The 57,671-nt window shown below is 65.6% G+C and carries 41 protein-coding genes, 7 pseudogenes and 1 other annotated feature (2 of these 49 cut by a window edge); of the genes and pseudogenes, 30 read left to right on the plus strand and 18 right to left on the minus strand.

Annotated features, from left to right (window positions below; all coding sequences use genetic code 11):
• The 3 genes from JYA75_RS28200 to JYA75_RS28210 form a co-directional block, all read left to right on the plus strand.
• A protein-coding gene (locus tag JYA75_RS28200) for a thiolase family protein (protein WP_203330242.1) crosses the window boundary here: on the plus strand, window positions 1-758 show its 3' portion. It extends 436 nt beyond the left edge of the window; the window shows 758 of its 1,194 coding nt (coding positions 437-1,194); its start codon lies beyond the left edge, outside the window; the stop codon is at window positions 756-758.
• A gap of 27 nt (window positions 759-785) precedes the next feature.
• Window positions 786-1,952, plus strand: a complete 1,167-nt coding sequence (locus JYA75_RS28205) for an acyl-CoA dehydrogenase family protein (protein WP_203330243.1) — start codon at window positions 786-788, stop codon at window positions 1,950-1,952.
• Window positions 1,953-2,124: 172 nt separating this feature from the next.
• Entirely contained in the window at window positions 2,125-2,817 is a 693-nt protein-coding gene (locus JYA75_RS28210; RefSeq protein ID WP_203330244.1) for an alpha/beta fold hydrolase, read from the plus strand.
• A gap of 984 nt (window positions 2,818-3,801) precedes the next feature.
• On the opposite strand, the gene JYA75_RS28215 is transcribed toward JYA75_RS28210, so the two are convergent.
• From JYA75_RS28215 to JYA75_RS28225, 3 genes are all read right to left on the minus strand, one after another.
• Window positions 3,802-4,950, minus strand: a complete 1,149-nt coding sequence (locus tag JYA75_RS28215) for a CaiB/BaiF CoA-transferase family protein (RefSeq protein ID WP_203330245.1) — start codon at window positions 4,948-4,950, stop codon at window positions 3,802-3,804.
• Between the two features lie 99 nt (window positions 4,951-5,049).
• Window positions 5,050-6,657 carry an NAD(P)/FAD-dependent oxidoreductase gene (locus JYA75_RS28220; RefSeq protein ID WP_239010619.1) on the minus strand — a complete coding sequence of 536 codons (1,608 nt, stop codon included), beginning with the start codon at window positions 6,655-6,657 and terminating at the stop codon, window positions 5,050-5,052.
• An 87-nt stretch (window positions 6,658-6,744) separates the two neighbouring features.
• Window positions 6,745-6,909: a hypothetical protein gene (locus tag JYA75_RS28225; protein ID WP_155948046.1), complete on the minus strand. Its 165-nt coding sequence runs from the start codon at window positions 6,907-6,909 to the stop codon at window positions 6,745-6,747.
• Window positions 6,910-7,656: 747 nt separating this feature from the next.
• Here JYA75_RS28225 and JYA75_RS28235 point away from each other — a divergent pair.
• From JYA75_RS28235 to JYA75_RS28255, 5 genes and pseudogenes are all read left to right on the plus strand, one after another.
• Window positions 7,657-8,684: pseudogene (locus JYA75_RS28235) on the plus strand (IS3 family transposase); the annotation flags it as partial.
• Window positions 7,929-8,060 (plus strand) — a sequence feature (AL1L pseudoknot). Its footprint overlaps the pseudogene before it by 132 nt.
• A 100-nt stretch (window positions 8,685-8,784) precedes the next feature.
• A complete protein-coding gene (locus JYA75_RS28240; protein ID WP_100058637.1) occupies window positions 8,785-9,867 on the plus strand; it encodes a tyrosine-type recombinase/integrase in 1,083 nt (360 codons plus the stop codon).
• Window positions 9,833-11,731, plus strand: a complete 1,899-nt coding sequence (locus JYA75_RS28245) for a tyrosine-type recombinase/integrase (RefSeq protein WP_239010620.1) — start codon at window positions 9,833-9,835, stop codon at window positions 11,729-11,731. The genes JYA75_RS28240 and JYA75_RS28245 overlap by 35 nt, the downstream gene beginning before the upstream one ends.
• 19 nt (window positions 11,732-11,750) lie before the next feature.
• Entirely contained in the window at window positions 11,751-12,056 is a 306-nt protein-coding gene (locus JYA75_RS28250; protein ID WP_203330247.1) for a DUF6262 family protein, read from the plus strand.
• Window positions 12,057-12,099: 43 nt separating this feature from the next.
• A pseudogene (locus JYA75_RS28255) lies at window positions 12,100-12,351 on the plus strand (integrase core domain-containing protein); the annotation flags it as partial.
• Window positions 12,352-12,395: 44 nt separating this feature from the next.
• Here JYA75_RS28255 and JYA75_RS28260 read toward each other — a convergent pair.
• The 4 genes and pseudogenes from JYA75_RS28260 to JYA75_RS28275 form a co-directional block, all read right to left on the minus strand.
• Window positions 12,396-13,858, minus strand: a protein-coding gene (locus JYA75_RS28260) for an IS3 family transposase (RefSeq protein WP_203330248.1) whose coding sequence is annotated in 2 segments (ribosomal slippage) — window positions 12,396-13,492 and window positions 13,492-13,858 — 1,464 coding nt in all. Because the reading frame shifts where the segments join, the coding sequence is not laid out codon by codon here.
• Window positions 13,859-14,249: 391 nt separating this feature from the next.
• Complete coding sequence (locus JYA75_RS28265; RefSeq protein ID WP_239010621.1) at window positions 14,250-15,056, minus strand: hypothetical protein; 807 nt, start codon at window positions 15,054-15,056, stop codon at window positions 14,250-14,252.
• Window positions 15,053-15,664: pseudogene (locus JYA75_RS28270) on the minus strand (tyrosine-type recombinase/integrase); the annotation flags it as partial. The pseudogene JYA75_RS28270 and the gene JYA75_RS28265, both read right to left, overlap by 4 nt.
• A 202-nt stretch (window positions 15,665-15,866) precedes the next feature.
• Window positions 15,867-16,859, minus strand: a complete 993-nt coding sequence (locus JYA75_RS28275; protein WP_203330249.1) for a hypothetical protein — start codon at window positions 16,857-16,859, stop codon at window positions 15,867-15,869.
• Between the two features lie 792 nt (window positions 16,860-17,651).
• Here JYA75_RS28275 and JYA75_RS28280 point away from each other — a divergent pair.
• The 3 genes and pseudogenes from JYA75_RS28280 to JYA75_RS28290 form a co-directional block, all read left to right on the plus strand.
• Window positions 17,652-19,005, plus strand: a pseudogene (locus JYA75_RS28280) (transposase); the annotation flags it as partial.
• Window positions 19,006-19,166: 161 nt separating this feature from the next.
• Window positions 19,167-21,296, plus strand: a complete 2,130-nt coding sequence (locus JYA75_RS28285) for an integrase (RefSeq protein WP_203330250.1) — start codon at window positions 19,167-19,169, stop codon at window positions 21,294-21,296.
• Window positions 21,286-21,648 (plus strand): hypothetical protein, encoded by a 363-nt coding sequence (locus tag JYA75_RS28290; protein ID WP_239010622.1) that lies wholly within the window; start codon window positions 21,286-21,288, stop codon window positions 21,646-21,648. Before JYA75_RS28285 ends, JYA75_RS28290 begins: the two co-directional genes overlap by 11 nt.
• Here JYA75_RS28290 and JYA75_RS28295 read toward each other — a convergent pair.
• The 7 genes from JYA75_RS28295 to JYA75_RS28325 form a co-directional block, all read right to left on the minus strand.
• Window positions 21,645-22,730 (minus strand): phosphotransferase, encoded by a 1,086-nt coding sequence (locus JYA75_RS28295; protein ID WP_203330251.1) that lies wholly within the window; start codon window positions 22,728-22,730, stop codon window positions 21,645-21,647. The genes JYA75_RS28290 and JYA75_RS28295 overlap by 4 nt on opposite strands.
• 121 nt (window positions 22,731-22,851) lie before the next feature.
• On the minus strand, window positions 22,852-23,385 hold the full coding sequence (locus JYA75_RS28300) for a hypothetical protein (protein ID WP_203330252.1): 534 nt from the start codon (window positions 23,383-23,385) through the stop codon (window positions 22,852-22,854).
• A 3-nt stretch (window positions 23,386-23,388) separates the two neighbouring features.
• On the minus strand, window positions 23,389-24,555 hold the full coding sequence (locus JYA75_RS28305; protein WP_203330253.1) for a phosphotransferase family protein: 1,167 nt from the start codon (window positions 24,553-24,555) through the stop codon (window positions 23,389-23,391).
• Entirely contained in the window at window positions 24,552-25,529 is a 978-nt protein-coding gene (locus JYA75_RS28310) for a hypothetical protein (RefSeq protein ID WP_203330254.1), read from the minus strand. The genes JYA75_RS28305 and JYA75_RS28310 overlap by 4 nt, the downstream gene beginning before the upstream one ends.
• Before the next feature lie 452 nt (window positions 25,530-25,981).
• Window positions 25,982-26,206: a ParB/Srx family N-terminal domain-containing protein gene (locus tag JYA75_RS28315; protein ID WP_239010623.1), complete on the minus strand. Its 225-nt coding sequence runs from the start codon at window positions 26,204-26,206 to the stop codon at window positions 25,982-25,984.
• 84 nt (window positions 26,207-26,290) lie between these two features.
• On the minus strand, window positions 26,291-26,431 hold the full coding sequence (locus JYA75_RS28320; protein WP_203330255.1) for a hypothetical protein: 141 nt from the start codon (window positions 26,429-26,431) through the stop codon (window positions 26,291-26,293).
• 977 nt (window positions 26,432-27,408) lie between these two features.
• Window positions 27,409-27,855, minus strand: a complete 447-nt coding sequence (locus JYA75_RS28325; protein ID WP_239010624.1) for an ABC transporter permease subunit — start codon at window positions 27,853-27,855, stop codon at window positions 27,409-27,411.
• A gap of 217 nt (window positions 27,856-28,072) precedes the next feature.
• Between JYA75_RS28325 and JYA75_RS28330 the strand changes: the two are divergent.
• The 10 genes and pseudogenes from JYA75_RS28330 (at window position 28,073) to JYA75_RS28375 (ending at window position 37,220) form a co-directional block, all read left to right on the plus strand.
• Window positions 28,073-29,171, plus strand: a pseudogene (locus tag JYA75_RS28330) (site-specific integrase).
• 7 nt (window positions 29,172-29,178) lie between these two features.
• A pseudogene (locus JYA75_RS28335) lies at window positions 29,179-30,207 on the plus strand (hypothetical protein).
• Window positions 30,208-30,789: 582 nt separating this feature from the next.
• Window positions 30,790-32,175, plus strand: a complete 1,386-nt coding sequence (locus JYA75_RS28340) for a DUF3696 domain-containing protein (protein WP_203330256.1) — start codon at window positions 30,790-30,792, stop codon at window positions 32,173-32,175.
• Window positions 32,172-32,681 (plus strand): hypothetical protein, encoded by a 510-nt coding sequence (locus JYA75_RS28345; RefSeq protein ID WP_203330257.1) that lies wholly within the window; start codon window positions 32,172-32,174, stop codon window positions 32,679-32,681. The genes JYA75_RS28340 and JYA75_RS28345 overlap by 4 nt, the downstream gene beginning before the upstream one ends.
• 71 nt (window positions 32,682-32,752) lie before the next feature.
• Entirely contained in the window at window positions 32,753-33,352 is a 600-nt protein-coding gene (locus tag JYA75_RS28350; protein ID WP_239010625.1) for an RNA ligase family protein, read from the plus strand.
• Window positions 33,353-33,398: 46 nt separating this feature from the next.
• A pseudogene (locus JYA75_RS28355) lies at window positions 33,399-33,708 on the plus strand (hypothetical protein); the annotation flags it as partial.
• Window positions 33,709-33,956: 248 nt separating this feature from the next.
• Window positions 33,957-34,841, plus strand: coding sequence for a nucleotide-binding protein (locus tag JYA75_RS28360; protein ID WP_203330325.1), 885 nt, complete (start codon window positions 33,957-33,959; stop codon window positions 34,839-34,841).
• The gene (locus JYA75_RS28365) at window positions 34,838-35,251 is read left to right on the plus strand and encodes a hypothetical protein (RefSeq protein WP_203330259.1); all 414 of its coding nucleotides are present in this window, start codon (window positions 34,838-34,840) and stop codon (window positions 35,249-35,251) included. The genes JYA75_RS28360 and JYA75_RS28365 overlap by 4 nt, the downstream gene beginning before the upstream one ends.
• Window positions 35,252-35,431: 180 nt before the next feature.
• Complete coding sequence (locus tag JYA75_RS28370) at window positions 35,432-36,262, plus strand: hypothetical protein (RefSeq protein WP_203330260.1); 831 nt, start codon at window positions 35,432-35,434, stop codon at window positions 36,260-36,262.
• Window positions 36,263-36,401: 139 nt separating this feature from the next.
• The gene (locus tag JYA75_RS28375) at window positions 36,402-37,220 is read left to right on the plus strand and encodes a hypothetical protein (RefSeq protein ID WP_203330261.1); all 819 of its coding nucleotides are present in this window, start codon (window positions 36,402-36,404) and stop codon (window positions 37,218-37,220) included.
• A gap of 151 nt (window positions 37,221-37,371) precedes the next feature.
• Here JYA75_RS28375 and JYA75_RS28380 read toward each other — a convergent pair whose 3' ends face one another.
• Together JYA75_RS28380 and JYA75_RS28385 are read right to left on the minus strand one after the other, a co-directional pair.
• Complete coding sequence (locus tag JYA75_RS28380; RefSeq protein WP_203330262.1) at window positions 37,372-38,190, minus strand: biosynthetic peptidoglycan transglycosylase; 819 nt, start codon at window positions 38,188-38,190, stop codon at window positions 37,372-37,374.
• A 495-nt stretch (window positions 38,191-38,685) separates the two neighbouring features.
• A complete protein-coding gene (locus JYA75_RS28385) occupies window positions 38,686-39,540 on the minus strand; it encodes a cutinase family protein (protein ID WP_203330263.1) in 855 nt (284 codons plus the stop codon).
• A 549-nt stretch (window positions 39,541-40,089) separates the two neighbouring features.
• Here JYA75_RS28385 and JYA75_RS28390 point away from each other — a divergent pair.
• The 6 genes from JYA75_RS28390 to JYA75_RS28415 all read left to right on the plus strand — a co-directional run bounded on the left by JYA75_RS28390 (window position 40,090) and on the right by JYA75_RS28415 (window position 46,391).
• Window positions 40,090-40,731, plus strand: coding sequence for an amidase domain-containing protein (locus tag JYA75_RS28390; RefSeq protein WP_203330264.1), 642 nt, complete (start codon window positions 40,090-40,092; stop codon window positions 40,729-40,731).
• 234 nt (window positions 40,732-40,965) lie between these two features.
• Window positions 40,966-41,886: a peptidoglycan DD-metalloendopeptidase family protein gene (locus tag JYA75_RS28395; RefSeq protein ID WP_203330265.1), complete on the plus strand. Its 921-nt coding sequence runs from the start codon at window positions 40,966-40,968 to the stop codon at window positions 41,884-41,886.
• A 121-nt stretch (window positions 41,887-42,007) separates the two neighbouring features.
• Entirely contained in the window at window positions 42,008-42,211 is a 204-nt protein-coding gene (locus JYA75_RS28400; protein ID WP_203330266.1) for a hypothetical protein, read from the plus strand.
• Window positions 42,212-42,522: 311 nt separating this feature from the next.
• On the plus strand, window positions 42,523-43,356 hold the full coding sequence (locus JYA75_RS28405; RefSeq protein WP_203330267.1) for a VWA domain-containing protein: 834 nt from the start codon (window positions 42,523-42,525) through the stop codon (window positions 43,354-43,356).
• Window positions 43,357-43,500: 144 nt separating this feature from the next.
• Window positions 43,501-44,343 (plus strand): hypothetical protein, encoded by an 843-nt coding sequence (locus JYA75_RS28410; protein WP_206020491.1) that lies wholly within the window; start codon window positions 43,501-43,503, stop codon window positions 44,341-44,343.
• 116 nt (window positions 44,344-44,459) lie between these two features.
• Window positions 44,460-46,391 carry a serine/threonine-protein kinase gene (locus tag JYA75_RS28415; protein WP_203330269.1) on the plus strand — a complete coding sequence of 644 codons (1,932 nt, stop codon included), beginning with the start codon at window positions 44,460-44,462 and terminating at the stop codon, window positions 46,389-46,391.
• 230 nt (window positions 46,392-46,621) lie between these two features.
• Here JYA75_RS28415 and JYA75_RS28420 read toward each other — a convergent pair whose 3' ends face one another.
• A complete protein-coding gene (locus JYA75_RS28420; RefSeq protein WP_239010626.1) occupies window positions 46,622-47,212 on the minus strand; it encodes a Fic family protein in 591 nt (196 codons plus the stop codon).
• Window positions 47,213-47,248: 36 nt separating this feature from the next.
• Window positions 47,249-47,440 (minus strand): hypothetical protein, encoded by a 192-nt coding sequence (locus JYA75_RS28425; protein WP_010596690.1) that lies wholly within the window; start codon window positions 47,438-47,440, stop codon window positions 47,249-47,251.
• A 194-nt stretch (window positions 47,441-47,634) separates the two neighbouring features.
• Here JYA75_RS28425 and JYA75_RS28430 point away from each other — a divergent pair, with 194 nt between their 5' ends.
• The 3 genes from JYA75_RS28430 to JYA75_RS28440 form a co-directional block, all read left to right on the plus strand.
• Window positions 47,635-47,823 carry a hypothetical protein gene (locus JYA75_RS28430; RefSeq protein WP_203330270.1) on the plus strand — a complete coding sequence of 63 codons (189 nt, stop codon included), beginning with the start codon at window positions 47,635-47,637 and terminating at the stop codon, window positions 47,821-47,823.
• Between the two features lie 183 nt (window positions 47,824-48,006).
• Window positions 48,007-48,639 (plus strand): hypothetical protein, encoded by a 633-nt coding sequence (locus JYA75_RS28435; protein ID WP_203330271.1) that lies wholly within the window; start codon window positions 48,007-48,009, stop codon window positions 48,637-48,639.
• A gap of 161 nt (window positions 48,640-48,800) precedes the next feature.
• A protein-coding gene (locus tag JYA75_RS28440; protein ID WP_203330272.1) for a helicase-related protein crosses the window boundary here: on the plus strand, window positions 48,801-57,671 show its 5' portion. 123 nt of this gene lie beyond the right edge of the window; the window shows 8,871 of its 8,994 coding nt (coding positions 1-8,871); the start codon lies at window positions 48,801-48,803; its stop codon lies off the right edge, out of view.

The following is a 57,671-nucleotide window of genomic DNA, read 5'->3' on the forward strand; positions in this document are numbered from 1 at the left end:
AGGGGCTGGTGGGCCAGGGCATCTCCGCCGAGCTGATCGCCGCGAAGTGGAAGTTCGACCGCGAGGCGCTCGATGAGTTCTCGGCCGAATCCCACCGCCGGGCGGCCGCCGCAGCGACGAGCGGGAGCTTCGACGCCGAGATCGTTCCGATCGCGGTGCGCGACAGGGACGGCAATCTCGTCGCGCACACCGTCGACGAGACGGTGCGCGCCGCCACCACGGCCGAGGCCCTGGCCGGGCTGAAGCCCTCGTTCCACACCGAGGCGTACGCGCAGCGCTTCCCGGAGGCCGGCTGGCACATCACCCCGGGCAACTCGTCGCCGCTGACCGACGGGGCGTCGGCGGTGCTGATCATGAGCGAGGAGGCCGCGGCCAAGCTCGGGCTGACCCCGCGGGCCCGGTTCCATTCCTTCGCCGTCGCCGGCGACGATCCGATGTTCATGCTCACCGCCCCCATCCCCGCGACGAAGAAGATCCTGGCCCGCTCGGGTCTGGGTATCGACGACATCGATGCCTACGAGGTCAACGAGGCGTTCGCCCCGGTGCCGCTGATGTGGGCGCACGAGTTCGGGGCGGATCCGGCCCGGCTCAACCCGCGCGGCGGCGCGATCGCCCTCGGACACGCCCTCGGTTCGTCGGGCACCCGGCTGCTGACCACCCTGGTCAACCACCTCGAGGGCACCGGCGGCCGGTACGGCCTGCAGACCATGTGCGAGGGCGCCGGCATGGCCAACGCCACCCTCATCGAACGCCTCTGAAGCCGCAGACCACCCGGAAGAAGAATCATGCAGCGCACCTTCTACGAAGCAGACCACGAGGCGTACCGGGACACGGTGCGCGAGTTCCTCGCCCGCGAGGTCGAACCGCACTACCAGCGGTGGGAGGACGAGCGGTTGATCGACCGCTCCGCCTGGCTCGCCGCCGGCAAGGCCGGCATCGTGGGTCTGGCCGTCCCCGAGGCATACGGCGGCGCGGGCGTGACCGACTACCGGTTCCGGTGTGTCGTCGCCGAGGAGATCGCCCGCACCGGCGTCACCTCCTTCGGTGCGGGGATGAGCCTGCAGGACGACGTTGCGCTTCCTTATCTGATCGATCTGGGCACCGAGGAGCAGACGCAGCGCTGGCTGCCCGGCATGGCCGCCGGTGAACTCATCGGTGCGATCGCCATGACCGAGCCCGGCACCGGGTCGGACCTGCAGGGCGTCAAGACGACCGCCGTCCGCGACGGTGACGACTGGATCCTGACCGGACAGAAGACGTTCATCACCAACGGCATCCATGCCGATCTGGTGATCGTCGTGGCCCGCACCGATCCCAGCGCCGGCGCCCGTGGTTTCTCGCTGCTCGTCGTCGAACGCGGCATGCCGGGCTTTACCCGGGGCCGCAAACTGCAGAAGGTCGGCCTCGCCGGCCAGGATACCGCCGAACTGTCCTTCGACCAGGTGCGCGTGCCGGGGTCGAACCTGCTCGGCACCGAAGGCAAGGGATTCCTCCACCTGATGGAGCATCTGCCTCTCGAACGCCTGTCCATCGCCGTCGCCTCGCTCACCGGCGCGCGCGCCGCGTACGAGTGGACCAAACACTACGTGTTCGAACGCACCGCGTTCGGCGCACCCATCGGTGACCTGCAGAACACGCGCTTCGCGCTCGCCGAGATGCTCACCGAAATCGAAGTCACCCAATCCCACCTCGACCGGTGCGTTCTCGCTCTCAATGCCGGGGAGCTGACCGCCGTCGACGCCGCCAAGGCTAAATGGTGGGCCAGCGAACTGGAAAAACGCGTCGTCGACCGGTGTGTGCAGCTGCACGGCGGCTACGGCTACATGATGGAATACCCCATCGGCCGCGCCTACGTCGACACCCGTGTCCACACGATCTACGGCGGCACCACCGAAATCATGAAGGAAATCATCGGGCGTGACATCGCCGCCGGCATGTCCGCACCTGCGTAACCGAAACACTGCGTAAACGGCAGCTTCCTGGCCGGCCTCGTCCTCACTCAAGGAGACGAGCCCGGCGGCAGCCCGGTTCGCGTGAACCGATCCAGCAACACAACCTTGACGAAGTGACCAACTGCCGGGCGTTGACACGACTCCCGGCGCAGAGCAAACAGAGGGGGATCGTATGGCCAAGCCCGTACTTCTCGTACACGGTGCCTTCACCGGATCCTGGGAGTGGGACAAAGTGATTGCCGAACTGGAAAAGCGCGGCATACGGGCAGGTACCGTGGATCTTCCGAGCCGCGGTCCGGACGGAACGCTCGAGCGAGATGCCCAGGCAGTCCGTGACGCCCTGAAGGCTTTCGACGAGCCGGCCGTCCTGGTCGGCCATTCGTACGGCGGTGCCGTGATCACCCGTGCCTCTGTGGACAACGACGGTGTAGCCCATCTGGTCTACGTCTGTGCGGCTCTGCCCCAGGCCGGCGAATCCGTCAGCGACCTCCTGGGCCGCGACCCGGAGCCACAGGGCGATCTCGCGGCAGCCCTCGAGCCACGGGAGGACGGGACCGCCACGCTCGGGCGCGAGGCTGCACGGGAGACCATGCTCAACGACGCCACAGACGAGCAAGCCGCCCCCGTGCTGGACAAGATGGGCCCACACGCGCTCGGCACGCTCGGCGAGACTGCCGCTGGGCTCGGCTGGCAGCAACACCCCACCACCTACGTGATCGCGCTGCAGGACAAGATGTTCTCCGTCGCTTTGCAACACGAGTTCGCGAGCCACGCCGACACTGTTATCGAGGTGGACGCGGGACACGCACCGATGCTCACCCAACCGGCCGAAATCGCCGAGGTCATCGCCGCGGCGGCGAGCTGACACGTGCACAAGGGCCGGGCCGGAAAGAACTCCCGCCCGGCCCTTCGCGGCGAGCTCAGCTGTATCACCGACGAGCCCCTGGCCCTTCGCGTCGGCACGCCTCGTACACGATCGAGTCGACGGTCTGGTCGAATCCCCAAGGCGCCCAACTGGATGCGTGCTCGATACTCGCGTTTCGTCTCCACACCACCGCGGTGTCGAGTTCTATTCTGCGGCGGATCTGATCTGGGGGCAGTCGCGAGGGCGAGGCAGTAGCCAGGTCGCTGAGGTGTCGATTTGGACGAGCGGTGGGTGATCTGCCTCGTCGCGCGAGCCTTCCCGATTCGATGCGGATCACTCCGCAGCAGGTGGCGCAGTTCCCCACCGAGTGCGACCCCGCCGTCAGCGACCTCGGCCGCGCGTGTCGGGCCGGGAGATCGCGTAGGTCTTGCCGGTCCGCGACCTCGACCGTGCCGGGCAGCTGAGCTAGGAGAAGAAGCACATCTGGATGTTTTGGCCGGCCTGGACCCGACTAACGAGGTGTACGTCGATGTCGGCGGTCGGAGACGACACGATCGACGATCAGCGCCGTATGGGGATGCTCAGCAGGTGCTGCGCTGTCCTCCGTGAGCACTCGTCGACGCGGCACCACGACGCGCGGCACCAGGACTGCTCTCGGTCGGCGAGCTGGGTGCAGCTCGGCCCCTGTTGACTCGACCTCCCGAGAGCGGGCCCAGTGCTTTCCTGAGATGCGCTCGGATCGCTGGTCACCGACTGTCGGGTCAAGGCCGAGGATTCCCTCGTGATCCTCGGAGTCGTTCTCGGATTGGGGCAGTAAACGGGCGCGAACTATGGCCGACGAGTTCGGCGTTCATCCCCACTCGCTGCGTTACTGTCTCAGCAGCGTCGAGCGGTGCACCGGCTCGAGGATCACGACCGACGATCGCAACTGCATGATCGATCGCTTAGAGGGCGATGACAGTCGTGTGGCGCCGGGGCGGACCGCTACCGGGCCGCCCCGGCGCCGCTGCGGCCACTGGCTGCCGGCACGTCGAAGATGCCCATCTCGTCGATCTCGAGTTCGGCGAGCACCTGACGCGTTTGGTCGCTTCCCCACGCAGTGCTGCCCAGCGGCCGGAGCGTCGTTCGGCTGAACCGCGGCGCCGGCGAGGGAAGAACATCGTCGCCGACTCGGGTGAAGATCCCACGTTCCCGATTGTGCGGATGGTCCGCCGCCTCCGCCCCCGTCAGCACCGGCGAGACACAAGCCCCGGCGGCCTCGGAGTGCTCGCACCACTGAGTTTGCGTGCGCTGGGCGAAAGCGGCCCCGAGTCGTTCCCGCCACCAGGGCCAAGTGGCGCGATCCCACCGATCCGGCCCCTCGTCTCCAATCTCGAGCAGCGCCAGCAGGGCCGTCCAGTACCGTTCCTCCACGGCTCCGACTGCGACAAGGCGACCGTCAGATGTGGGGTACACGTCGTAGAACGGGGCGCCGGAATCGTTGAGGTTCGAACCCCGCTCGTCGACCCACCGACCCTCGTTGCGCATCTCGTGACTCATGGTGCTGAGCAGCGCGTCACCCTCGAGCATCGACGCGTCGACCACCTGTCCCACACCCGACTCGCGAGCCTGCAGGACGGCAGCCGTCACCCCGAGCGTGAGCAGCATGGCGCCACCGCCGTCGGCCAGCAGATTCATCGGGGGTGCCGGCAGGGTATCGGCGCGTCCGAGGTGGGCGAGCACGCCGGAGACGGCCAGGAAGTTGATGTCGTGGCCGGGCTGGTTCGCCAAGGGCCCGGTCTGCCCCCAGCCGGTGATGCGGCCGTAGACCAGTCGGGGATTCGCGGCCATGCAGTCAGCAGGTCCCACCCCAAGGCTCTCGGTGACCTTGGGTAGGAAGCCCTCGATGACGGCATCGGCCCGGCTCGCAATCGCGAGCGCGGCCCGCCGCCCCGCAGGGGTGCGCAGATCGAGACTCACTCTGCGCCTACCACGCCCGAGCCCGGCGTCTCCCAACGGCGTGACATCGTCGGCGGGCCGAGGGCGATGGATGCTGATCACCTCGGCACCGAGATCGGCCAGCAGCATTCCGCTGAAGCGCACCGGACCCCGGCCGCCGAGCTCGAGCACCCGCAGCCCGTGCAAAGGCCCCACGTCGATTCCTTTCTCGTCGCGATCATCGCTTCGAAGGCCCGCTCGCGCTACTGCACGAGCGGGCCCTCACATAGCGCGCACACGGCGCGCCGACGTCAGCTAGGCAAGAGCAGGCGCGGCACTGAGCGTGTAGCTCGAGAATCCGCTCTCGACCTCCTGCTGCACGGCTGCGACGTAGTTACCCAAGCCGCCCAGATAGCACAAGGCACTCGCCTTCTTGCCGGGCACGTTCGCGCCCAGGAACCAAGGCCGATCGCCCAACCCCTGCTCCAACAGCGTCGCCTTGAGGACCACGTCGCACTGGTCCGACCAGGCCTGGACCGCCTCCGGAGTGGCCTCGACACGGGTGGCCCCCATCGCCAGGGCGCGTTCGAGGATCTTCTCGATGAGCTCGACCTGCGTCTCGATGACCGGCGGGTGGCTCGCGAAAGGCGCCTGAGGTCCCAGAATCGTGAACAGGTTCGGGAATCCGGCCGCGGACAGACCGAGCAGCATCTCGGCCCCCTCTGCCCACTGCTCCGCGATCGTACGACCCCCGACCCCGCGGATGTCCAGGGAGGCCAGAGGGCCGGTGATGGCGTCGAAGCCTGTTGCGTAGATGATCACATCCAGCTCGTACTCGGCGCCGCTCGCCGTACGCAGACCGGTCGGCGTAACCTCGACGATCGGATCCTCACGCACACTCACCAGGGACACGTTCGGACGGTTGAACGTCTCGTAATAGAAGCTTCCCAGCGGCGGGCGCTTGCCACCGATCGGATGGGTAGTGGGGCAGAGCAGCTCAGCGGTGTGCGGGTCCTTCACGATGGTCCGGATCTTGCGGCGGACGAACTCCGCGGCCGCGTCGTTGACGCGCTGGTCTACCAGCAGGTCATCGACGGTCTCGAAGATGAACCGGAAACCGCCGGCCTCCCATCCCGCCTCGAAGACCTTCTCCAGCTCCTCGTCGCTGAGCTCGGAACCAAGCCGCTGCGGAGAGTCCATCGGGAAGCCGAAGACGTGCTTGAACGCCTTCTCCCAGACAGCCTCGTAGTCGCGCTTGAGCTCAGCCTTCTGCTCGGGCGACAAGGCATGGTTGCGTGTCGGCACCACGAAGTTGGGGGTGCGCTGGAAGACCGTCAGATGCTCCGCGACGTGCGCGACACTCTGGATGACCTGGACTCCGGTGGCCCCGGTGCCGATGACGCCGACCCGCTTGCCGGCCAGCTCGACCGGCTCGTGAGGCCACTGGGACGTCACATAGGTCTCGCCCTGGAACGAGTCGGCCCCCGGGAAGGGGGGCGTGAAGCTGACGCCCAGCCACCCGAGACCCGTGATCAACCAGCGGCAGCTGACCTCGAGGCCGTCCTCGGTGACCACGGTCCAACGATTCGTGTCCTCGTCGAAGGTTGCACCCGTGACCCGCGTGGAGAACCGGATGTGCTTGCGCATGTCGTGCTTGTCGGCGACATGGCGAAGGTAGGCGAGCGTGTCGGGCTGGGCGGAGAAACGCTCAGGGAAGTCCCATTGTTCCCAGTCCTCACGGTCGAAGGAGAAACAGTAGGCCCAGCTCTCGGTGTCGGTCCGCGCGCCCGGGTACCGGTTCCAGTACCAGGTTCCGCCGACGTCGGCGCCCGCCTCGAACACCTGCATGGACAGCCCGAGCTTGCGCAGGGCGTGGATGGTGCGCAGGCCGGCGAAGCCTGCGCCGATGACGACGGCGTCCACGTCGGACAGGGTCTGGAATGGCATAACGGGTGGTCCCTTCGATCTCTCAGATTTCTGTTGCTGGTGTGACGGCTTCGACGGATCGGTCTAGATCGACGAACGGGCGTCGAAGATCACGTAGGCAAGGTGGCCGGCACGCTGCCGTGGTTGCCAGCCGGGCCGGACTCCGCCCTGGACGACGCGGCCGCCCACCGGAAAACGCACGCCTTCGGTGGTGCCGCCAACGACGACTCGCTTGAGGGGAACTGTCATGACGAAACTGTGACACGCATCTCAGAACTGATCATGCTCGCGCTGCTCACAATTTTGTGCACTAGTACAGAAGTGGTCCCAGAAGCACCGCCGCTACGCGTTCCGACCGTGTCGTCCTCGCGGCACGAGATCGCCTGTAAGCGACGCCGTCTGTGACATACGACCGACGGACCAACGGTGCTGCGTAACCCTCATCCGACATTCGCGCAGGTGCGTGCGGCTGGCGGCGTGCACTGGAGTGGGGCACCGTCGTCACGTCGTCGAGCCGGGGACAGGGGTTCTCGTTCGACCTGAGCGGGACCGATTCGCGCTGTCAGATGTAGGGCGCTGGTCGACTGGCAGCCGGGCTGGTGGCTGCAGGACGCTCACTGAGCCCTCATGGTCCACCCTCTCTGTACGGAAGCACAGAAATGCCGCGTCGAAGTCATAGCCGCGAACCTTCGGTGTGACTATCGGACCCGAGGCAGACCACCGCCGCGGCGCAGAGCAATCATCAGGCCCGTTCGAACGTCGGCCGGCTGCCTGCAAGGATTCCCAGGTACCACCCGGGTCGCGTCCGCGACAAGGCCACGGGCCCCTCTTGGCCGACGCTGCCTTCATCCCGGCCAGCAGCGGTGCAGCGGTGCGGCACCGCTTGAACCGGTCCGGTGACCAGCAGCCCAATCGCGCCCCGCGGAATGTGTCAAGGCGGTTGAGTGAATCGTCCCGGGTTTGATGCGCACCTTCTTTCTTGGGAAGGTAATCCTTATGCCGAATGTCTATCCAGCCGAGGTGCGAGAGAAGGCCGTGCGCCTGGTCCTCGAACACCGTGGTGACTACGCCTCGGAATACGAAGCGATCCGCACAATCGCCGAACGAATGTCACTGAAGACAGAGACCGTGCGGGTGTGGGTCCGCAAGGCCGAAGCGGCGGGTGATGGCACCCATGCCGCGTCGGCGTCCGAGGCGGAGATCGAATTGCGGGCATTGCGCCGGAAGAACGCCGAGCTCGAGAAGACCATCGAAATACTCAAAGCCGCAACATCTTTCTTCGCGCGGGAGTGCGACCCGCCACGCAAGTGATCTGCCGATTCATCGCCGAACATCGCGATGAGTTCGGGGTCGTACCGATCTGCCGCGTGCTCACCGAGCACGGCGCCGCGATCGCCCCGAGAACCTTCTACGCCTGGCTGGCGCGCCCGCTGTCGAAGCGCGCATTGTGGGACGCCACCATCACCGCGGTGCTGGCCTCGTACTACGTCGAGCGGGACGAGCACGGCAGACGCAAACCGGAGTCGTTGTACGGCTCGCTGAAGATGTGGGCCCACCTGCAACGTCAGGGCATCGAGGTGGCCCGCTGCACCGTGGAGCGGCTGATGCGCGTGAACGGGTGGCGCGGCACCACCCGGACGAAGAGGGTCCGCACCACCATCGCGGAGCCGTCGGCGCCGCGGCCACCGGACCTGGTCGACCGGAACTTCCGGGTCGACCGGCCCGACGCGCTCTATGTCGCCGACTTCACGTACGTGCGGATGGTGCCCTGCTTCGCGTACACGGCGTTCGTGATCGATGCGTTCGCCGGCACGATCGTCGGTTGGGAGGTGTCGACGTCGAAGGAAGCCGCGTTCGTAGAGCGGGCGGTGAATCAGGCCTGCATGCTGCGGTCGATGCAAGGTAATCCGTTGCGCGAGGGGACTATTCATCACTCGGATGCGGGCTCTCAATATACGGCTCTGCGATTCGGGGAAACCCTGTTCCTGCAAGGGCTTCGGCCGTCGATCGGGTCGGTAGGTGACTGCCTGTTGACCGGCTAATCCACCGGATCGTTACCCACGAATCGACACGCCGACGCTGGAAGTGCTTGACCACCATCGACGACGGCGTTACACCTGTCTCATGACGAATCAGCCCAGGCTGCGTCTCGAATCCGGCACCGAAGCCGCCTGGATACTGTCCGGGCCCAGCGCCGACAAGTACCCATTGGTCAACGAATACCTCGCCTACCTGACCGACCGAAACTACTCGCCACGCACCGTCCGGGCCTACGGCTACGACCTGCTCGCATTCTGCCGCTGGCTCGAATCCAACAGCAGTGAAATCGATTCGGTCACCACCGACACTGTGTTGGACTTCATGCGGCACTGCCGCGAAACCGCGATCGCCGGACGCCCCGCGAACGTGCTGTCGATGACCGGCAAGCGTCTCGACCATTACAGCGCGACCACCATCAACCACCGGCTCGCCGCCCTGACCGGGTTGTTCACCTTCCGCGCTCTGCGCGAGCCCGAGCTGCGCAACCCGATACCCAGCGGGCGGGAAGCCCGCAGAGTCAGCGCCGAAGAACGCAACGGACTGCTCGGCCACCTGGTCCGACCGAAGCGCCGATCCGCACTACGCCTGCGCGAACCCCGCCGACTACCACGACCGCTCGACCGCCGTGAAACAGCGGATCTGCTCTCCAGCCTGCGAACATGGCGGGACCGCTCGATCGCCGGCCTGATGTTGCTCTCCGGCTTACGATCCGGAGAAATCCTCACCCTCGACGTCACCGATATCGACATCGGTGCCCGCTGGATACGAGTCTTCGGCAAAGGCGCCAAAGAACGTCGGGTGCCACTTGATGTGGAAGTCGCCGGGCTGATCCAAACGTATCTGCTCACCGAACGACCCGAATCGTCGAGCACCCGCCTGTTCCTCGTCGCGAAAGGCCCGAACCGCGGACAGCCGTTGACCCCGGCCGGGTTACGGACCATCTTCCGCTACCACCGCCTCAAGTCGGGAGTACTCGCAGGTCACCCCCATGCGCTGCGACATACCTTCGGCACCGCGATGGCCGAGGCCGGTGTGGATCTGGCCGTGATGCAGGCACTGCTCGGGCACGCACACGTCGACACCACAGCCCGCTACATCCATCTGACACCCACCCACGTCAAGGCGGAATTCGATGCAGCCCGCACACGACTACGCACCCGCACCTGAGGACGAGAACCCGGCGGACATCTACGCCGCCTACCTGGTCCACCTGCAGCGGCGCAGCCGCGGCAACACCGCCTACACCCAGTCCGCCCGCTCGTTCCTGAGGCGCTGGCCTCAGGTCCGGCGGTGGGCCGACCTGCCGCTCGATACACGATTGGCGGCGAACTGTTCGACCCGCCCGTTCATCACCTTCCTGATGGTCAGCCGACGGCTGCAACCGGGCTACGACTACCTCGTCCACCGCAAACTGTCGAGTCTCTGGCACGAATTGACCGACAGCTGCCTCGCACCAGATCTGAATCAGTTCATCGACGCAGCACGCGAATTGGGATTCACCCAGCGAGTCGCATCCGCCATCGGATCGCAGATCATCGCCAGGCTACTGATCCAGACCGGCCTCCCGCTGGCCGAGCTGCGCGAGAGTGACCTGCAGGACCTATTGCACGCGTGCGATATTCGACAGATGCATACCGGGCGAGGCGCAAGGCACTATCGCGCCACCACCCACAGTGCCCGACAGATCTTGTTTCATCTCGGGATCCTCGACAGTGAAGCACGACCGGCGGTCACTCCACTTTCTCTCGACGAGCGGATGGCCGACGTTCCCGCTGCGCTGCGGCCGGCGTTCGTGGCCTACTTGCACCGCAAACGCGCCACCTGCACTCCCAAGACAGTCAGCAGTCTGGCCACCCGGTTGGCGCATTTCGGCCGCTGCCTTGCCGCCATCGACCCCGATATCGTCTCGCTGGCCGCACTGGATCGGCGTCGGCACATCGAACCGTTCATTACCTCGCTGACCACCACCGTCAACAGTGTCACCGGTGAGCCGATCACTGTCGCGGACCGCATCCGACGCGTCCACGCCGTTGGCAATTTCCTCGCCGAGATCACCGAATGGGGTTGGGACGATGCACCGCCACGGAAACTGATCTTCCGCGCCGATCTGCCTCGAGCGCAACGCGTCCTACCTCGATATCTGCCGGTCGATGCGGACCGCAAACTTACTGCAGCACTATCAGATTCACCCTACCGACTCGCTGCTGATGCACTGCTCGTGCAGCGAGCATGCGGGTTGCGGATCGGGGAACTCCTCGACCTCGAGCTCGACTGCATCCACGAAATCCCCGGACAGGGATCCTGGCTCAAAGTCCCTCTCGGCAAACTCGACTCCGAGCGAATGGTCCCGGTCGACGAGGAAGTGCTCACCCTCGTCGATCGGATCACCGCGACCCGCTCACCCGGCCGGCCGCTCCGTCATCCCCGCACGGGAGCCCCCGCCGATTTCCTGTTCACTCATCACGGAAAACGACTCTCGCAGAACGCAGTACGACAAGAGTTGAACCGGGCTTCCGCCACGGCAGGGTTGGGGCACATCACTCCGCACCAACTCCGGCACACCTACGCCACGGCGTTGATCAACGCCGGTGTGTCCTTGCAGGCGCTGATGGCTCTGCTCGGGCATGTGTCGACCCAGATGAGTCTGCGTTATGCGCACCTGTTCGATGCCACGGTGCGCAGCGAATACGAACGTGCTCTGGACCTGGCGAAGAGCCGCATCGGGCCGATTCCCGCAGGCCGCACCCAGCTCCCGCTGACCGACGTCACCGGCGACGGCGGGTGGAAGGACGCACCGGCGATCAAATCCAGGTTGGCCGGCGGATACTGCCTGCGGGCGCCCGCGCAAGGCTCGTGCCCGTATGCCAACATCTGCGAGCACTGTCCGAGTTTCCACACCGACTCCACCCACCTTGCTGTCCTGGCAGCGCAACGCGTCGACGCCCGCGACCTCGCCGAGGATGCGGAGAAGCGGGCTGGATCGAGGAGGCGGAGCGGCATCGCGCTCTCGTGTCCCGACTCGACGTGTTGATTGCCGTATCGGCGGCCGGATGAGCGAGAACACGCTGGTCAGGGTCGAGCGGGTCTGCGCTGAGCTCGCCGCCGTGGGCGAGCCGATCACGTTCACTGCCGTCGCCGAACGGGCGCAGGTCGGTCGGGCGACGCTCTACCGCAACACTCAGTTGCGTGCTGTCGTCGACGAACACCGCACCCGCCAGACCGAGGCCCGCACCTTGACCGGCCTGGCCACCGAGGTCGCGCACCTGCGCATCGTCGTCGAAGAGTTCGCCGACAGCGTCACCAGACACGAGGAACAACTGCGACGGCTTCGCCGCAATCCACAACGCCGGCGATGAACCATTCCGACCGTGATCGCCGCGATCTGGGCCGCGATTAGCCGGTCAAGCCTACGATAATGCCCTGGCGGAGACGACGATCGGGTTGTACAAGGCCGAGTGCATCGCCGACGATTCCCCGTTCCGCAAGGGTCCGCTGCGGACCGTCAGCGACGTCGAGGAGGCCACCTCGGCGTGGGTGCATTGGTACAACACCGGCCGGCTCATGCATCGTCTCGGGCGGATCCCACCGGCCGAGTACGAAGCCAAGTACTACGCTGAACACCGTGCCGATCAACCGGTCGCACACAAATGACAGTGTGTGCACGAGACCCGGGATGGTTCAGAGTCCAACGGGAGTTACGCGGCGACCTGATCGGCGTCGGGGTGGTCCGGGTCAGGTCCGGCTGCGGGTTTGTTGATCCACGCATCGGTGGGCAGATCCAGGATCTTCGGGGTGCCGGCCGGCCCGAAGCGTTCGGGATGCTGCGCTCGGGCTCGAGCGAGCACGACGGCGCGTTCGGTGGCCTTCTGCCCGGCCAGACCGAAATGCACATCCGCCGGAGTATGCAGTCCAATGCCGGTATGACGATGCTCATGGTTGTACCACGCGGTAAACGAGTCCACGACATTCCGAGCATGGTGGATCGAGGCGAAGCGCTCCGGCCACATCGGCCCGTACTTGAGCGTCTTGAACAGCGCTTCCGAATAGGGGTTGTCATTGGATACCCGTGGCCGTGAATGCGAGCGGGTGACCTCGAGATCGGCGAGCAGCGTCGCGACGGTCTTACTCGTCATCGATGTTCCCCGGTCGGCGTGTACGACGTTCGGGATCCCGTGCACAGCAAAGATTTCGGTCATCATCTCCGCGGCGAGTAGCCCGGACTCGTGGGTTTGGACGTGCGCTCCGACGATGTAGCGGGAGAAGATGTCGATCATCACGTAGGCATCGAAGTAGGTGCCTTTGACCGGACCGGGCAGCTTGGTGATGTCCCATGTGTACACCTGTCGTGGCGCGGTGGCCACCAGTTCCGGACAAACCCGGGCGGGATGGCGAGCCTGCCGGCGCCGCTCTTTGACCTGCGCGTTCTCCCGCAGAATCCGATACATCGTCGACACCGAACACAGATAGATCCCCTCGTCGAGGAGCTGGGCGTAGACCTCGAGCGGTGACCGGTCGACGAACCGGGCGCTGCACAGAACATCGAGGACGCCGCGGCGTTCGGTGTCGGTGAGTTTGTTCTCCGGGACCCTCCCGGCGGCGGTGACGGCCGGGTCCGTTGCCGCAGGGCGGGCTTTGTCCCGCGCTGCGGTGGAACGGATAATTCCTGTCAGTGTGGTTGCATCCCTGGTAGTTACACCGGACTCGGTGAGTTCGTGATGGGCGTGCATCAACGCTTCTTGCGCTGCTCGTCCGTGTTCGTGCTCTCGGAGAGTTGCTCCAAGAGCTCGTGTGCTTTTCCCATGATCCCCAGTGCGGTTTGGGTGGTGGCCAGCTTCTTGTTCGCTCGTTCGAGTTCGCGTGTGAGTCGAGCGATCTCGGCTTGTTCGGCGGTGAGTTTGCCGGTCTTCTCGCCGGGTTTCGTGCCGTCGAGGACGCCGGCGTCGCGTTGTTTACGCCATTCGCTGATCAGCGAGGAGTACAGGCCTTCGCTGCGCAGGTACGCCCCGCCTCCGTTGCTTTGGCAGGCCTGCTCGTACGCGGCGAGGTGGGCGAGCTTGTCTGCGGCGCTGAAGACGCGGCGTTGCGGTCCGTCGGCGCGGGGATGCGAGGGGTCCATCCGGTCATTGTCCTCGACCGGCACCATGCTGGAAATCGTCATCGTGGGGTTGATCCGTATCTCGCCCTGCAGGCGGGGTTGCTGTGAACCGTTGGACTCAACTCACCCTGGCACGCAGGGCCCGCACCGTTGCCCTGTCTCGGCTTCAACATCACTCCGTAGGACGACCTATGCGGCCCGCCAAACCAAAGAGGGCACGTCACCGCGCGAGATCCTGGAGGCCTCGAACGGGCAGATCCACCCGGCCAGGCTCAGCGGTCACGTCGCCGAGGAGGGTCAAAAGGCTCTCGAGCAGGGCGTAGGCTCGGGTTCGATCTCGTCGAAGACCTTGGTGATGTCGTCGAGTCGTTGCTGGGCGGCGTGACGGGCGACGACTCCGCGCTCGTAGTAGTCGGGCTTGAGGGTGACGTCCTGCGTGAACGACTCGTCCCGACTATCCCCATACGGCTGGAATGCTCGGATCGGCATGGTCGATGCACGGGCGCTGGCCGACCAGATATGCCCGTATCACGGAGGCGACGGGCTGGGCGGTCATCGTGAGCGGCATCAACGGGGCGTGACCCCAGCGGTCGATTGGGGTCAGCAGCGGCCAGGTGCGGCGCCGGTCGGGCACCACCGTGTCGAACGGTTCGTCGTGTCCGGTTAGGTGCTGGGCCAGCCGCCGGGTGTTGGGCTGCTCGTCGAGGAAGGCGTGCATTTCGGCCCGGTCCCGGTACACCGCCGCCACGTCGACACCGGCGACCGCGGGCGTCAGTTCCCGCTGTTGGCCGTCGCCGGTGTCGACGTACGGGCCCTCGTCGGTGCAGGCGATGTCCCCCCGTCGGAGCCAGCTGATCTGGGTGAATCCGATTCCGGCCGCGGCCAGCGGCAGGATGAGTCGGTCGCGGTGGGCCGAACAGCCCGTCCGGCACCGCTCGGCGACGATCCGCGCGATCTCGGTCAGCCGGTCGTGGCGGGCGGCATCGAGCAGCTGCCGGATCGTTTCGCTGCGGCCGGGTGAGGGTAGGCCGGCGCGGGTGTGGACGGTGTTAATGACGCTGACCCGGCGCCGCTGGGTGGCGGCGGGGTGGCCGCGGACGAACGTTGCCACGGTGCGCGGGTCGGCGGGCAGTACCTCGTGGCCGAAGGCGCTACACCAGTCGGTGAACAACGACCACGGATGCCGTTCCCGGGCAGATAGATTCGCGGTGATGTTGGTGGCGGCGTCCGCAGCGTCGACGGAGCTGGTCAGGTCGGTCACGAGCCCAAATTCGTCACTGCGTTGTTGATCAGGGGGCGTGTTCGCGGGCGTAGACCTCGAGCATCGTGGGAGTCGTGTGCCGGTCTGGCGCATGATGGCGTGGGCGTCGGCGCCGTTGCGGAAGATCTCGGTGACGAACCCGGCGCGCAGCGAGTGCCCACCGACCTGCGCGACCAGCTCTGGGGCGTAGCCGGTGCGCTCGGCGCGGCGGCGGATGGCCTGGTGCATCGCCGCCCCCGACAACGGCGTGGGGGAGAGGTTGCCGTTCTTGCGGATCGCCCGTAGCAGCGGCGCCTCCGCGGTGGTGCGCGGGCGCGGGCCGCGGCAGAGGTGCGCGTCGAACGGTGGTGTGGTGCCGAGCAGCCGGATCACCGCGGGCCGGCCGCCGGTGTCGAACGCGGCCACCACCTGCGCCCAGCGCAGATACGCGCACGGTGGGCAGCTGCTGTGGTCGGCGGTGAACGGCAAGGCCGGATCGTGCCGCGGCCCTCCTGATCGGTCTTGGACTTGCGGATCCGGAGGTGCACCCCGTCGAGCCGATGGATCCGCACATCCGAGCAGGTCAATCCGACGAGTTCGCTGCGGCGCAGCGCCCCGGGCGTACCGACACGAAATCTGGAAACTGACCCCGAATCGTGGAACCTACAAATGTGTAGGTTCCACGGCTCGGCGTCACTTCTCTGAATCGTTGACCTGCGGGTTCTCAACATCGTGTCAGAACCCGATTCTCGTGAACTTGTCGGAATCCTCAATTCGGCCGGAACGCTGAGCGAAGCGCCGGATGACGATCGGCTACTGGCGACGTACCGGCTAGGTCCCGTCAGATGGATCGAGAACGGGCACACCTGGGTGAAGTCGTGTTTGTAGCGTGGCCAGGCTGTTGACGGGAAGTTCGGTGTCGTGCAGAGCAACTGCCCAGTCGAAGTCTGCGGTGGACCATCGATGAACCGGTCCCGCCCACCGCAACTCCCACGGCTGGGATGAGCGTGGGCGGCGAGCCAGGGATCCGGTGATCGTCCGTCTTCCCAGACTGGCCTCGAACGCGCCGGTGTGCTCGTCGAAGGTGTGGACGTAGTCCACGTTCACGTCCGCGACGACCGCAACCTGCAAAGGCTCCGCGGTCACGTGCGTGCGGAACCAGTCGAGACGTTGGGCCCGTCGATCGTGATGCTCGGCGAGTTGGCGGCGGTGCTCGTCCTCGGCGGAGTCTGCGGCACCGTTCCAGACGAACAACGCGTCGTCGAACACCTCGTCTACGGTCAGCTCCACCCATTCCTCCACCAGGCCGGCCCCGTCGCTGCGTTGCTGAAGCACCAGTCCGGTGGCCTGATCGACGACCATCTGCATCGGGTGGGATTTGTGCGGTGGTGGCGCCAACTCGAATGTCCAGGCCGGGCGGTCGAGGAAGAGTGTCGTTGCGATCGGGCCGACGGGGTGGGTGAAGTCGTCGCCGACCCAGTGGGTGGCGGGCCGACGGGCGAGCAGATCGGTGCCATTGCCCCGAAATTGCAACGTTTCGACCGGGGCAGCGAGCGGAAGGTCCCGGTTCGGCCGGAATCGCCAGCATGTGGTGCCGTCACACAACAACACCAAAGTGCCGTCCGGCTCCTCGATGCGGACACGCATTCCATCGCGCCACACCTGTATTTCGGTCGCGTCGACACCGCCGCCGGCGAGTGTCGGCGGCACCTGGTTTCCGATCGTTGTCCACCCGACCTTGTTGCGTGGACGGTTGTCTCGGTCCACGCTGCGCACAATTCCACGGATCGAAACATCACGACCGTGCACCATCTGCACCAGCACTTGCACCCACGGTATCGACTCCACCTTGGCTACCTCCCCGCCTGTCACGGTAGCGGCCACAGAGCCCCTTCCCGGTCGCATCCCACCGTTCCAGTCGAGGATCGAGGACCGGTCGTCGATAGTTACCCGATCGAGGACAGCCATTCCCCCGACGTTCGCCGGTCTCTGGATCGATCTCAGCCGGCGCTCCGATGTGGATCTGCCGCAGCGAGGGTCGTCGCGACAGGATCGTCTGAGTCCTGCACGTACCTGACCTCAACCTCGCTGGTCCGGGGCACTTTTACAGTGTCCGCCCGAGTGACATGAACCTTGGAAAATGACACGCCGGTGACACGAAATCTGGAAATGACACGTTCCCGCGGAACCTACAAACCGGGTGTAGGTTCCGGCGTCCGATGTCAGCCGTCCGAGTCGGTGACCGGGGCTTTCCGGTGGACGTGTCCGTTCGGGTTTCCCTGCGTCCTGTCGGCGCCCGGCGCTTGGGCCGCAGACGATCGGACGATCTTTCTCGGACCAAGCGCCGGACCTGCGGAAACAGCCGCACTTAGGCCTTCCTACCGACATGAAGCGGGGAAAACCGCCGCAGGATCGACAACATGTGAGACGACACGAAAGTGTCAGTAGGAAGACGACACGAGAATGTCAGCAAATCTGGTCTTCTTACCGACCGGTACGTGATCGAATTTTCGGAGGACGTGGTCGACGGGCTCACGGTGTTGGGATGCGGCCCGGGGATTACTGGAGGCTGTTGCCGTGGTCGACGCGAGCATGCGGGCCCTGCGGCAAGCTGCGATGGACCGGTTGTCACAACTCGATGCGTCCGATGCGTTGTCCAGCGATCACGTCCGGTTGACCTCGCAGACTCTGGGTGTCGCCGAGCGGACGGTGTGGCGGTGGCTGGCGGCACGCCGTGCGAAATCGGTTCCGGCGCAGCGTCCTCGGTTTCGTATCGATGACCGGCTTCGGGTGCGACTGGCCTATTGGCGGGGCAACGCGGCAGCGGTGCATCGGGAGCTGGTCACCGAGGCCGAGCACGGTGGTCCGCCGGCACCGGATCTGCGGACGGTGCAGCGCGCGATCAAGCGGGATCTGACGGCAGGGGAGTTGGCGGGGCTGCGCGGCGGTGAGCGGGAACGCCGGAAGTTCGATGTGTTCCTGCAGCGCCCGGCGTCGTTCGCCGAACGCGGCATGGGAGGGCGACCACGTCGAGGCTGCCGTGCAGGTCGAGGTCGACGGGCGACTGGTCAAGCCGTGGGTGACCTGGTTCGTCGACGCCGCGCACGACGTGATCCTCGGCGTGGCGGTCACACCGCAGACGCCGAGCCGCGAGAGCATCCTCACGGCGTTGCGGGCGTCGATCGCGCGCAGTGAGCCGTACGGTCCGGCCGGTGGCCTGCCCGCTGTGGTGCGCATCGACCGGGGCAAGGATTTCCTGTCGCGCGCCGTGGGGGAGGCGCTGGGCGCGTTCGCGGTGCGCGTTGTCGATCTGCCGGGCTACACCCCGCACCTGAAGGGCACGGTGGAAACGATCAACGGCGCCGTCGATCGGATGCTGTTCGCGGGTTTGCCGCGCTACACCCACCGTCAGACCCAACGCAGCGGGGTGTCGATCGATCCGGACCAGCCCGCGTTGACGTTCGGGGCGTTCGTCGCCGAGCTGCTGGCGTGGGTGCAGTGGTGGAACCGTGAGCACACCATCGCCGAACTCGGAGACCGCACACCGTTGGGGTCGTGGCTGGAGGATCCGACACCGATCCACGACGTCGACGAGGCCACGCTGTGGATGTTCACCCTCGAAGACGACCGACGCCGGCGCACGATCACGACCAAGGGCATCGGGTTCGGTCGTGGCCGCCACTATGTCGCGGACTGGATGGTGGGGCGGGTCGGCACCGCAGTGCGGCTGCGGTACATGCCGCATCACGACCACGAGGTGGAGGTCTTCGATGCCCGCACCGGTGTCCACTTGGGCACCGCCGAGCTGGCCGACCGGGCCTCGGAAGCCACCAAGGCCGCGGTCCGGCGGACCCGCGAGCGCACAGCTCGGCGGCTGCGAGCGGATCTGGCGGCGGCCGAAGGTGCCCGACGGGTCCGCTACGCCGCCACGACCACACCGGACCCGGCCCGGCGACTCGACGCGATGACCACCGCCGAAGCCGAGCGTGAGCGCGGCGACGACCAGGACGCGGACCTGGCGCGGTGGGCGCGTCCCGATCTGATTCCGTTGCCGCCGCCGGCACCGGGGTGGGTGTTGCCGATCGATCCGGATGACGGACACCGCCGTGGCGGAGGAAGTGGGGAACCGTCGTGACTCGACCTGGGAGCCCGGGAGGGGACATCGGCGTTCCCGGCGACCATTTCCTCGGCCTGGCGGGTGCGCACATTGTGGCCACCGACGCGTTGCTGCTGATGAAGGACAACCTCACCGACGTCATCGAGGCCAAGGCGATGATGTGCGTGCACGGCGACGCAGGGGTCGGAAAGACGCTGTCGGTCAACGCCACGCTCCGCGAACTCGCCCCGGATACGGTGTGCCGGGTGCAGTTCCGGGCGCTACTGGAAAGCCGAAATGCTCACCGACGCAAATGGCTGCACCCGGCTTCGATGCGCAACGTCGTCGGCCAATGGTGCCAACTCGCACAGTGGCTGCTCGCCCGCGATATCACCGAACTCGGTGCGCTGACCGTGGACGACCTCGCCGACTACGCCGTCGAGGTCGGGCGTCTCGGGATCTCCACCACGACAGCGGGCAATCGCCTCGCCGCCGTCACCCTGCTGTGGGGGTTCGCCCCGCGCCTGTCGCCCGGCGACCGAATTCCGATGCCACCCTGGCACGCCGAAAGCCCGCGGGACTACCTGCGGCGCACCGATACCACCAATGAGAACGGCACCTCCCCGATCCACCCGGCGGTGATGTCGCCGCTGCTGATCTGGGCGATGCGGTTCGTCGACGACTTCGCCGACGACATCCTCGCCGCCTGGCAGGAACACCAAACGCTGACCGGCCGGATCCGGCCGCACGCCGACCCCGCGGCGTCCGCGGCCATGCGCAAGCTGGTCGAGCAGTACGCCGCCGAGCATCGGCCGCTGCCCGGTTGCATCCACAACGGGCGCCCGATGCTCGCCATCTCCTACCTCGCGGGCCGCGCCAATGCCAGCAAGGAGCAGGCCAGCCACGCCGTCCGGGCCTACGGACCGCACCTGCCCGTGGCGGAGGAGGCACCGCTGAGCAGCCCCATTCGGGGGCGCCTGGCCGGGCGAGCGTGGCTCGAGTACATCACCTTCCACGAGGCCCCGCGGCTCATGCACCGACTGTCCACCGCCTGCCTGATCGTCCTCTTGTACCTGACCGGGATGAGGCCCGGTGAAGCGCTCGAACTGCGCGTCGGGTGTTGCCCGGAACCCGGACCCGACGACCCGCGCCCCCACGGCCACCAGATCCACGGCAACTACTTCAAGGGCGCCCGAGACGACGCCGGCAAGCACGTGATCGGTGGACTTCCCCGGGACACACCCTGGACCGCGATCGCGCCGGTGGTCCGCGCGGTACGCGTACTCGAGCGAATGGCGGACGGGCCGTTGCTGTTCCCCGTGAAAACGGCCTGGGCCGCGACCACGACGGGCTCCCGGAAGCGGCGCGGGGAGGCCCTGACCTGTCAGGGCGCCAACAGTCGGATCGCGGCCTTCACCGACTGGCTGAACGACTACGCGGCCCGCACCCGCCCCGACGAACGCATCCCCGACGATCCGCACGGCCCGGTTCACGTCAACCGCTTCCGGCGCACCCTCGCCTGGCACATCGCCCGCCTGCCCGGTGGCCGCGTCGCGCTCGCGGTGCAGTACGGGCACCTGCGCGCCTCCACGGTCACCGACGGCTACGCCGGACGAGCCCGCGACGGACTACGCCGGATCCTCGACATCGAAACCGCACGAGCCATGGCCGACTACCTCGACACCGTCGCCGATCGCCTCCACCGCGGCGAACACGTCTCCGGACCCGCCGCCCGCCGCCTGATCGGCGCCGCCACCGGAGCCCAGCTCCGATTCGAGGGCATGTTCCTGACACCCAAGCAGGCGCGGGCACTGCTCGCCGTCCCGCAATTCCACGTCTACGACAACCCGGAGGCGTTCCTCACCTGCAACTACGATCCAGCCAAGGCGCTCTGCCACCCGGACCGTACCCATCCATCAGGGCGATCGACATCCCCGGCGATCGACCGGTGTGATCCGGCCTGCGCGAACATCGCGCGCACCGACACCCATCTCGCTGCACTGCGCAGCGAGATCACCTGGCTCCGCGAAGAAATCGTCGAGCCAGCCACCCCGATGCCGCTGCGGGAACGCCTCGGTCAACGAGCAGCCCACCTGCACAAGCTCGTCGAGCAGCACGAGCAGACCCGCATCACGCACCGCAAGGAGACCGACGTTGACCGATGACGACGACCGGCGTGCCATCACCGCGGCCATGCAACGACTATTCGCCGGAACACCGCTGCGCTCGTCGGGCAAGCTCGACATCGTCAGCCTCGCGCAAGAAGCCGGGGTGAAACGAAACAAGCTGACCCACAAGCACACCGACCTCAAGGATCTCTTCTACGCGCAGCGACGAACCCGTGACGGCGTCCCCGACAACGAGGTCAAACTCCGTGAGGAGATTACCGCCCTACAGAGGACCAACCAGACGCTGCGAGACGAACGAGATCGCTACCGCCTGACCAGCGAAACGTTCGCTCGCGCGATGCACGTGCTGACCATCGAGAACGACAATCTCCGCCGCGACTCACATTAGCGTCTGGCGAGGGCAGTGAAGCTGTCGAGATCCCGTGTTTGCGTTGCGTGTCGTCTGATCCAGGTGCGCCACATCTCGTCTCCTCGGGGGGTGCGTTTGACTGCACCCGCGCCGTAGACCCCGACTTGGAGACCGTGGATGGCCAGTACTCGGTAGTCCTCCCAGCATTGCTCGAGGGTGTAGTCGGTGACTCCGAACGCGACGAGATTCTCGTGGTAGTGACGAACGAGATCATGCTCATGGATGCGTCGTTGTTCAGTGGTCAGACTGCCCCCGAGGAAGTACGCAATATCGATGGTGCCGCAACCGACACCGACGCCCTGCCAGTCCAGAACGGTCACCGGACGCGCGTCGCTCTTGACGGCGAAGAGCATGTTGTCGGCGCGGAAGTCGTTGTGCCAGAGGCAACGGGGCTCGGAGAAGACCTCTTTCCATGTCTCGATGTGGTCGCTGAGCTTGGCTGCCTCTTGCAGATCAGCCTCCGATGCCAGGTCGCCGACTTCCTCAGGGAAGGCTGAGACGATGAAGGGAAACCCGTCGGTCGCTTTGACGAACTGATCGACGGTTGCTTGAAGCCAGGATTTGCTGGTCAGGCCGGGATTCTTCCAGGACGCGGCATGCAGCCTCGCTGCCTGTTCTAGAACGAGGCTAGCCTCGTCGGCGGTGCATCCGATCAGTTGATCCACCGTGCGAGCTGGGGCCAGATCCTCCATCATCAACACAAAGTCGGTGTCGTTGTCAGCGAGGGCAGCGTGGAAGGGGTGGGGGCGGGCGATCGGCAGGTCCGGAGCAAGTTCCTGGTAAAACCGGATCTCACTCCGGTAGAACCCCGATTGCCTGCCATATTCACGGCTTGTTGCGTCGGCTGAGGGGAATTTGCCTACCACCGTTGCGGGGCCTGAGGCGACTGGGTCGTAGGTGAGTGTGAAGCGGTAGCTGTCGGCCAATTGGCCGGTCCCACAGGGCTGGCGGTCGACGACGACGACCCGACCGGACTGCAGTACGCCGGCGGACGAAAGCATGTGGGTGAGCCATTCAGGGCTGATGGCGTCGACGGGGACCACTGGTGCGAAGGGTGTCACAGGAGTTCCTTCGGTGTTCTGGACGTTACGTGAGGCACGGATGGTGGGTTTCGCTCGGGCGGGCGGACGGCTGTCAGTCCGCCCGCCCGCTGTCTTCGGCGCTTGAGATGCCGATGGTGGGTCAGCGTGTTGCGCTGGAGATCAATTCCGGAATGCTTGGCAATGTGGTGGCGTCCGGATCGGTGCCGTGGCCGCGGAACCATGCCCTATCTCGGGTCGCTTGACGGCTGCCGTGGTCCACGATCAACCGGTGCTGCATGGTCCGGGAGCTGAGATGGCCGTCCTCGGCGCTGGCCCGCACCAGCGCGTCGATGCCGCCGGCAATTGTGTTGCGCCTCTCGTGTGCGGTCGACGGGGATGTCGACGTACTGACCTCGTCCTGGATCTGGCGAAGGGCCTTTGCTGCGGCAGTGGTTACGGGCCCGCCCTCGGTGGCCGCCAGCAGGTCATTGGCCAGGGCCGACATGTCGGCAAGGCTTCCCAGCTCGTATTCGGCCATGTACCGGTACTGTTCCGCCATCGTGGTGAGGTGAACGATGGCGAGCGTGGCCTGTTCACGTGCGAGCACTTCTTCGGGCGGCAGTGCCGGAATGATCACCTGCTCCAGCGCGCGGGCGACGGTGGCTAACCGGATTCCCATACTTGGGGTTGTCATGGATCAGCCCTCCTGTTCGAGAATGCGGGCGATTTCGCCGAGGAAGGTATGCGCGACTGGAGCCATCCAGGACAGCAGAACGTCTTGGTGGTTGTGCCCGCGGATGGCGGCCGAACAGCCGGTCCCGAGGTTCATGACGGCGCATTTGTAGGCGGCGAGCATCTCGTAGAAGGTCAATTTCTGCTGGTCGACTTGGCGCCCTGTCGCTGCTTCGTACCGGCGGATGAGCTCGTCCCTGGTCAGCAGGTTGCAGACGAGTATCTCACCGTCCTGCGATGCGCCGGCAAAGAGTCGTTGAACAATCCAGCCGAGGTCTTCGTGGTAGTCGCCGATGTGAGCGAGTTCCCAGTCGAGTACTGCGGTGAACTGCCCGGATTCGACATCGAACATGAAGTTTCCGGTGCGAAAGTCGCCATGTAGCAGGACTAGTTCATCGGTATCGGGTAGCCGGTCCCGCATCCATTGCTCGGCGAGGGTGATCAGCGGATACGGGTCGACGCAGTCGTCGTGCCACACTCGACTCCACCAGTTGACCTGCCAGAGCGCAGCCTCGCCGGGGTGTCCGGTGGGGGCCTGGAAGTGAGGCAGTTGCGCTTCCTGCCAGCGGACCGCGTGGATCTTGGTGAGATTGTCGATGAACTGCGGTACCAGCCGGGCCCGCCACTGCGGCGTGAAGGACGTACCGACACCCGAGACCACCATCGCATCCGACGGGGGCTTGGTCACGCCGTCGACGAAGCTGGTAATAATGCCCGGTTGGCCGAGATAGGTTCCGTCACCATCGAGGAAGCGAGTGGTGGGAGTGGGCACGACCCCGGCGAGCGCTCGAAACGCCTCGTCCTCACGGTAGCGGCAGGTCTCGACGATGCTCTCGGGTGGATCCAGGCGCAACACCAACTGCTCTGGTGCATGGCCGGGCACCGTCATGATGAAGGAAAACTGCTCCTTCGAAGCGCCGCCGGGCATCCGCTGAACGCCGTCCAGATCGAACTCGGTAATCCCCGACGCTTGCACCAACGCTGTCACCCGTTCAACCACGTCGAGGGCGGTCAAGGGTTGGTACGGCCCCTGTTCACGCCGTGCGATCTTGGCACCGAGCAGTTCAGCCACACGGGGCTCGAGTAGATCGGTTTGCCGACGGATGTCGCTGACCTTCTCGGCCGCGGTCACGACCCGCTCCCCGGCACATACGGGCCGCTCGTGATGCGGTCGAGCGGGCAATTCTCCTGGGCAAGCCCGAAGCCCACCCGGTCGCCGGCGTGCCAGCGCACGCTGCTGTGCGGCACGTAGCTGTTGCTGTACGGGGTCCACGGATGCTGTCCGACAGGAGTGCCGACCAGCACGTGCTCGCGGTCGTCGACGTCTACGACCTGCAGCTCGTAGCTCACCGGCATCTGGAACCGGCCGCGAGTTGCGCGGAGCCGGCCAGATTTGAGTCCGCGGACGCGACCGTCGACGAGGGCGTACCCGTGAGCGAACGTGAACCCATCCCAACCTTCCTTGCTCAGATCCCGCGACCATATGGTGTTGATGGAGTAGTCCTGACCGAACGCGGCGTTGATCCACCCCATGCTGCCCATGAGCTGCTCGTTGCGCGGACCCCAGCTGTGATCCATCACCGTCACACAGTCGACCGGGAAGGTCCGTCCACGAATCTTCGCGGTGCCGGTGACGTGCACGGTCATGTCGAAATGGTTGGCATAGGCCATTCCGAAACCGCTTTGAGACCGGTCGCCGGTGGCGAGCGGATCCATGCTGGGGTCCTGGATGTCGTAGGGCTCCATGATCCCGTGGACGTGCCAGTCGAATTCGGTGTCATCGTGACCGATGTAGCGGATGTAGTAGTCGCGAGGCTCATTGGAGGTTTCCAACGAGAGTCCGTTGGGCAGAGAGTAACTCTGTAGCTTGTCGGGAAGTGGCAAATGCTGTTGAAAATCGTAGTAGAGGGCATCGAGTGGGCTGTCGCCGATCCGATCGAACGCCTCGATGTCGCACACCATCGCGCCGACGCCAGGGCGGGCGATGGTGTATACCCACGCAGCAATGTTCGGCTCCGGAAGGTACACCGAGAACCAATTGGTTTCGGCCCAATCGTGTTTAACGTCAGCAGGGGTGTGGAATTGAACATCTTCCGCGGCTATCACTGCATCTCCTTCAGACGTGCTTGCGCCAATTTGCGCTCGTAAGGAACGTTCCGAATGAACGTCTTGTCAGCGTGCCAAGAAGGAAGATGATCCACATCACACTGATGTGCGATAGCTCTCTATATATAGGGTGAAGTGACCTTAACCACATCAGTGGGCTTGCTGACACCGTACTCGGGAGCTGCGAGGTGGCTCCTTGGCACGCGGCGTCGGACCGAGATGCTTTCAGCTTTCGCGGGGTCGGCGAACGGATCCCGCTGAATCAGCGCACCGTGCCCCGAGTACACACCTCGAGGTTGGCTCGACGGTGGATTCGGTCCGGCGACTGTGCGGTGGGTTCGGCATCGGCGACCCATTCCATGCCGTCGGCGGTATCCACGCGCTGAGCCGATGCCGCTGCGTCGCGGCCGGAAATTGCGACTCGTCCGCCAACTCACGCCGACACAACACCCCTACTTTCTGGGGAAGGTTCGGCGCTGTCCGTCGATCACCACCAGGACACCGTCCTCGCGGCGGTTCGCGGTGATCGGGTGCAGTACACCGTGCTCGCGGATCGACGCCACGAACCCCGGTGTCGCGTCCAGGTCGACCCGGTCGCGCACGTTCTTGCCGACGTCGAGGGTGTGTGGATCGACCTCGATCAGCTCGACGCCCACCGGTTGCTGTGTTGCGGTCATGATGTTCTCTCTCCTGTACTGTCTCGGGCGAGAACACCGGGCAGATAGTTGCTGCCCGGTGTTCTCTTGTTTCCAGGTCTGGTTTCAGCGGAAGGTGATGGACTCGCGTGTCGGGTACACCCGAACGAATCCGGCTCCCGCGACGGCGTAGGCGAGTTCGCCGTAGAACAGGACGTCGCCCTTGCTCAGCGATCGGTGCCGCGACTTCTTACCAGTGCAATTCATGGATAATCGTGCTTATCCATCATAGACAACGAGGAGTGCATCTGCGACACTTCTCCACTTCGGCTCCTGGCCGATGCTGCCTCGCGCGCCAGGACGCGGGCGCCGAATCGCCGGGGCCGAGTGCTCATGGCTCGTTGGTTGCGGCTCTGCACACGAACTGGGGGCCGGCGGAACGAGCTTGCAGCGTCGCGTGGGCATCATGGTTCGACTCCCGTGACTGGCGGTAGCAGACAGGTATGGGCAGAGAAGCTCACGGCGTCGGTGTCTGTTAGTTAAGGTTTTCACGTCACCGTCATACCCCCTGCACGGTGACCGAGGCCCCGCCGGAGTTGCCCCAAACTCTCTCCGGTGGGGCCTCTCAGCTCCATCTCGGGCCGACCTCGACCGAGGGTGCGACACTGCAGTGGGGTTGCACAGTGCGGGTCGGCTCTTGTCGTCTTCCGTGCCCGAAGTCCCGGCCGCGCTTGCGCTGACGGAGCTGGTTCACCCACGCACCCGGGAGGGGGGTGGGTGTCCCCGACTCAACTGGATCGACGCACGCTGACGGAAATATGCGTGCATTGCATGCACGCTACGCATGCTGCCTTGCGTCGCGATGGGCCGAGCCTTCGGTTCGACACCGCGGCCTCGGGTCTGCGCACTCGGTAGCAGTAGTACGCCTCCGAACACGCTGCGCAGACATACGATTACGGTAGGAGAAACCCCAAGCCTCGCGCTGGACGGAACTGACCTTGATGACGTCGGCGCCGGAGTTGTCAAGGGCCTCGGTCTGCGGCTGGTGCGCGACGAACTGACCGAGTCGAGGACTTGGAGTCTTTCCAGAGAGAACGACATGATCGTTCCATAGTGGCGACGAGGCAGCGCAGGAAACTCGACGAGAGACAAGACGAGCTCGCGCGCAGCCGTCATCCTTTGAGATCACCCCGACGAACGCTGCCGGGCTTGCCGCGTACCGACAGACAGCCTCGGCAGGCGCATCACCGAAGTCCACGGAACTCGATCTGTTGCCAACGCAAAAGATACCGTTCGACGACAAGCATGACGGTGGACAGTGCGGTCGCGATGAGGATCAGCCGCAACAGACAAGCAAAGGAGAGAACGGTCTGGTAGCTGCTCACCGCACGTTGGATCACTGCTCCGAGTCCTGTCGAACCGGACAGCATCTCACCGATGACGGCTGCCAGGAACGAGTAAGTCAGGGCGAGCTGCAGGCCTGCGAAGATGGCGGGGACCGCTGATGGGAAGACGAACTTACCGAAGAGCTCGAACCGTTTGGCGCCCAGTGTCCTGGCTAGCAGTAAGTGGTCCCGACTGGCGCTCTGCAGGCCGGCGAAGGTGCTGAAATGAACAATGAAGACCACGAGGGAGATCACCAGCATCACCGTCGACATCGACCCGAACCAGAGCACGAACAGCGGCGCCAATGCGAGCCGGGGCAGCGAGTTGAAGGCGGTGAGAAAGGGCCTGAAAATATCGTTATCGCACCGTCTCCCTCAAATCCCCAGGTGAGCGCGTTTTGCTGCGCAGAGCCGTCGGCGGCGGCCGGCAGGCTGCTCGTTCGTGCCCAGCAGTGACAAGAACCCCGCGCCGGACCGCGTTCCCGTGCCCGCGCAGCCCGCTGCGGCTGCGCAGGCGGCCGCGTTGCCGGCGTTGCCGGCCGAGACCCTCGCCCGGATCGCCGGCGCGGTCACGCGCTCGCGCGCCGACTCCACCCGCCGCAACTACGCCGCGGACTGGCGCCGTTTCACCGCCTGGTGCCAGCGCGAGGGACACCCGGCATTGCCGGCGCACCCGGTCACCGTCGCCGCCTACCTCCTGGCCGCCGCCGCAGTGGTCGACGAGAGCGGCCGCCGTACCTACTCCCCCGCCACCCTCGCCCGCTGGGTCGCCGGGATCGGCCATCACCACCGCCGCACCGGGCACCCCGCCCCGGGCGCCGACGAGGTGGTCACCGCGACCCTGTCCGGGATCCGGCGGGACTACGCCACCGCCGGGGACCGGCCCCGCGCACCCCGGGCCCCGATGCTCACCGCCGACATCGTCACCATCGTCGAGCGGGCCCGCACTGAGGTCGCCGGCTGGGCCGACGGGGTGCTCGAACGCCGCGACAGCGCCATCCTGCTGCTCGGGTACGCCGGCGCGTTCCGCCGCAGCGAACTCGTCGCCCTCACCGGCGGCGACATCGCCCTGCACCGGCTCGACGGCCTGCACATCCGGCTGCGGAAGTCCAAGACCGACCAGGAGGGTCGCGGCAGCATCCGCGCCCTGCCTTTCACCCAGGGCCATATGAGTTGTCCGCCGTGTGCGTGGCTGCGCTGGGCCCAGGTCGTCGCCGCCTTCGACACCGGCGGCCGCCCCGCCGTCATCCGGCTCCTCCGCAGCGCCGACCCGTTCGAGTCGCACGTGTGCCGCGGTCCCCGCCCGCGCACCGTCCCTGATGCGCCGTTGTTGCGGTCGATCCGCAAGAACGGCAACCTCTCCGACACCGCGCTGTCGGGGGGCGACGGTGCACAAGGCGATCCGCCGCCGTGCCGGGGCGGCCGGCTACGACCCCGACCTCGTCGCCCAGCTCGGCGGGCATTCGCTGCGGGCCGGGTTCGTCACCCAGGCCTTCCGCAACGGCGCCTCCGCGCACGCCATCATGCGCCAGACCGGGCACCCCATCCCCGCCATGCTTGAGGTCTACGCCCGCGAACACGCCCCTCTCATCAACAATGCCGTCACCCACCTCGGTTTGTGAGGGCGCCATGGCCGACACGGACACCTCCCCGCGGCAGCCCGCCGACCTCCCCGACCCGGAGCGGGGGCTGCGGATCCCGGCGCGGTACCGGCACGACTGGGCCCTGTTCACCGACTGGTGCACCGCCACCGACCACTCCCCCATCCCCGCCCACCCCGACACGCTCGCCCTATATCCTCCGCGAACACCCCGCCGTGGTCGCGACCCAGCGGCGCCGGATCTCGGCGATCAACACCGTCCACACCCGCCACGGGTATCCGCCGCCCGGCCGCAGCGAGACCGTCCGCCGCCGGCTCGACACCGCCCGGGCCGCCCGGCTCGACCAGCTCGCCGCGCTGCTGCACCGGCGCGCTGCGCAACTGCCCACCACGGGTTGGCCGGGAGGGTTGTTTGGCCGCCGCGACGGGTTGCTGCTCGTTCTCGCCGCGACCGGGATGCCGTTCGCTCAGCTCGCCCGGCTGCGCCGCGGCGATGTCACCGTCGATGCCGGCACCCTCGTCGCCACTACGGCGGATGGGGAACGGTTCCGTCTGGCACCGGATCCTGGCTCCGACGAGAGCCTGGGGGTGGCGGTGTTCCGCAGGTGGGCGGAGATCCTGGCGTTCCTGGACACGTACCCGAACACCGACCTGCTCGCCCAACACCTGACCGACCCTGTCGAGGTCGACCTGTGCGCGCTCGACGAGCGGCGGGCCCGGCAACCCCTGCTGTCCCCGATCGACCGCTGGGGACACCTGCCGCTGATGCCGCAGCCGATGACCGCGCAATCCATCGCCACGATCGTGCGAGACCACCTGGCCGGCCGGGTGCGGGCCCGCACCCCGATGCCCCTGCGCAAGCCGGGGGCCGGGACGACGACCCGCACGTCCGGCCCGACACCGAGGTCGACCTCGATCCGCACTACTACGAACGAGGAGTGGCCGCGCGCCGCGACGCCCGCGACAGCCTCGATGGCCTTGCCGACGTCTTCGACGAGATCGAAGCCCGCGCCGACGCCCTGCTCAAGGAACTACTCACCGTACTCGATACGACGTAGATGCGTTTCAGGTCAATCCTGCCCGGTGAGTGCGTTGATCTGCCGATCGAGGCCCTGCTGGGTCGTCGATACCTGCACTTACTCCCATCCTCACGCGCAGCGTGTCGGAAGTCATGGCCGTACCGCTGTTTGACACGTAAGTTCTGGCCTCAGCGCCTGAGACGACCTGACCTGCCGTTTCGGCTCGCAATCATGGCAAGCTCAGACTGTCTCAATAACAAGGAAATGTGACCTTGGCCCACTGCGCAGGCGCCGTTTTACGGCACTCGCGGTCGGGCAGGTTACATTCGCCCACCGACATTTACGGGTGGCGGTTGCAGCGCCGAGACAGTGCGCCACGGCACCTGTCTATGGCGTGGAAGCCCGGCAGCGACGGATTCCGGTGATTCACCGAGGTCCGACAACTCGCCATGATCACAGGCGAACTATCCGACTCTCGTCGAATCAGTGGTCATGGCCGTTTGCCTCGGCGAACACACCGCCCAGAATTGGTACCCTGCACACCGCGCTGCGGACTTCACCGACCTCGCTCGTGAGCGCTGTTCGCCACTCGCAAGTGGATCGCAAAACGGAGGGAATGGCGTGTTCACCCGGTTACGGCTCAAGAACTTCAAGACGTGGGAAGACACGGGTGACATCGAATTGGCTCCGCTGACCATCCTGTTCGGGGCCAACTCGTCGGGAAAGTCGAGTCTGCACCAGTTTCTGCTCATGCTCCGGCAAACTGTCGAGTCGCCGGACCGTCGACGAGTCCTCCACACCGGAGACGACCGGACACCCGTCGATCTCGGTGGGTACGCGAGTATGCTGCGAAACGGAAACGTCGAAGCACCCCTGGCCTTCGAGTTCGATTGGCGGCGTGACCAGCCCCTGACTGTGGACTACGAACGGAGTCAAACCAGATTCCATGGCACCGACATGGGATTCCAAGCGACAATTAGTGCAACCTCTGCTTCACCACCGCGCTTGCGCGTCGACAGTTACGAGTATCGCCTCACCTCCAGCGACTCCGGCGAGACGTTGCGGCTGGGAAGTGCGCGTGACGGCGACAGTGGAAACTACTCCGTCCATGCCGAAGGCATCGAACTGATCAGGACCCTGGGGCGAAAGTGGCCCGTATCGGCTCCATACCAGTTCCACGCGTTTCCCGACGATCTGCCGACTCGTTATCAGTTCCTCGACTTCGCCGCAGATCTCACCCTTGCTCTTGAGGAGCAGTTGTTGGCGGTCAACTACCTCGGGCCGCTGCGTACGCAACCCCTCCGGACGTATCGCTGGTCCGGAGAAGAGGTCAGCCACGTTGGCTGGAGCGGTGAATACACGATCGATGCCCTGATGGCTGGCCAGGCCCGGCGGTACAACTTCGCCCCCGGGCAGAAGATGAAGCACCTCCAAGTACTGGTCGCCGAGTGGCTGAGAACGCTCGGGGTCATTGAGAACTTTGCCGTGACTCCGATCGGAGTCGGCCGTGACGAGTACGAGGTTCGAGTAGCGACGCCGGGCGGCAGTCGGGAAGTCTTGCTCACCGATGTCGGGTTCGGCGTCTCGCAGGTGCTTCCGGTGATCGTGGAGGGGTTCTACTCCGCCCCCGGTTCGACGGTTGTCGTGGAACAACCGGAGATCCACCTGCACCCATCGGTGCAGGCCGGGCTCGCGGACCTGTTCCTCGCTGCCATTTCTGCGCGTGAGAACAGCAAGCCGCGCAACACGCAGTTCATCATCGAATCCCACTCCGAACACCTGTTGCGGCGTCTCCTTCGCCGGATTGCTGAGGGCAAGGTCGACCCCGCTGATGTGCGGTGCTACACCGTGAATCCCGGAGAGCAGGGGTCGACCATCGAGGTGCTCGACGTCGACGAGTACGGAAACGTGCGGAACTGGCCCGAGAACTTCTTCGGCGACCCTGCGGCAGATCTGATTGCCCAGTCGCGCAGTGCTCGACGTCGACGCCAAGGCCAGTCCGTATGAGCAGAGTGATCGATACCAACGTGCCGCTCGTCGTCAAGCTTCCCGATGACCGTCCGACCGAACTCCTCGATGCGTGCGAGGAGATTCTCGCGGAGATCATCGAGAAGGGGCTTCCTGTCGTCACCGATGAACTGGGCGAAATCATCGAAGAGTACTTCCACCAGCTCAGTCGAGGTGGGCAACCCACCTTGGGTGATGCTTTCGCCAAGTACGTCTACGACAATCGCCACAGTTGGGACGAAGCGGTGCGACCAGATATCGAACCTGATGCAACCACGGTGAACAGCTACGCGGTGCTCGGTGGTGACGATGCTGAGATCGACCCATCGGACCGCAAGATGGTCGCGGCAGCGAAAGTCGCCGGTGTCCCCGTCGTGCAGGCCACCGACACCAAATGGCTCAACTGGGGCGAGGTGCTGGACCGCCACGGTGTGCAGGTCGAGTACGCCCACGAACCGTCGATCCGCGCCGCCTATCGTGCGAAGTTCGGGTTCGACGCGCCATGACTGAGTTCGTGCGATTCCCGTCGACCCCGTACCTGGTCCGTCCGCCGGGTGTCGATGTACGCAACGACAAGGTGCTGGGCGAAGCCGAAAGGGCCGAGTTTCTGGCCGGACCGTTGCACGTCGAAGAGAAGATCGACGGGCAGAACCTCGGTATCTCGGGTGGCGAGGACGGATTGCGGTTCCAGGCGCGCGGCAGCTACGTCCAGCCCGGCGGCCGCCACTTCCGCGGACTGTCCACCTGGATCGAACCTCGTCGACGGAGGCTCGCCAGCGCGCTCGGCGCCGAACTCGTCCTTTTCGGCGAGTGGTGCGCGGTCACGCACAGCGTCAGCTACGACCAACTGCCCGACTGGTTTCTGATATTCGACGTCTACGAGAAGACGGCCGGACGATTCTGGGACCCGGAGATGCGCAATGCCCTCGCCGACGAGGTTGGACTGTATACCGTCCCGTTCCTCGGTGCGGGAGACTTCACCTTGGACGAGTTAACGGGGCTGATACGACAGAGCCGCGTGGGGCACGAGCAGATGGAGGGCATTGTCGTTCGCATCGCGGGATCCGCCAGGCAGCAGCGGCGTGCGAAGCTCGTCCGTCCGGACTTTGTACAACAGATCGATCGGCACTGGATGACGGAACAGCACACGATGAACCGCCTGCGGACCTCGGCGTAAATCGAGGAAACAGTGGCCCGGTACAACGAGTACGTTTGAGTCCGAGATCTGCGCATACTTGGCGTCCCACGGATGGCTGTACTTGGCGAACGACACCGGCTACGACCGAGGGCTCCCCGAGGATCTGTTCGCCTGGCTGCAGGAGCCTCATCAGGCGGCGTACGAGAAGGCGTTGAAGGCCGCGGGGTCGCAGGCGAAAGTTCCTCGACGTGCTGGCCACCGCTCGATAAGCCTCTTGAACATGGTGGCGTGACATGAGCATCCTGCGCTACGGGGTGCAGTACATCGGCGGCGTCCGGTTGAAGATGGCGCAGTTCCGCCCCGAAACCAGCCTGAACGCGACCACCAACGAGCGAGGCCGCGATCGATCAGAAGATGGAGGTGTGAGCAGCCCTGCCCGGTAATGGACCGTGAGGTTGAACAGCTAAAACGACCGCAACACCACCGGCATCGGCGAACGGCGATCGGCGGATCTTCGTCGCCTACCCAGACCCAGACGACGTCGCGAACACCGCCCTGCCAGCCATTCGGGTCTGTGAGCGATGGAGTCCGCAGCTCGTGCTGAAGAGGTGTCGGTCGTCGCCACTATGATTATTCCGTGACTATGCCTTCTCCGGATCCTCGCAAGGTATTCGTGATCCACGGGCGCAACAGTGCCGCTCGAAACCAGATTTTCACGTTTCTCCGTGCCTTGGGATTGTCCCCAATCGAATGGGATCAGGCGATCCACGAGACAGGTGAGGGAGCGCCCTACATTGGCCAAGTGCTCGACAAGGCATTCGAGATTGCTCAGGCCATCGTCGTGCTTGAAACTCCCGACGATATCGCATACCTCCGGACCGACTTGGCCGACGAGGATGACCCCGAAACGTCTCCGCAGGCACAGCCGCGCCCAAATGTTCTCTTCGAGGCCGGCATGGCCATGGGACGAAACCCGAAGCGGACCATCATCGTCGAGTTCGGCAGGATTAAGCAGTTCAGCGACATCCACGGTCGCCACACCATCCGCCTCGACGGCAGTCCGGAAAAGCGGCAGGCGCTCCGAAGTCGTTTGTCCACGGCAGGTTGCAACGTTGATCAGTCCGGCGTGGATTGGCTCAGCTCGGAACTGACGCCTCCCGGCGCTCCAGGCGGCGGTGTCCCGCTCGGAAGAAGAATCCCGACGCCCGAACGGCCTACCCATCCGCAATTCACCGCAGCCCATTTCCGTCGTGGGGGAAACAAACTCGACTACGTCGAGATCACAAATAGGGGTCCGGGCGATGCGTTCGATGTCGACGTCGAAGAAGTCGACGCAACCGGTCGTGGACTTCTTCGCGACGGCGAACCACTCCCCGTTCCGAAGCTTCCGGCGGGTAAATCGTTCCGCATCAACTACATGGGCAACGTCGCGATGGGCGACAACAAGCGGTACTTTACGCTGCTCATCACGGGGCGTACCGCAGACGGCGAGCCCTTCAACCACGAAGAGTTTGTGAGCATGACATGAACGTGTCCATCCCTACCGACGACGACAACTTCCTTCGTCGGGAATGCCCCACCTGCGAGCAACAGTTCAAGTGGCACCTCGGTCCGATCAGCGACGAGGCTGCCGCCGAACCGACCCCAGACGCGTACTACTGTCCTCTGTGCGGTGTCCCGGCAGGAACGGACCAGTGGTGGACCAAAGAGCAACTCGAGTACGCCCGGGCACGCGCTGTGCCGGATATCCTCGCCCAACTGTCGAACGAGACGGGGCTACGCATCGATCCGGCATCCGATGTCCCCGAAGCGATGGTCGAGCCCAACGACATGGACATCGTGCAATCACCATGTCACCCGTACGAGCCGATCAAGGTGCCGACAGACCACGCACAACCGATCCATTGCCTCGTGTGCGGGTCTGTCTTCGCGGTCTGAATTCTCGGATGCACCAGGCAGTCCGCATCGGCGGGAGATCGTCCGCATCGATGTCTGAAGTCCTGGCCAGATTTCGACCGTGACATCCGGACCCGAAGCCAACGTGGTTCCCGGAGGTGGTTCCACTGCCGTACAGGAGGCTGAGATGACGGACTTCGACCCCGAGTACAGGCACTCAAGGTGCTATGCGAACACTCGCGGTGGCTGCTCGACGTCGATATCGGGCGAGCACTACGTCTCCCACGCCCTGGTCTGCTCTCCACCTTCGATGACCTCGACGTTCGTATCCAGCCGACACCGAACTACCGGATCCCCGTAGAGATTCAGCCCAAGAAGCTCGTCGCCAATGTACTGTGCACGGCACACAACAACGGCCTCAGCGACGCCGACCGGGCCGCGCTCGCTTTCGCGACCTTCCTGCGCGACATCGCGCTGCGCTACATGAACGGGGCCGGCGAGTGGGGCGATCCCGAGGAAGTGGAGGTCGGGGGCAACGACTTGCAGCGATGGGTGCCCGAACTTCTGATCACACCCGCCGCCGCGGACGTCTACACCGAGAAGGGCGGCAACCGAGTGAAGACGATCGTCCCCGACGAGGCGATCGACCTGCTGTTCAGTCGTGCCGAATGGCCCCGTAGGTGGGGACTCGGGGTGACCGGCGACCTGTCGAACTCACACCTGTCGTTCGACACCTTCGCGCGGATCGAGACCATCATGAGTGACTGGTGGCCGGCCGTACCAATGATCAAGCACGACCCACGGCTGCTGTTCGGAGGGGATCGTCGACCTTGCCGGCGTCAGCTTCACCCTGGGTCTGTTCAACCATTCGGAGGCACAGTTGCACGACGACGAGATCAACCCGCTGCGCCGCGTGGCGCAACGTCCGAGTTCGCTGTCCTGGGTGCTCAACGGTGTGCAGAAGACGGTGAGGTTCCGATGGTCGGATCCGTGGGAGCACGTCCCCGATCACTTTCACCATGCAACAGTAGCTCTGTGCCGGGGATCACCTGACATATGGCCTGGTTACCGGCACCGAACGCCGGCCCGAGGCCCTGAAGTGGTGAGCGCTATGGCCGCACCGTCGTGGTGTTTGTCGGCGCCGGGGCCCGTGTCGTCGTAACTGCGCCATTTGGTCGGCGATGATCTGCTCATGACTGTCGCCGCACGAGACGTGGAGCTGGTCGTGGCTCTCGCGAGCAAGGTCGGCTTGGAGCCGAACGAGGATGAACGCAAGTGGGATCACATGGGTGCGCTCCTCGTCGATGCGGCCCTGCAACCCCGCACCCGTTACAAGACCACAGTCTGGCCACGGGCGCGCAAGGTCTACGACCAGTGGCCCGACGCGAGGACCACCACCGGGTTTCGTGCCCGGCTGGCGTCGGTGGATTTGCCCGCTTACCTCGTGTGGCGGCGCACCTCGCCCAAGATCACGAAGATCTATGACCTGACGTCGGTGATGGGCGAGCTCGGTATCGACACGGTCGACGACCTCGCCGCACGTTTCCGAGATCCCGGGCTCGAACGCGACACCCGAGATGCGCTGCGCCGCGTCCGATACGTCGGTCCCAAGACGCTGGACTACATCGCTATCCTCACCGGTTCGAACAGCCATATTGCTGTCGATCAGCACATCGCCGCCTTCGTGCGTGTCGCCGGAGCGCGGGCACGGGCGTACGACGAGATCGGTGCCGTCGTCCGCGCGGCCGCCGCCGAGCTGGGCTGTAGTCCCGGTGCACTCGATGCCGCGATCTGGAACCACATGAGCACCCGGCGCGCAGGTGACGGCGCTCGCCGACCCGCCGAGCCTCTGCCGCTCGAGTCCGACCGGCGGCTGTTCCTCCGCTCCGGCTCTTCGTGCGACGAGGCGCTCGAAGGCGTCCGCCAAGCCGGCGATGCGCGCAAAGCCCAACGGGGGGCAAACCAGGGATGCGCAGTGCCTCGGCGCGGCACACGGTGGCCCCCAGAATGACGGCAGCGCCCGAGATCTACGGTGGCCGGTGCCCTGGATTGAGGCCAGGTCCCGCGGGGGGTTCCTCACGGACATCGAACGGAGCGAGACCATCGTCGGGTGCTGACGGGTGAGCCCGTCGAATGCAGGGAATCGCTTGCAGCCGATGGGCTTAGAGAAGAAACCGCTCACTCCACCAGGCATTTTCTGCTGCGAGTCGCTGCCGCACGGACGGGGGCATGGTTGAGCAGGCGTCGGGGTCGTTGCGTCGGTCGGCGTGGGTGCTGGCCGGCTCGTCGATGCCGATGGTGGAGGTGATGCCCGGCCATCCGCCGACGGCGGCGAGTTGATTCGGCAGGTACCAGGTGTTGCGGTTCCAAGCGCGGTAGACGACGCCTTCGGTGTTGCTGACGTCGAGGCCTCCGCCGTCGGCGCGGCGAGCGAAGTCGGCGGTCGGGAGCAGGCTCGCCAGGGCGATCGCCTGATCGCCGCTGATGTCCCACGGCGGGGTGTTGAAGTAGTACCAGCTGGCCGCGCAGATCCCGTACACTTCGGGGGCGAACTGGGCGGAGTTCACGTAGAGCTCGAGCTGGCGTCGGTCGTCGACGACCGCGTTGAACGGAAACGCCAGCATCGCCTCGAGTCCCTTCCGGAGGGCGTTCTGATCTCGGGTGAAGAAGAGGTTCTTGACCAGCTGTTGCGGGATGGTCGAGCCGGAGGGGTCGTCACCACCGCCGACGTGGATCCGGGCGCGGTCGAGGAACTGGCTGATGTCGAACGGTCCGGCCCGGGTACCGAGCTCGGGGTCTTCGTGCAGCAGCACGGCGGCGAGAAGGTCTCGATCGACGTGGTCGAGGGACACCGGTTGCGCGATGGTGCTCCCGTCCGCGGGGTCGGTGAGCTGGAACATCGTGACGGGCGGCAGGAACCAGTTCAGGCTGATCATGTAGGCCAACGTCGCCAGCGCCAGCACGAACAGTCCCGAGAACACTCGCCGCAGCAGCTGTCTGATCGGTCGTCGACGCCTGCGCGGGAGCGGAGGGATGGCCGGGCGGTCCGGGATGGTCCGGGAGGGCGGTGCCGTGGGCGGCCGAGACCGAGACTCCGGCTCGGCCGGCGAAGGCGGCGAGGTAGCTGGGGTGTGCGGCGGCATCTCGGGGGCCGGGTGCGGGGATGCTGGGGCCGGCGGGGGGTACGCCACACCGAAGACGGAGCCGGAGGTTTCCGTCCGGGGGCATCTGGGGCAGTTCCCGTACGGTTCCGGGATGGCGGTTGCGCAGCGGGCGCACCAACGCATGGCGGTTTCCTCTCGGTGCGAGTCGGGGATGTTGCCGATCGGCCAGATCTGTGGGATCCGTTGGGTGTCGGATCCGTTGCTCGCCTGCCGGCCCGGGGCGTCCGGGAACGCGGGGTGCGCTCCCGGACGCGGGGCGGATGTTCCGGTCACGCCGGCCCGGAGCCGACACTCGGATCCGGGCCGGATCGGTCAGTTCCGGGCTCGGTCGGCGATCGTCTTGCCGAGCCACTCGGCGAGACCGGTCGAGTCGGCGTAGGTGTGGTCGGTGTAGAGCTCGGTGTGCATCCATGCCTTGTCGGCGGCGGCCTGGGCGTTGTAACCGCCTGCGCCGACGGAGTTGTTGTCGCAGATCGGATCGCCGTAGATGCAGATCGAGAGGACCGGGTCGGAGTTGTCGAACTCGGTGCGGGTCCCGAGCGAGCCGTGGATCTGCCAGTGATCGGGATCCTTGGCGAGCGTGTCGTCGGTGAAGACGAACTCGGTGGCTCCCGGTGAGGTGCCGTTGTAGGCCGGGTCGGCGATCAGCGCCACCCCGGCGATCCGGTCTCGACCGAGCGGGCTGCCCTGGTGGAAGACCGTCTGGGCCAGGTCCGCTGCGATATGGGCGCCCTGGCTGTACCCGACGAGGAAGAACTTCGCCGACGGGCAGCTCCTTGCCCAGTCCTCGAGGAGGCGGTACGCCGCCGCGTAGCCCTCGTCCTTGGATATCTTGTAGGCGGAGACGTTGTACGTGAGCTTCGCCGCGGCAGGATCGATCCCGTCCACGCCATCGGCCGGATAGAAGACCGGTAGCGACAGCATCGACGGCAGTTCCGACTTCAGTGCGCTCAGGACGTCGGCGACCTGTTCGCCGTATGCCGAGTCGCCGAGCACGTACCCGGCGGCCTTCCACTCGGCCGCGTTGTCGAAGCCCTGGTTCGATCCCGGAATGCCGAGTGCGAGGTACTCTTTGCACGGTGGTGCGGCCTGTGCGGCGGGCGCTGCCAGCGTCGGTAGCAGACCGGCCGCGAGCCCCACGGTGAGACCGCCGACTGCCGCCTGCATGCGAGTCCGGGAACCGCGCGTCGCCCGGTGGTTCTGTTCGTCCGTCGATGGACGGAAGATGCTGCGCATCTGTGCTCCTGGGGGGTGTAGGTCAGGCGCCGAACGGGCCTGGTGTACCTACGAATTCAACGAGAAATCACGTCTTCCGGCACCCAACAGTGGGTTGACGAGCCGAAGGGTTTCCGGCTATGTTGATCGGCTGATGAGATGCCAGAAATGATGGTCCTGGTAGTACGCACGGGCTGAGTGTGGCCATTTCCGGCGGTTGCCCTGACTCGCAGCGTGGTCCGTTACGGAGTGGTCGGTGAGGTTCGGTGCCGAGAAACGTCGATCCGATCGCCTGACCGCCTCAGCGCCAGCAGCGGTGCGCAAGGCAATATCACATCATTCTCCTGAAGTACAGGAACAGTCGATCGAAGGGCAGCGTCGATTCAGGGAAGGTCTCTCTCGAAGGCCCAGCAATCCAGCGGGCTCTTCGACCCCCGTGCCGGACATCGAGGGTCGGTCACCAATCTCGATGTTCGGCATCAGAATCCCTTGGAGGCTCATATGTCCGACACCTTCTCGGCGGGCGTTCTGCGATCGACGACTGTTGGTGTAGCCGCTGCTGTGACACTTGTGTTCTCGGCGGTCGGCGCACCCCTAGCGGAGGCCGGGTCGACCTTCAATCCCGACGTCGCTGCAGTGTATGCGCGTACGCACGCTCTCGATACTCCCACCTACGGTGCAGACTGCACCTACTTCGTCAGTCAGGCCCTCTACGTCGGTGGTCTCGACGAGACCGCCCGGTGGAACTTCCACAGCACCGATCCGAACAACCGTGGCGGCAACCGGCAGCTCGACACCCACAGCTGGCCGACGGCCACTGCAACGGTGGCTGACAGGCTCAAGAACTACCTCGTCAACGAGGTCAAGATCGCCACGATCCACGAACTCGACTGGCGCGTGAACGAAGTCCCCCGAGCCGAATTGGGCGACATCGTGGCTTACGACTGGAACAACGGTGCGGACGGCATCATCGATCATCTCTCGATGGTCACCGGATTCTCCGAGACCAACACGCAGTATCCGCTCGTCTCTCAGCACACCCCGGAGCAACGGGACCGTGGATGGACATGGTCGGAAACCTCCGAAACGTGGATCGAGCACGCGAGTCCGGGGGCTCGTGTGTACCTCATCCACTTCAAGTAATCCGACCGGTCGCGGCACCCGGCCTCACGCCCCCGTCATGTCGACCGCGGAGGAAAAGCACGAAACCCAACTAGCACGATGGCGAATTCTCGTCAAGTCACTGTGAGCGGCTTTCTGCCGATCGTGTTGTTGAAATGTTCTCATGCTCCGGCGATCTCGTCGGAGCTTTCATCCCCGGATCCGAGCGAAGCGGGCACACCGACGCGTTCGGATTCGAACTCCCGAGGAGGCTTCATGTCCACTGACACCGCACCGGCACGGTCGATGCCGTGGTCGACGACGGCGATGTTCCTCGTTCTCGCTGCCGTGTTCGCGATGGTGCTGCATCCGATGCGGGCGGCGGCCGCACCAACCCTGTACCTGCCGTTTCCGGCGGGCGCGGCGTACACCGTCACCGGAGGCCCGGGATCGAGCCATCACATGGGCACCTACGCCGCGTACAACCAGTACGCGGTCGACTTCGGCATGCCCGCGAACTCGGCGGTCGCGGCCTCGGCCGGCGGGACGGTGTTCTTCGCCGGATGGAAGGACCGGTTCAGCGGCAACGAGATCCTGATCGATCACGGCAACAACCAGTGCACCCAGTACGTGCATCTGAATTCGATCAGGGTCGGTAAGGGCCATCGGGTGGCGGCTGCGCAGGTCATCGGCCGCTCCGGCAACACCGGTACCGTCAGCGGCCCGCATCTGCACTGGGCACTCGTCTACTGCAGCGGCCCGAACGCCGGGAAGAACATCACCGTCCCGCAGACTGTCGAGCAGGGCACCAGCTATCCCGTCGGCGCTCGGGTAACCAGCCGCAACGGTGCCGCGGCCCCGGCCGGGAGTTCGCAGCACCTGAAGGAACCGCTCGCCGCGGGCTGCACCACCGATGCGCGGATCATCGCCACCCGCCAGTTCGCCGGGATGACCCTTGAGGTGCGGTACTCGCCGAAGTGCGGCACCAACTGGCTGCGGATCCAGAACATGCGCGGCAACGTCCGGTTCTATCTCAAGTCGGACGCCTACTCGCAGGAAGTGACGAGCACCCAGAACGGCACCGGCGGCACCCACTGGACCAACCAGGTCCACGCACCCGGCGCCACCTGCATCACCGCCGAGGCCACCGCGCTGTCCACCGGGCAGGGCACCGGCAAGTTCCGCATCTGCGGCTGACCCGGCAGCGAGACCGAAGGTGGCCGGCCTGTTCGGCTGGTCACCTTCGGCCTCGGTCACGTCCGGATGCACCGCAGTTGCCGCCGCACGTCCGCCGACAGCACCCACAGGAGCACACGCCATGGCCAGACGCAGTGAATGGAAACCCCTTCTCGATGCCGTCACGACGTCGGGCTGGACATACCGTCGATGCAAGCACGGCCTGTACATCTACCCCGCCGACCGAACGAAGCGTCCGATCACCGTGCCGGGCACGCCCGGTGACCACCGGGCGGTCCGCAACGCTCGCGCCGACCTCCGGCGCGCCGGACTCACCAGCCTCTGAGTCGATGCTCTTCGCCGCCGATACGGGGTACATACCGGCATCGAGACTCCCTACCCACGATCGGTCCCGTGCAGTCCTCGACAACATCCACAGCCGCGGTACGGCCGACATCTTATGCGCGTCCCGGAGAGAGCCCTGGACACGTGTCCCGGACAGGGCACCACCACCACCAACGTCGTCGTCGCGCCCTCGTCAACCCCTCGACCTCGGGCCACGGCATGACTTTCCGGCTCCGTGAAGGGGGCACATCAAACCACATTCACGCCGCGCACACAACGCACAGTCGATGGAACCGAGCCCAGCGTGTGCCATTGACTTGGATCGAGATGACGACATGCAAAGACCCTGGTCCCTCACGAAAGAAGAAGTTCATGAACGACTGCACCCACATCGACGACGCGCCCCGGGCGGTACTTCCCGTCGTCCTCGTCTGTGATGTCTCCGCGAGCATGGCTGGCGCGCCGATCGCCACCTTGCACGCCGAAATCGAGGCGTTGATTTGTGGACTGTCCCAGCATCCGGTGGCCGCATCGGTCACCCGACTGTCGGTGGTGACGTTCGCGGACTCCGCCCGCGTCCACGTCCCGATGAGTGAGGTGCCGCAGATGGGCACGATCGCCGCGTTCGAGGCCGGCGGCGCCACGAGCTACGAGGTGGTGTTCGACCTGCTCGCCCGAGCGCTGCCTGTCGAGCTGAAGTCCCTCGCGGCGCAGGGGCATGCGGTGTACCGGCCGACCGTGTTCTTCTTCAGCGACGGCACGCCCACTGATGACCCGACCTCTTGGCGCGCCGCCCGGGATCGGTTGACCACTAATGCCGCCGGCCCCAACATTGTCAGCTTCGGCATCGGCGATGTCGACGCCCCTACGATCCGCGACGTGGCCTACGGACGGGGAGCGGCGTTCCTCGCTCACGATGACAACGACGTGGCCTCCGCACTCGCGTACGCGATCGACGCGATCCTGCACGCAACTCTCGACAGCTTCGCGATTGCGCCCGAACTGTCCGACCCGATGCCCACGCTGCGCCCGCCGATTCCCCGCGAGGTTCCCGGTTTCGTGCCGCTCGACGTGGTGTACGCCTCGGCTGAGGCGCTTCAGGTATCACGCCAGGGCACCCACAGTCGTCGACGGCTCCGCCCGTGAGTCCGGTAACACACGTAGTGCTTCCAACGATGCGGACTACGCCAGCTTCGGTTATACCAACAACACCAGAGAACAACCGCACCCATGAGGGATCGGATGAGACCCCAGAAGAGGTAGACATTGATAGCGGAGATCACCTACCGGATGGAGTCAACTACCCTTGCACGGCCCAAGGGCGAGATTAGTCAGAACCTCTCGCTCTCCCAGGGAAAGGCGATCCGGTTCGGCCGAGGTCATCGATGCGAACTGCAGTTCGCCGGAGATGACAAAGCAGTCTCGCGCACCTCAGGGGCAATTGTGCATGTGGGTTCATCCGGACCCGAAGGTCGAGTCGAATTGTACAATACGTCGAAGTGGGCCTGGCTCTTCGTCTCCCAGCCCAGTGGTTTTTCGGCCAGCCTGCCTCCCAAGTCGTCATTCGTAGTCACGGAACGATCCACGAGAATCATCATGCTCGGGAACACAGGCGTGCACACCATCGGGATACTCATCCCCGAAGTCATGCTGCACCGGTCCTTTTCGGAATCTCCCCATTCGAACACATCGAACTGGTACGACGAAGAAGAGACGAACCTGGCTCAGGCGCATCGGCAGCTCTCCGAGGAATTCACCCCTGCGGAACGATGCATTCTCAATGCTGTATTCGAACAGTATTTCACCCCCAAGCCGATGCCCATGCCGCGTCCTCACGGTACCCCAAAGGCCGTCGCTGAGGCCCTCTCCACAAACCCCACCATTCGAAATCATTATCCGAATTGGGACAAGATGGCGCCCGCAACCACTGAACGCGAGATCGCAAAGGCCATCGAAAAGGCTCTCGACATCGCCTCGGAATATAGAATACCCGGGGTGCACGACGAAGACGTGTATAACACCTTTTTGTCGCACATCAAAGCGGACCGCACACCATTGGCTAAAGACAGGCGACTGCACGCGTTGGCTCTTTTTCTTCTCGGATCCGAGATAATCCCGTATTATGAAGATTAGTTTTGAATAAACAAACGTGGGCCAGCACCCGTTACGATGTGGCCCAGCACCCGTTACGATAACGCCCACCCGAAGGGCGACGGACTGGAATTCTTGTGATTCAAAGGGGGCTCTAGGTGGCAGACAAGGTTGAGCTTCGTACAGATGATTGGAGCGAGGTCAAACTATACCCCGCCGGAACCAAAATTAATCGATTCACGATCGTCAAACCAATCGGCCGGGGCGGATGTGGAACGGTATATTTGGCCCAGGAATCGGAAACACCCGATGAGGGCGTGAACCGACAAGTTGCACTCAAGGTTCTGCGACCGGAGATCGCCGACGAAGACCTAATAGAAAGATTCAAATCGGAGATTGAGGTCCTAGCTCAATTAAGTCACTCCAACATCATCGACGTCTACACTCAAGGGATTTCCAAGGTATGTAGCGAAGATGGATCCGACACTCTTGATGAAGGGGTGTACTGGTTCACCATGCGGTATTATCCGGACGGAGATGTGGGGCAAGGACTGAGTCCTAAGAAAAAGTTCGGGACCAAGCGAGTGGCTCGAATACTTGGCCAAATTGCATCCGCACTCGACGACGCTAGCTCTAAAGGAATATTTCACCGCGACGTCAAACCCAGGAATATACTTGTTCGAAGCAGAGAGAAGAGCGACGAGAGTGTGGTTCTTGCTGATTTCGGCATTGCAAAGTGGATAGAGCGCAATACCGCGCTGACTCGTACCCATGTACCCGTCGGTACTGCTCGATACTCATCCCCTGAGCAACTCGCCCAGAAAGACCTGGACGGACGGTCGGACCAGTTCTCACTCGCATGCACTGCATTCGAACTTCTGATTGGACGTCCTCTCTACCACAACGGTGGTAATCGGGAGAGAGGGAAATCTACTCCGAACGTCAGTGAACTCCGCAAAGACGTACCGAAGGAGATCGATGCCGTCCTGAGAAAGGCGCTGTCCAAGAAACCGGGAGACCGATACGCGACTTGCGCGGAATTTGCCCGAGCCTTTTCAGAGGCAAGTATCAAGAAGAAGCCGCCCGGTAATGGCGCGGGGGGGGGAAAGGAGGAAGGCGATCCCCCCACTCTACCACCTCGGAGAACATCGGCCCTCCTCGTGATAGCCACACTGTTACTTATTCCCCCGATTTTAGTCTACTTCGGTATCCGTTATTGGGAGAGTCCCCGTCCGGATGATCCTATTTCTGCTGAAATGCTCCCCGCCCCGTTGAGTTTCGCAGATTTTCCGTCAGCGGACCGGAGCACTCCTGTCCATATCAAATTTGATACTACAGGAAAATTCTATGCGGCAGCTGGATCTACCGTGAAGGAGATGCGCCCAGAATACGACGCTCCGTCAGAAGAATCCAGTCTTCCCTTTTTTCACCTTGCACACACATCCGGTCTGGCCTTGGATGAAGCGGGTGCCGTCTACGTGAGTGACCGGTCCGGATCGATTTATAGTCACACTCCCGGCGCAACCACTAGTTACATGCCCGGTGTCCCTTACTCGTCGAGTCTTTCGTATCACGCCGCGGAGGGGTGGGACGAGTACTCCCCCTCCATCGACAGTCTCACCTATGCCGAACGGGCTCTCTACTACGTGAGAGGGAATTTGGTATGCTCAATTTCACTAGTGGATACTGCTGCTCAGCTCCCTCGGGAGTGGTGCTTCCGAGGGAACATTGCGGGTTCAATCTCCGCCTTGGATGTAGCTTACCGACGCTCTGATTCAAATGCGCCTAATCTCATCGCATGCTATGCGGGGCGTGGTCAAATTGTGAAAGTGGACCTTCGCGCAGACTTAGACCGGGAGGTGATCGCCGTCCCGGGGTACTACCCAAATTCTCTTGCTGTGGCCGAATCCGGCGATATATATTTTACGTCTTACTTTCAAGAAGGGGTATTCAAAGTCTCATCCGCTGAAGGAGTCCCAGTGAAAGTAGAATCTCCCGGCGGTGCGCATGAATTGATCGGTATTGACCGCTCCGGCATGCTCTACTCTCAAGACGGTCAACAGGTTTGGAAGATAGGAACCACAAACTAGCCCGAATGTAAACTCTGGCCGAAGTTGAATTCTGTGCAACGGGTGGAGGCGTTCCCTGCGTCTTTTGCATGGCGATCGGCGGACAGGGCTGCCGTGTCAGGTTGTCGGCCCAACTCGGGTCATGTGACCCTTCGGATTCGTCGCTGCCCGTCGATCAGTGCAACTTACGCTCCGGATATTCGCTCGATCGTCAGCATGAGCCGACAGCTACAATTGCAGCATCTCATTTCCTATTTCTTTCTACTGGCGCTGGGGATGTGGCGCCTGCGGCTACTGCTGGCACTACAACGTCGATCGCCGCTTCGGCGACGAAGGTGATCCCCACGCTGGCGATTAGCCGCCGCGCACTTGTCCAGCCGCCGCATGGCTTCGGCGACCATCACACGGACCGCGCGGCCGTTGAAATCCTCGAACGGATGCACGTGCAGTGCCTGAGCCTCCAGGTAGGCGAGGGCTTCGAGTTGAAGCTCGACGTCGCCGGCGCAGTAGTCGAGCCGGCCGGTGAAGCTGTGGAACAGCTCCCTCATCTGTCGGTCCACATGAATGTGTTCCGGCGGATAGTGGCCTCCCACCCGGACCGGCTTCCTGCGCCACCGGCCGGCGATGTCGGGCATCACGTCGATCAGGATCCGGCGATGGAACTCGCGGAGCAGATCCACGTCCATCGCCTCGTCGGCGAAGTGACCGGAGGCCACCTCGTCGAGCAGCCGCCGCAGCGGCTCGGCAATCAGATCGGCGACCTCGTGGTAGGTCTTCGTGCCGAACAGCGTCTCGAACTGGCGGGTGCTGCCGGTATCGACCGGCTCCGTCGGCTCACCCACCGGCCACCGCTGCTGCGTGGGTCCGTGCGTGCACGATCAGTGCGAGCCCAGCATGGCGCGCTGGCGGTGCCGTGCCTGCTCGATCCACCGGTCGGAGACCGGCTCGCCTTCCATCGCCATGCTGTGGATCACGTGATCGACCACGGCGGCGCGCCGCCGATAGACCTTCTCCTCGGTGGGCAGCGCACGCCACCGTGCGACCAGTGCCCGAACGTCGTGTGTGGTCACGGCGCGCTCCCTTCCGTCTCGATCCGGTCCGTTGTACCCCCATGATGGCAGCCGGTGGCGACAGCGAGCAGTCGAGACGGGCTCTGCCGGCCTGCGGACGTATGCGGACCGCGGCGCTGTCGGCCCCCTGGTGTAGGCACAGCTGGACGAGACGGCGGATGCGCCTCTCGCGCCCACGGAGGTAGGGGGATCGAATGGTTGTGCTGCTCATCTTCAATGTGCTCGGAATCCTGGCCGCGCTCTTCTGCGCGCACAGGTCGTATCGCCGTTACGGCCGCCCGGTTCGGGCGGTGGTGGCCGGCGTCGGAGGGCTTCTGATTCTTCCGCTGATCGTCGTGGTGGCGGTCGCTGCGGCCGCTCCCCGGGTATCGCGGACCGGGTAGTAGAACGTCGGGTAACCGCAGTTCAAGACGCATTTCGTGGGCAGTGATCGCATAGAACTGATCTTGAAACGTTCCCGGAATCGGGGGGAACTCCGCCCAGAATCGGGCGCAGTCTAGGAGGTCGCGTGGCGGACGAGAACGCCAACCAGGACACGTTCGAGACCGAGGACCAGGGAGGACACAGTGGCACCGCAGAGCGAGGAATTCAGGGCGCAGGTCGAGGGAATCGACCTGACGATCGCAGCCGAGACGAGGCGGATTCTGGTCGAGTGGCTGGGAATCGACCCGGCGACCGAGCAGGAGCAGATCGACCGGGAAGCGCTGCACCTGCAGCAGATGACCGAGGACGCGGCCGAGCAGTTCGAACAGGCGACCCCGCCGGCACCGGACGCGACGTACCAGGACGCGGTCCGCGCCAAGAAAACAGCGTGGCGGGCAGCGCGGGAGATGGTGCTGGAGGGCGAGCTGTATCCGCAGGTGACGCCGGAGATTCGGGCAGCGCAGGAGGAGTTCGCAGGGGGGCTCGATCAGCGGATCGAGGAACGCAGGGAGGCAGCCCGGACAGCGCAGGATCCCGATCGGTGGCGGACGCGGAACGTTCGGCCGAACCCGACCGCGGGTCGAGTCGTGGAACGGGTGTGGGTGTCGAAGCCGGGATGGTTCCTGTCGCTGGCGGAGGCGCTGATCGCACAGCGGATCGAGGACAACCAGCCGGTGCCGATGATCTCCCGCGATCCGCTGGCGGACGAGCTGGCGGAGCTGATCGAGGACGAGATGCGGCGCAACCCGCCGCAGGACCCGGATCTGCCGTTCTGATCCAGGCACAGTGGTCGCAGGTCCGCGACGAACTGTTTGGCCTGCGTAAACAGGGCGAGGAGCTCGTTGATCGTCTGGCCGAGGCCAGAAAGGCTCTGGCGACCGCGCAGGAACGCGGACTGGGCCGTGGCATCGACATCAACGGTCAGCGAGTCGCTGCGTTGACCGAGCACCTCGAACGTCTCCGTGGGCAATGGCGGGAGCTGCGTGGCCGGGAGAACCAGCTACGCAGTGAGCTGCACGCTCTGGGGATCGACCCGGAGGGCGTCCCCAGGAAGGTGGTGCGTGAAGTCGCTTCCGCGCAACCGGCCTGGCGTGAACACCCCGCCACCCGGCGCCAGCTGCGGGCCCTCGAACGCATTGCCCGCGAGACGGACGTGCCGTTCGTCGTCGACGAGGGCATCACCAAGGGTCGGGCCCACGACCTGATCGCCTCACTGCTGGCCGGCAACCTCCCGCAGGCACAGTTCACCGACCGGCCCGCAGGACCGATGCTCCTCCCGGCCGCGACACCGACCGAGCCGGCCGCACCGGACACTGCCCCGGCACCCGAGCCGCACCAGGCCGAGACACCGCAGCGGGTGATCGATCCGGTGGCCGAGGTCGAACGTCGTTTGCTCGAGACCCTCGCCGAGCCGGACGCCGAGGCCGATGCCGCCGCGAACCCCGAGGTCAACACTGCGGCGCAGTTCTTCTCCTGGGCCGACGGGCATTTCAAGGTCAAGACTCAGGTCGCGCTGGCCGACCTGATGACCGATCGCCAGTCACTCACGGACGAGATGTTCGTGGTGTGCCGGGCGATCCTGGCCGATCCGAAACGCTGGGGCGAACTCGGTCACCGCGCCGCCGAGGCGTACTGGCAGGCCCGCACCGGCGAGCCGGTGCAGCATCCGGTCATCGCCGAGGTCACCGACGCGATCGTCGACGCCCGTGCCCGCGAGGACCGCGCGGCCGCCGAGGACTTCCTCGACACCACCCAGCACGTCCTCGACGCGCAGGAGCGGGCCGAGCTCGCTACCGCCGAGCAGCGCAGCGGGCACGTCGAAGCGGTGCAGGACGGCATCGACCAGGCCGCCACGGTCGAGGTCGAGCAGTGGTGGGCACGGGGCCGCGCCGCCTACGACCCCGGCGATCCGCTGAACCTGCCGCAGCCGGACACCGATCCGCAGGTCGCCGCCGCGCTTGAGGCGGTGCGCCGCCGCAAGGCCCGCGACGAGATCCGCGCCCAGTGGTTCGCCGGGGTCGAGCAGGGACGCCGCGAGGCCACCGCTGAGGAACGTCAGGCTCTGGTCGCCGAGGTCGCCGTCGATCCCAGACTCATCGCCACGGTCGAGGGCCGGCGCCCGGACTACCTGCCGGCCGTGGCCCGTTCCGCGGCCCAGAGCCTGATCGCCGAAGCCGCCCGCGAGGCATCCCCACTGCGGCAGGCCGCAGCGAAGGTGCTGCTCGAGCACCACCCGCTGCCAGCCGAGCTGTACGAGCGGGCCTACGCCGAATGGGACCGCCTCCACGGACCCGAACTGACCTGGGACCAGGCCACCGCCGTGGAGTGGACGGCGTGGATGACCCTGCAGCTGCGCCGGGACCCGTTGGTCGGGTCGTGGGCCGGTCTGCCGATGTGGACCCGCACCGATCTGATCGAGTTCGGCATCGAGACCGCGTTCGCGGTCATGGCCGAGGAACGCCCCGATCTGATCGCCGCCACCGCCGGCATCCCCACCGAGCGTCTGGCTGCCGAGCTGCGCGGAAACATCATCCCGAACCTGCCGCAACCCCAGGCATCGGACGTGTCCGCCCTGTTCGTCGCGACCGGCGAATTCCGCCAGCTCCGCTTGCAGGACTACGTGGAATCCAGGGTGCAGCACTACACGATTCACGGCTGGGCATACACCCTCGACGGCGGCAGCACGTCCACCACCGCCGGCCACAATCCGCGGGTGGCGATCGGTGCGCTGCTCGACGCACGCAACATCGAGATCCCGGAGTGGATCGAACGCATCTACCGGCCCTACGCCCAGGCCCGCGCCACCGTCGTGACCAGGGCGATCGCCTACGCCCGGAACAACGAGTTCCATCACGCTGCGGCCCGGTCGGATCTGCTGTGGAAGTACGACGAGTCCGGCAGCTTCGTTGCCGCCCACTCGCTCCTCGAGGACGTGCGCCGCGGCATCATCGAGCAGCTGCGCAGCGATGTCCCGGCCGAGGTCGAGCTGCTCGAATCCCTCGGGGTCGACCTGGAGTGGACCCTCGGTCACGATGTGGACCCGACGGTGCTGCGCGAGATTCGGGCCGCAGGCGAGGACCTCTACAGCCTCACCCCCACCGACCTGACCTTCGCCGGGGCCGGAGATGTGGTCGTCGGGGATCCCGACGGCCGGCACATCACGATCCGCTCCTGGTGGGCACCGAACAGCAGCGACCACATCACCTACGTCGATCGTCAGCCCCGCCCCGCGCTGACGATGCGGGACGCGATCGCCGACGCCCGCGCCGTTCTCGCTGCCGAAAGCCAGGTCGAGCCGGAACCACTCGCCGAAGCCGCCGCGGAGGTGGAAGCCGACGCCGAGACCACGTCGGTCGAGGTGGACGAGCAGAGCACACCGACCGCCGAGGCCGAGCAACCGGCGACGATCGAGGAGGTCCCGCCGCCGTCCCCCCGAGTCGTAGCGCCTGCGGTCGATGACACAGGCGCGGTGATCTTCGAAGAGGTCGAATCGGCTCCCACCGAGCCGTCGGCCCCGGCCGGCCCCGACACGGCGGCGACCTCGTGGATGCTCACCGATCCTCTGGCGGTCGGCCACATCGGGCCGACCGCCACACCGACGCCCGCGCCCGAACCGGAACCTGAGACGGCACCGGAGCCGGAGGCTGCCGCCGAGCCGGCCGAAGAGGCGGCGCAGACCGAACCGGTTGCGGCCGCGGACGAGTTGGTCGTTCCTAACACCGAGTACGGCGAGCCGCTGACCAGCCCTCTGTGGCGGGGCGGTGGTCTGGTCAAGGCACGGAAGGAATCCGGCGGATACGTCTACCTCTCCCCGGCCACCGCCGCCCAGTACGCCGCTGCCGATGCTTCCGCCGAGCCGCAGACCACGGTTGAGCAGCCGCAACGCGAGACCACCGCTGCGGCCGCGGTCGAGCGGCCGGGGGCTGTCGCCGAGACCAGCGAACCCGCCCCGCAGATCGGTGGTGTTCAGGCGCACCCGGACACCGATACCGGGTCCCCGGTGGTGCGTCCTGCCCCGCCGACCGTCGAGGCGCGGGACTTCACCCTCGGCGCCGACGTGCTGGTCCCGTCCGGCGCGAAGGCCCGGGCACGGGCGAACATCGCCGCTTTGCGCCTGGTGCGCCGGCTCGACGAACAGCAGCGACCGGCCACCGCCGCCGAGCAGGCGGTGCTGGCGCAGTGGTCCGGCTGGGGAGCGATCCCGGAGGTCTTCGACCACCGCGCGAAGATCCTCGCGCAGTGGGGCGACGAACACGCCGAACTGCTCGACCTGCTCGGGGACAAGGGTTTCGCGCAGGCCCGTGCGACCACCCTGAACGCCCACTACACCGACCCGGCGATCGTCGCCGAACTGTGGCGGGCGGCGGCGCGGGCCGGACTGCCCGACGGCGCTCTGGTGCTCGAACCCGGCTGCGGGGCCGGTCATTTCGTCGGCATCGCCCCGGCCTCGGTGCGCATGGTCGGCGTCGAGATCGAGCCGATCAGCGCGAAGATCGCGCACTACCTGTATCCCTCGCAGCAGATCCGCAACCACGGCTTCGAACGCAACTTCGCCCCGGAGAACACGTTCACCGGGGCGATCGGCAACGTCCCGTTCGGCAAGTTCGCGCCCGTCGATCCGATCCACAACCCGGGCGGGTTGTCGATCCACAACCACTTCATCGCCAAATCCCTCGCCCTGACCGCGCCCGGTGGCTACGTCGCCGTGGTGACCAGCATGTTCACCTCGGACGCCAAACGCGCCGAACAGCGCGCCGCGATCACCGCGAAGGGTGATCTGATCGGTGCGGTGCGTCTGCCCACCGGCGCGTTCGACCGGCAGGCCGGCACCGACGTGGTCACCGACGTGCTCATCTTCCGCCGCCGCGAGGACGGAGCCGCCCCCACCGAGGACACCCTCGAATGGGCACAGCCCGCCGTGCAGGTCGCCGCAGTCGACGCCAAGACCGGCGAGACCACGCGGACCTGGATCAACCCCTACTTCGCGAAGTACCCGGAGCGGGTGCTGGGCACCCTCACCGTAGGGGGCGGCATGTATGCCGGGGGCTCGCTGCGGGTCACCCCGCACCCCGGCGCCGCCCTGGCCGAGCAGCTGCGCACCCAGCTCGATCCGATCGTCGACCGGGCCGTCGCCCGCGGTCTCGGGTTCACCGCGCAGGCCCCCGATCCGGTGCAGGTAGAAGCGTTCACCACGCCGGGGCTGCGCACCGGAGCCGGTCTGGACTCGAACGAGGTGCTGCCCGGTGCAATGCGATTCAACGAGGCTGAGAACCGTTTCGAGCAGTTCACCCTGGGCCGCGGCTGGGCCGAGGTCGGCTGCCGCGGCAAGGATCTGGCCGAGCAGTGGAAGGTGCTCATCGCTCTCGGTGAGACGGTGATGGAGCTGTCCGAGGCCAGCCGCTCGCGCACGCATACCGTCGCCGACCGTGACGGGATCCGGGGCCGGCTGAACTCGCTCTACGACGGCTATGTGCGCCGGTGGGGGCCGCTGAACCGGTTCAAGCTCACCGACCCGACCCCGCTGTCGGACGAGAAGATCGCCGCTCGCCTGGACAAGGCGATCACCGAGTGGCGGATCAAGACCGGCCGCGACGAGGCTATTGCCGATGGTCTCGACCCCACCGGCGCCGGCCCCTACACCGGGTCGATCCCCGACGAGGTGTACGAGGAGCTGCGCGAGAAGGCGGCCGAGCAGCCGCAGCCGCGGCGGTATTCCGCGCATCTGCAGGGCGCGATCGCTCGTGATCCGCGCCTGGGCATGGTGCTGGCGATCGAGAACTTCCAGTCGCGCTTCGACGGCAGCGAGGCGGTGGCGACGAAGACGGCGATCTTCACCGAGGACACCACCCCCTTCAAGGACAAGGCCACCGCCGCCGCCGACCTCGACGAGGCGTTGGCGATCTGCTTCGACGAACTCGGACACATCGCCCCGCACCGGATGGCCGAGCTGCTGAACCTGTCCGTCGAGGACACCCTCGACCAGGCCCAGGGCCGCATCTACCCGTCCCTGCACGCCGACGGGCAGTGGGAGCTGGCGGCGGTGGCGCTGTCCGGGCAGGTCCGCGACAAGCTTGCCTTCGCCCAGGTCAAGGCCGGCGAGGATCCCCGCTACGCCTCGCTGGTGCAGGCCCTCGAATCGGTGGTGCCGGCGGATGTGGACCCCGCCGACATCGGGGTGCGCATCGGCGCGACCTGGGTGCCGATCGAGGACTACCGGGCGTTCCTGGTCGAGGAGTTCGGGCTGCGCCCGGACCGGCTCACGGTCGAGCACGACGCGATCAGCGGCAGCTGGGAGATCTCCACCGACCAGAAAAGCCGCCACGAGTTCTCCAGCGGCTATCCCGACAAGTACGGCACCGGCCGGCTGCCCGGGGTGAAGATGTTCGAGCTGCTCGCCAACAACAAACCCATCCAGGTCACCAAGACCGCCGACGAGCTCGAGCGCTCCCCCAAGCCGCGGTTCCACGTCAAGCTCACCGAGCAGGCGCAGGCCTCGGCCGCGGCCTTGCAGGAGCGGTTCGAGAAGTGGCTGTGGGAGGACGGTGACCGCTATCTGCGCCTGGCCCGCATCTTCAACGAGCGCTACAACTCGTTCGTCAAACCGGTCCACGACGGACGCAGCAAGACCTTCCCCGGCCTGAACCCGAAATACACGCCCTACGACTACCAGGCCGCAGCGGTGCAGCGGTTCCTGCACGACGAGACGATCCTGCTCGACCACGTGGTCGGGGCCGGCAAGACCCTGACGATCACCGCCTCGTGCATGGAAGCCACACGACTCGGACAGATCCGGCAGCCGTGGATCGTGGTGCCCAATCACCTGCTGGCGCAGTGGGCGGTCGAGGCCCGCGACGCCTACCCGAACGCCAACATCCTCGTCGCCGCCGATCTGGACGGGCGCGACGACCGGCAACGCTTCGTCGGGCAGAGCGCCGTCGGCGACTGGGATCTGGTGATCGTGCCGCAGTCGGTGTTCGGCAAGATCGCCATGCGCCGCGAAGCGCAGATCGACTACCTCGAAAGCGAACTCGCCGAACTACGGCAGGCTCTCGACGCCGCCAACAGTCAAGGCGCGGAGTTCACGGTCAAGCAGATCGAGAACGCGATCAAGGCCGCCGAAGGACGCATCGAGAAGATCATCGACGCCAAGGCCACCGACGACGGGCTGACCTTCGAGCAGTCGGGCTGCGATTTCCTGTTCGTCGACGAGGCCCACGACTACAAGAACCTCACCCGCCCGTCCAACAGCGCCGACCTGTCGGTGCCGACCGGCTCCCAGCGCGCCACCGACCTGGAGATGAAAGCCAAGTATCTGCGGGAGCAGGCCCGCGCCCGGGGCGCCGAGCAGGGGATGCCGCACGCCCCGGCCAAGGCGATCGCGTTCGCCACCGGCACCCCGATCACCAACTCGCTGTCGGAGATCTGGGTGATGACCAAGTACCTGCGCCCGGACCTGCTGCACGAGGCCGGTCTCGGGCGCATCGACAACTGGGCGGGCACCTTCGCCAAGCCGGTGTCGGTGGCGGAGATGAACGCCACCGCCACCCGCATCCAGATGCGCACCCGCATGGCCGAATACGCCAACGTGCCGCAGCTGGTGGCGATGTTCGACCAGTTCCGCGACGTGGTGACCGCCGATCGCATCCCGGTGCGCCTGCCCACCCTCGACGGCGGCACCCCGCAGATCGTCGAGTTCGACATGGGCCCCGACGCCGTCGACGCGATGGCCGACCTGGATGTGCGCATGGGCATGATCCAGGGCGATCGGATGGACCTGGACAACTCCCTCAAGATCGCCACCGACGGGCGCAACCTCACCATGCACCCCTCACTGGCGAACCTCGCCCCACCCGAGCCGGAACACAACCGCATCGAACACGCCGCCGAGCTGATCTGGCAGGTCCACACCGAGAACGCCGACCTGCGCATCCCAGCCGACAAGTACGGCCCCGAGATGACCGGGGTGTTCCAGCTGGTGTTCTGCGACCGCGGCACCCCCAAGGCCGGCGCCGGCCCCCGGGCGCGCAACCTCTACACCGAGCTGCGCGACGCCCTGGTGACCCGGGGAATGCAGCCCGACGAAATCGCGTTCATGCACGACTACGAGGGCCCCAAAGCCAAAGCGAGGCTGGTCGAAGCGTGTGCGGACGGGCGGATCCGGGTGCTGCTGACCTCCACGAAGAAGGGCGGCACCGGCCTGAACGTCCAGCGGGCGCTCAAGCAGATGATCAACCTCGACCCGGCGTGGACCGCCGCCGACATGGAACAACGCCTCGGCCGCATCATCCGCCAGGGCAACGTCCACGAGAGCGTCCGCGTGGTCAACATGGTCGCCCGCCGCTCCTTCGACGCGATGATGTACCAGTACGTGGCCCGCAAATCGAACTTCGTCGCCATGATCCGCAAGGCGGACGTGCCCCCGACGATGGAGGACCTCGGCGGGGATCTGACGGTCTCGTGGGCGCAGAGCAAGGCCGCCGCCACCGGCGATCCGGTCTTCGTCGCGCAGGTCGAGGCCGACCAGCAGGTCGCCGAACTCGAAGCCCGCCGCGACGCCGTGCTCAACGCCAATGCCGCCCGCAGCGCCGCGATCCGGGCGTTGAGCAAGTCCATCACCACCGACGAGACCCGGCTGCCCGAAGTCCGGGCGATGGTCGACAAGCTCACAGCGTGGACCAGCATCGACGACCGCGCCAAGAAGATGTGGCACTTCCCCCACGCCGCGATCCCCGACTCGGAGACCGCCGATCTGGCCGACGCGCTGCGAGGGGCGTTGATCCGGCTCGAGGACGAGGTGACCCGCAGCAACGACGAGGTGGTCTTCGGGGCCATAGGCGGCGTGCCGCTGAAACTCGGCTACACCCAGGTTCTGGGCCAGTTCTACGTCTGTGTCGGCGAGGAGATCGCCTGGTACGAACGCGATCGGTTCCTCAACGCGGTCGAGAAAGCCAGTGGGGCGCAGGGGATGCTGACCACCCTCCGCAATCTCGCCGAAAAGGCCACCCGGCAGGTGCCGGTCATCGAAGCGCGGATCGAGCACAACCGGGGCCGGCTCGCCGACGCCGAGGCCGAACCGGAACTCGACTTCACCGACACAGCCGAACTCGAGGCCGCGAAGCTGCGGGCCGAGGAACTGCGGCTCGAAGTCAACGCCCGCGAGAATTCCCCCGAGGCGTTGCGCCGAGCCCGCGAAGACCAGCAGCGACGGGCTGCGGACGGGCAGTACCCGCAGTGGACTCTAGATCTGAACCCGACCGATGCGTGGGCCGAACATCGGAACATGAGCAAGGCCGACCTCATCGCCTCGGTGCCGGCGCGCATGGCCGCAGCCCGGCAGGAATGGCTCGACGGTGCCGAGATCCGTGAAGCGAACCGCAAGGCCCAGCCGTGGGTGGCCCTCGACGACACCGAAGCGATCTGGCAGTACGGCTTCGACCCAGGCAGCGGCCGGCCCGGGGCACGGGTGTACTGGGACGACCGGCAATGGCACCTCGAAGCCTGGGACGGGGACGGCGCGCTCGACCGGCACGCCGTCAACACCCGAGGCGAGGCATTCAGCATCGGCATCCGCGCGGTCGAGACGTTCGCCGCCGACCACAAGATCCCCCGCGAGGCGATCCACCAGGCCGGCATCGAACGCCGCGAACGCCGCGACAACGCCGCGTCCCCCACGACGGTGGAACCGACCGCCGCGGTGGTCGAACCCGCCGACGCGATCGTGGAGCCGACCGAGACGATCAGCGCCGCCACCGGCACCTTCGAGCTCGATGACACGCTCGCCCACGGATTGCGTGCCGCAGGCGACGTT

Source organism: Rhodococcus sp. PSBB066 (assembly GCF_017068255.1).
Classification (GTDB): domain Bacteria; phylum Actinomycetota; class Actinomycetes; order Mycobacteriales; family Mycobacteriaceae; genus Rhodococcus; species Rhodococcus aetherivorans.

What these genes read in the sequence shown, in the direction of transcription:
- JYA75_RS28390 (WP_203330264.1), top strand. Translation starts at nt 40,090, where the DNA reads ATGTCCGACACCTTCTCGGCGGGCGTTCTGCGATCGACGACTGTTGGT.
- JYA75_RS28315 (WP_239010623.1), bottom strand. Translation starts at nt 26,206, where the DNA reads ATGACCGCAACACAGCAACCGGTGGGCGTCGAGCTGATCGAGGTCGAT.
- JYA75_RS28250 (WP_203330247.1), top strand. Translation starts at nt 11,751, where the DNA reads ATGAGCGAGAACACGCTGGTCAGGGTCGAGCGGGTCTGCGCTGAGCTC.
- JYA75_RS28345 (WP_203330257.1), top strand. Translation starts at nt 32,172, where the DNA reads ATGAGCAGAGTGATCGATACCAACGTGCCGCTCGTCGTCAAGCTTCCC.
- JYA75_RS28375 (WP_203330261.1), top strand. Translation starts at nt 36,402, where the DNA reads ATGACTGTCGCCGCACGAGACGTGGAGCTGGTCGTGGCTCTCGCGAGC.
- JYA75_RS28300 (WP_203330252.1), bottom strand. Translation starts at nt 23,385, where the DNA reads ATGACAACCCCAAGTATGGGAATCCGGTTAGCCACCGTCGCCCGCGCG.
- JYA75_RS28365 (WP_203330259.1), top strand. Translation starts at nt 34,838, where the DNA reads ATGAACGTGTCCATCCCTACCGACGACGACAACTTCCTTCGTCGGGAA.
- JYA75_RS28225 (WP_155948046.1), bottom strand. Translation starts at nt 6,909, where the DNA reads ATGACAGTTCCCCTCAAGCGAGTCGTCGTTGGCGGCACCACCGAAGGC.
- JYA75_RS28205 (WP_203330243.1), top strand. Translation starts at nt 786, where the DNA reads ATGCAGCGCACCTTCTACGAAGCAGACCACGAGGCGTACCGGGACACG.
- JYA75_RS28210 (WP_203330244.1), top strand. Translation starts at nt 2,125, where the DNA reads ATGGCCAAGCCCGTACTTCTCGTACACGGTGCCTTCACCGGATCCTGG.
- JYA75_RS28410 (WP_206020491.1), top strand. Translation starts at nt 43,501, where the DNA reads ATGGAGTCAACTACCCTTGCACGGCCCAAGGGCGAGATTAGTCAGAAC.
- JYA75_RS28385 (WP_203330263.1), bottom strand. Translation starts at nt 39,540, where the DNA reads ATGCAGGCGGCAGTCGGCGGTCTCACCGTGGGGCTCGCGGCCGGTCTG.
- JYA75_RS28320 (WP_203330255.1), bottom strand. Translation starts at nt 26,431, where the DNA reads ATGAATTGCACTGGTAAGAAGTCGCGGCACCGATCGCTGAGCAAGGGC.
- JYA75_RS28360 (WP_203330325.1), top strand. Translation starts at nt 33,957, where the DNA reads ATGCCTTCTCCGGATCCTCGCAAGGTATTCGTGATCCACGGGCGCAAC.
- JYA75_RS28395 (WP_203330265.1), top strand. Translation starts at nt 40,966, where the DNA reads ATGTCCACTGACACCGCACCGGCACGGTCGATGCCGTGGTCGACGACG.
- JYA75_RS28400 (WP_203330266.1), top strand. Translation starts at nt 42,008, where the DNA reads ATGGCCAGACGCAGTGAATGGAAACCCCTTCTCGATGCCGTCACGACG.
- JYA75_RS28245 (WP_239010620.1), top strand. Translation starts at nt 9,833, where the DNA reads ATGCAGCCCGCACACGACTACGCACCCGCACCTGAGGACGAGAACCCG.
- JYA75_RS28240 (WP_100058637.1), top strand. Translation starts at nt 8,785, where the DNA reads ATGACGAATCAGCCCAGGCTGCGTCTCGAATCCGGCACCGAAGCCGCC.
- JYA75_RS28430 (WP_203330270.1), top strand. Translation starts at nt 47,635, where the DNA reads ATGGTTGTGCTGCTCATCTTCAATGTGCTCGGAATCCTGGCCGCGCTC.